At 70.2% G+C, this 56,203-nt stretch carries 51 protein-coding genes and 2 pseudogenes (2 of these 53 cut by a window edge); 27 read left to right on the plus strand and 26 right to left on the minus strand.

The window, feature by feature from the left end; all coding sequences use genetic code 11:
• The 3 genes from ACIQ6R_RS28000 to ACIQ6R_RS28010 form a co-directional block, all read left to right on the plus strand.
• Positions 1-463, plus strand: partial view of a helix-turn-helix transcriptional regulator gene (locus tag ACIQ6R_RS28000; protein ID WP_404224231.1) — the 3' portion only. It extends 512 nt beyond the left edge of the window; 463 of the gene's 975 nt are visible here — the last part of the coding sequence; the start codon falls outside the window, past its left edge; it ends in the stop codon at positions 461-463.
• A 168-nt stretch (positions 464-631) separates the two neighbouring features.
• The gene (locus ACIQ6R_RS28005; protein ID WP_404184800.1) at positions 632-1,012 is read left to right on the plus strand and encodes a VOC family protein; all 381 of its coding nucleotides are present in this window, start codon (positions 632-634) and stop codon (positions 1,010-1,012) included.
• 547 nt (positions 1,013-1,559) lie between these two features.
• A complete protein-coding gene (locus ACIQ6R_RS28010; protein ID WP_404224232.1) occupies positions 1,560-2,915 on the plus strand; it encodes an MFS transporter in 1,356 nt (451 codons plus the stop codon).
• 29 nt (positions 2,916-2,944) lie between these two features.
• On the opposite strand, the gene ACIQ6R_RS28015 is transcribed toward ACIQ6R_RS28010, so the two are convergent.
• Entirely contained in the window at positions 2,945-3,298 is a 354-nt protein-coding gene (locus ACIQ6R_RS28015) for a hypothetical protein (protein ID WP_404224234.1), read from the minus strand.
• A 169-nt stretch (positions 3,299-3,467) separates the two neighbouring features.
• On the minus strand, positions 3,468-4,499 hold the full coding sequence (locus ACIQ6R_RS28020) for a saccharopine dehydrogenase family protein (RefSeq protein ID WP_404224236.1): 1,032 nt from the start codon (positions 4,497-4,499) through the stop codon (positions 3,468-3,470).
• 116 nt (positions 4,500-4,615) lie between these two features.
• Here ACIQ6R_RS28020 and ACIQ6R_RS28025 point away from each other — a divergent pair, with 116 nt between their 5' ends.
• The 7 genes from ACIQ6R_RS28025 (at position 4,616) to ACIQ6R_RS28055 (ending at position 9,795) form a co-directional block, all read left to right on the plus strand.
• Positions 4,616-5,605, plus strand: coding sequence for a helix-turn-helix domain-containing protein (locus ACIQ6R_RS28025; RefSeq protein ID WP_404224238.1), 990 nt, complete (start codon positions 4,616-4,618; stop codon positions 5,603-5,605).
• Positions 5,606-5,706: 101 nt separating this feature from the next.
• Positions 5,707-7,104: a M1 family metallopeptidase gene (locus tag ACIQ6R_RS28030; RefSeq protein WP_404224240.1), complete on the plus strand. Its 1,398-nt coding sequence runs from the start codon at positions 5,707-5,709 to the stop codon at positions 7,102-7,104.
• A 114-nt stretch (positions 7,105-7,218) separates the two neighbouring features.
• Positions 7,219-7,800, plus strand: a complete 582-nt coding sequence (locus ACIQ6R_RS28035) for a snapalysin family zinc-dependent metalloprotease (RefSeq protein WP_404224242.1) — start codon at positions 7,219-7,221, stop codon at positions 7,798-7,800.
• A gap of 163 nt (positions 7,801-7,963) precedes the next feature.
• The gene (locus ACIQ6R_RS28040; protein ID WP_404224244.1) at positions 7,964-8,200 is read left to right on the plus strand and encodes a hypothetical protein; all 237 of its coding nucleotides are present in this window, start codon (positions 7,964-7,966) and stop codon (positions 8,198-8,200) included.
• Positions 8,201-8,305: 105 nt separating this feature from the next.
• Positions 8,306-8,458, plus strand: a complete 153-nt coding sequence (locus ACIQ6R_RS28045) for a hypothetical protein (protein ID WP_404224246.1) — start codon at positions 8,306-8,308, stop codon at positions 8,456-8,458.
• An 11-nt stretch (positions 8,459-8,469) separates the two neighbouring features.
• Positions 8,470-8,988, plus strand: coding sequence for an ATP-binding protein (locus tag ACIQ6R_RS28050; protein WP_404224247.1), 519 nt, complete (start codon positions 8,470-8,472; stop codon positions 8,986-8,988).
• Between the two features lie 153 nt (positions 8,989-9,141).
• Positions 9,142-9,795 (plus strand): YceI family protein, encoded by a 654-nt coding sequence (locus ACIQ6R_RS28055; protein WP_404224249.1) that lies wholly within the window; start codon positions 9,142-9,144, stop codon positions 9,793-9,795.
• A gap of 18 nt (positions 9,796-9,813) precedes the next feature.
• On the opposite strand, the gene ACIQ6R_RS28060 is transcribed toward ACIQ6R_RS28055, so the two are convergent.
• From ACIQ6R_RS28060 to ACIQ6R_RS28075, 4 genes are all read right to left on the minus strand, one after another.
• Positions 9,814-11,286: a ricin-type beta-trefoil lectin domain protein gene (locus ACIQ6R_RS28060; RefSeq protein WP_404185123.1), complete on the minus strand. Its 1,473-nt coding sequence runs from the start codon at positions 11,284-11,286 to the stop codon at positions 9,814-9,816.
• Between the two features lie 136 nt (positions 11,287-11,422).
• Positions 11,423-12,826 carry a cellulase family glycosylhydrolase gene (locus ACIQ6R_RS28065; RefSeq protein WP_404224251.1) on the minus strand — a complete coding sequence of 468 codons (1,404 nt, stop codon included), beginning with the start codon at positions 12,824-12,826 and terminating at the stop codon, positions 11,423-11,425.
• Positions 12,827-13,066: 240 nt separating this feature from the next.
• The gene (locus tag ACIQ6R_RS28070; RefSeq protein WP_404224252.1) at positions 13,067-14,626 is read right to left on the minus strand and encodes an APC family permease; all 1,560 of its coding nucleotides are present in this window, start codon (positions 14,624-14,626) and stop codon (positions 13,067-13,069) included.
• A gap of 454 nt (positions 14,627-15,080) precedes the next feature.
• Positions 15,081-15,605 carry a hypothetical protein gene (locus ACIQ6R_RS28075; RefSeq protein ID WP_404224254.1) on the minus strand — a complete coding sequence of 175 codons (525 nt, stop codon included), beginning with the start codon at positions 15,603-15,605 and terminating at the stop codon, positions 15,081-15,083.
• Between the two features lie 706 nt (positions 15,606-16,311).
• Between ACIQ6R_RS28075 and ACIQ6R_RS28080 the strand changes: the two genes are divergently transcribed.
• Entirely contained in the window at positions 16,312-16,758 is a 447-nt protein-coding gene (locus tag ACIQ6R_RS28080) for a hypothetical protein (protein ID WP_404224255.1), read from the plus strand.
• 65 nt (positions 16,759-16,823) lie between these two features.
• On the opposite strand, the gene ACIQ6R_RS28085 is transcribed toward ACIQ6R_RS28080, so the two are convergent.
• Positions 16,824-18,293, minus strand: coding sequence for a hypothetical protein (locus tag ACIQ6R_RS28085; protein ID WP_404224257.1), 1,470 nt, complete (start codon positions 18,291-18,293; stop codon positions 16,824-16,826).
• A 207-nt stretch (positions 18,294-18,500) separates the two neighbouring features.
• A pseudogene (locus ACIQ6R_RS28090) lies at positions 18,501-18,683 on the minus strand (MaoC family dehydratase); the annotation flags it as partial.
• 83 nt (positions 18,684-18,766) lie between these two features.
• Between ACIQ6R_RS28090 and ACIQ6R_RS28095 the strand changes: the two are divergent.
• Positions 18,767-19,165 carry a LuxR C-terminal-related transcriptional regulator gene (locus tag ACIQ6R_RS28095; protein ID WP_404224259.1) on the plus strand — a complete coding sequence of 133 codons (399 nt, stop codon included), beginning with the start codon at positions 18,767-18,769 and terminating at the stop codon, positions 19,163-19,165.
• On the opposite strand, the gene ACIQ6R_RS28100 is transcribed toward ACIQ6R_RS28095, so the two are convergent.
• Positions 19,162-19,788 (minus strand): NADPH-dependent F420 reductase, encoded by a 627-nt coding sequence (locus ACIQ6R_RS28100; RefSeq protein ID WP_404184747.1) that lies wholly within the window; start codon positions 19,786-19,788, stop codon positions 19,162-19,164. The two genes, ACIQ6R_RS28095 and ACIQ6R_RS28100, sit on opposite strands and share 4 nt — an antisense overlap.
• 196 nt (positions 19,789-19,984) lie before the next feature.
• On the opposite strand from ACIQ6R_RS28100, the gene ACIQ6R_RS28105 reads away from it, so the two are divergent.
• Positions 19,985-20,482, plus strand: coding sequence for an SRPBCC domain-containing protein (locus tag ACIQ6R_RS28105; protein WP_404224261.1), 498 nt, complete (start codon positions 19,985-19,987; stop codon positions 20,480-20,482).
• Positions 20,479-20,814, plus strand: coding sequence for an ArsR/SmtB family transcription factor (locus ACIQ6R_RS28110; protein WP_404224263.1), 336 nt, complete (start codon positions 20,479-20,481; stop codon positions 20,812-20,814). The genes ACIQ6R_RS28105 and ACIQ6R_RS28110 overlap by 4 nt, the downstream gene beginning before the upstream one ends.
• Before the next feature lie 325 nt (positions 20,815-21,139).
• Here the strand turns inward: ACIQ6R_RS28110 and ACIQ6R_RS28115 are convergent, their stop codons facing one another.
• The 3 genes from ACIQ6R_RS28115 to ACIQ6R_RS28125 form a co-directional block, all read right to left on the minus strand.
• Positions 21,140-21,472 carry a putative quinol monooxygenase gene (locus tag ACIQ6R_RS28115; protein WP_404184738.1) on the minus strand — a complete coding sequence of 111 codons (333 nt, stop codon included), beginning with the start codon at positions 21,470-21,472 and terminating at the stop codon, positions 21,140-21,142.
• 142 nt (positions 21,473-21,614) lie between these two features.
• Positions 21,615-22,406, minus strand: coding sequence for a VOC family protein (locus ACIQ6R_RS28120; protein ID WP_404224265.1), 792 nt, complete (start codon positions 22,404-22,406; stop codon positions 21,615-21,617).
• A 366-nt stretch (positions 22,407-22,772) separates the two neighbouring features.
• Positions 22,773-23,741 (minus strand): DUF3500 domain-containing protein, encoded by a 969-nt coding sequence (locus ACIQ6R_RS28125; RefSeq protein WP_404224267.1) that lies wholly within the window; start codon positions 23,739-23,741, stop codon positions 22,773-22,775.
• 323 nt (positions 23,742-24,064) lie between these two features.
• Between ACIQ6R_RS28125 and ACIQ6R_RS28130 the strand changes: the two genes are divergently transcribed.
• Complete coding sequence (locus ACIQ6R_RS28130; RefSeq protein WP_404224268.1) at positions 24,065-26,725, plus strand: hypothetical protein; 2,661 nt, start codon at positions 24,065-24,067, stop codon at positions 26,723-26,725.
• Between the two features lie 4 nt (positions 26,726-26,729).
• Here ACIQ6R_RS28130 and ACIQ6R_RS28135 read toward each other — a convergent pair whose 3' ends face one another.
• Both ACIQ6R_RS28135 and ACIQ6R_RS28140 read right to left on the minus strand, forming a co-directional pair.
• Entirely contained in the window at positions 26,730-28,097 is a 1,368-nt protein-coding gene (locus ACIQ6R_RS28135; RefSeq protein ID WP_404224270.1) for an APC family permease, read from the minus strand.
• A 201-nt stretch (positions 28,098-28,298) separates the two neighbouring features.
• A complete protein-coding gene (locus ACIQ6R_RS28140) occupies positions 28,299-29,138 on the minus strand; it encodes an endonuclease/exonuclease/phosphatase family protein (protein ID WP_404224271.1) in 840 nt (279 codons plus the stop codon).
• A gap of 240 nt (positions 29,139-29,378) precedes the next feature.
• Here ACIQ6R_RS28140 and ACIQ6R_RS28145 point away from each other — a divergent pair.
• Positions 29,379-29,471, plus strand: a pseudogene (locus tag ACIQ6R_RS28145) (aldo/keto reductase); the annotation flags it as partial.
• Positions 29,472-29,558: 87 nt separating this feature from the next.
• Here the strand turns inward: ACIQ6R_RS28145 and ACIQ6R_RS28150 are convergent.
• A complete protein-coding gene (locus ACIQ6R_RS28150) occupies positions 29,559-30,170 on the minus strand; it encodes a DUF998 domain-containing protein (RefSeq protein WP_404224273.1) in 612 nt (203 codons plus the stop codon).
• A gap of 90 nt (positions 30,171-30,260) precedes the next feature.
• On the minus strand, positions 30,261-30,782 hold the full coding sequence (locus ACIQ6R_RS28155) for a hypothetical protein (protein ID WP_404224274.1): 522 nt from the start codon (positions 30,780-30,782) through the stop codon (positions 30,261-30,263).
• A gap of 277 nt (positions 30,783-31,059) precedes the next feature.
• On the opposite strand from ACIQ6R_RS28155, the gene ACIQ6R_RS28160 reads away from it, so the two are divergent.
• Positions 31,060-31,497 (plus strand): hypothetical protein, encoded by a 438-nt coding sequence (locus ACIQ6R_RS28160; RefSeq protein ID WP_404224276.1) that lies wholly within the window; start codon positions 31,060-31,062, stop codon positions 31,495-31,497.
• A 338-nt stretch (positions 31,498-31,835) separates the two neighbouring features.
• Here the strand turns inward: ACIQ6R_RS28160 and aztD are convergent, their stop codons facing one another.
• The 4 genes from aztD to aztB form a co-directional block, all read right to left on the minus strand.
• Complete coding sequence (gene aztD, locus ACIQ6R_RS28165; RefSeq protein ID WP_404224278.1) at positions 31,836-33,041, minus strand: zinc metallochaperone AztD; 1,206 nt, start codon at positions 33,039-33,041, stop codon at positions 31,836-31,838.
• 84 nt (positions 33,042-33,125) lie between these two features.
• Positions 33,126-34,085 (minus strand): zinc ABC transporter substrate-binding protein AztC, encoded by a 960-nt coding sequence (gene aztC, locus ACIQ6R_RS28170; RefSeq protein WP_404224280.1) that lies wholly within the window; start codon positions 34,083-34,085, stop codon positions 33,126-33,128.
• Positions 34,082-35,332, minus strand: a complete 1,251-nt coding sequence (locus tag ACIQ6R_RS28175; protein ID WP_404224281.1) for a hypothetical protein — start codon at positions 35,330-35,332, stop codon at positions 34,082-34,084. The genes aztC and ACIQ6R_RS28175 overlap by 4 nt, the downstream gene beginning before the upstream one ends.
• Positions 35,333-35,336: 4 nt before the next feature.
• A complete protein-coding gene (gene aztB / locus ACIQ6R_RS28180; protein WP_404224283.1) occupies positions 35,337-36,206 on the minus strand; it encodes a zinc ABC transporter permease AztB in 870 nt (289 codons plus the stop codon).
• Between the two features lie 14 nt (positions 36,207-36,220).
• Here aztB and aztA point away from each other — a divergent pair, with 14 nt between their 5' ends.
• From aztA to ACIQ6R_RS28195, 3 genes are all read left to right on the plus strand, one after another.
• On the plus strand, positions 36,221-36,964 hold the full coding sequence (gene aztA / locus ACIQ6R_RS28185) for a zinc ABC transporter ATP-binding protein AztA (RefSeq protein ID WP_404224284.1): 744 nt from the start codon (positions 36,221-36,223) through the stop codon (positions 36,962-36,964).
• 145 nt (positions 36,965-37,109) lie between these two features.
• On the plus strand, positions 37,110-37,280 hold the full coding sequence (gene rpmF, locus ACIQ6R_RS28190) for a 50S ribosomal protein L32 (RefSeq protein WP_404184696.1): 171 nt from the start codon (positions 37,110-37,112) through the stop codon (positions 37,278-37,280).
• Positions 37,281-37,285: 5 nt separating this feature from the next.
• The gene (locus ACIQ6R_RS28195) at positions 37,286-38,470 is read left to right on the plus strand and encodes a GTP-binding protein (RefSeq protein WP_404224286.1); all 1,185 of its coding nucleotides are present in this window, start codon (positions 37,286-37,288) and stop codon (positions 38,468-38,470) included.
• A gap of 140 nt (positions 38,471-38,610) precedes the next feature.
• Here the strand turns inward: ACIQ6R_RS28195 and ACIQ6R_RS28200 are convergent, their stop codons facing one another.
• From ACIQ6R_RS28200 to rhaI, 6 genes are all read right to left on the minus strand, one after another.
• Positions 38,611-39,276 carry a lactate utilization protein C gene (locus ACIQ6R_RS28200; protein ID WP_404224287.1) on the minus strand — a complete coding sequence of 222 codons (666 nt, stop codon included), beginning with the start codon at positions 39,274-39,276 and terminating at the stop codon, positions 38,611-38,613.
• Positions 39,273-40,697, minus strand: a complete 1,425-nt coding sequence (locus tag ACIQ6R_RS28205) for a LutB/LldF family L-lactate oxidation iron-sulfur protein (protein ID WP_404224288.1) — start codon at positions 40,695-40,697, stop codon at positions 39,273-39,275. The genes ACIQ6R_RS28200 and ACIQ6R_RS28205 overlap by 4 nt, the downstream gene beginning before the upstream one ends.
• On the minus strand, positions 40,694-41,449 hold the full coding sequence (locus ACIQ6R_RS28210; RefSeq protein WP_404224290.1) for a (Fe-S)-binding protein: 756 nt from the start codon (positions 41,447-41,449) through the stop codon (positions 40,694-40,696). The genes ACIQ6R_RS28205 and ACIQ6R_RS28210 overlap by 4 nt, the downstream gene beginning before the upstream one ends.
• On the minus strand, positions 41,449-42,948 hold the full coding sequence (locus ACIQ6R_RS28215) for a rhamnulokinase family protein (protein WP_404224292.1): 1,500 nt from the start codon (positions 42,946-42,948) through the stop codon (positions 41,449-41,451). Before ACIQ6R_RS28215 ends, ACIQ6R_RS28210 begins: the two co-directional genes overlap by 1 nt.
• Before the next feature lie 241 nt (positions 42,949-43,189).
• Positions 43,190-45,235: a bifunctional aldolase/short-chain dehydrogenase gene (locus ACIQ6R_RS28220; RefSeq protein ID WP_404224293.1), complete on the minus strand. Its 2,046-nt coding sequence runs from the start codon at positions 45,233-45,235 to the stop codon at positions 43,190-43,192.
• 88 nt (positions 45,236-45,323) lie between these two features.
• Positions 45,324-46,490 (minus strand): L-rhamnose isomerase, encoded by a 1,167-nt coding sequence (gene rhaI / locus ACIQ6R_RS28225; RefSeq protein ID WP_404224295.1) that lies wholly within the window; start codon positions 46,488-46,490, stop codon positions 45,324-45,326.
• A gap of 283 nt (positions 46,491-46,773) precedes the next feature.
• Between rhaI and ACIQ6R_RS28230 the strand changes: the two genes are divergently transcribed.
• The 7 genes from ACIQ6R_RS28230 to ACIQ6R_RS28260 all read left to right on the plus strand — a co-directional run.
• Positions 46,774-48,303, plus strand: a complete 1,530-nt coding sequence (locus ACIQ6R_RS28230; RefSeq protein ID WP_404224296.1) for a sugar ABC transporter ATP-binding protein — start codon at positions 46,774-46,776, stop codon at positions 48,301-48,303.
• Positions 48,300-49,355, plus strand: coding sequence for an ABC transporter permease (locus ACIQ6R_RS28235; RefSeq protein WP_404224298.1), 1,056 nt, complete (start codon positions 48,300-48,302; stop codon positions 49,353-49,355). Before ACIQ6R_RS28230 ends, ACIQ6R_RS28235 begins: the two co-directional genes overlap by 4 nt.
• Positions 49,348-50,379, plus strand: coding sequence for an ABC transporter permease (locus tag ACIQ6R_RS28240; RefSeq protein ID WP_404224300.1), 1,032 nt, complete (start codon positions 49,348-49,350; stop codon positions 50,377-50,379). The genes ACIQ6R_RS28235 and ACIQ6R_RS28240 overlap by 8 nt, the downstream gene beginning before the upstream one ends.
• Positions 50,380-50,460: 81 nt before the next feature.
• A complete protein-coding gene (gene rhaS / locus ACIQ6R_RS28245; RefSeq protein WP_404224302.1) occupies positions 50,461-51,546 on the plus strand; it encodes a rhamnose ABC transporter substrate-binding protein in 1,086 nt (361 codons plus the stop codon).
• A gap of 65 nt (positions 51,547-51,611) precedes the next feature.
• A complete protein-coding gene (locus tag ACIQ6R_RS28250; protein ID WP_404224304.1) occupies positions 51,612-51,932 on the plus strand; it encodes an L-rhamnose mutarotase in 321 nt (106 codons plus the stop codon).
• 81 nt (positions 51,933-52,013) lie between these two features.
• Complete coding sequence (locus ACIQ6R_RS28255; RefSeq protein ID WP_404224306.1) at positions 52,014-53,042, plus strand: LacI family DNA-binding transcriptional regulator; 1,029 nt, start codon at positions 52,014-52,016, stop codon at positions 53,040-53,042.
• A 320-nt stretch (positions 53,043-53,362) separates the two neighbouring features.
• Positions 53,363-56,203, plus strand: partial view of a family 16 glycoside hydrolase gene (locus tag ACIQ6R_RS28260; RefSeq protein WP_404224307.1) — the 5' portion only. Its footprint extends 153 nt past the window's final position; the window shows 2,841 of its 2,994 coding nt (coding positions 1-2,841); its start codon is at positions 53,363-53,365; its stop codon lies off the right edge, out of view.

The raw sequence follows: 56,203 nt of genomic DNA on the forward strand, positions 1-56,203 counted from the left end.
ACAGTGGCGCACGGTGGACCCGATCGGCCTGGTCACCGTGCGCGGCCGGGGCTACTTGCTGGCCACGAGATCCGGCGCGGACCGCACCTACCGCCTGTCTCGGGTGTTGGCCGCCGAAGTACTCCCAGAACCGGCTCAGCGACCGAACCGGGTCGATCTGGACCGCATCTGGCGGGAACGCTGCGCGCAGTTCCTGTCCGACGGCGACCAGGTCACCGTGCTGGTACGGGTGAACCCGGAGCGGCGGGAAGAGCTGGTGAGCACCGCGCTGGCCGTCCGCGCCGAGGAACCCGACGCAGACGGCCGGCTGCGGCTGGAGGTGACCTACCAGGACGCACGACACGCGCAATGGGCGCTCTGGCAGCTCACCACGGACGCGGAAGCCCTGGCCCCGCAGTGGTTGCGGACCTCTCTGCGCGACCGAGCGGCCGCGATGGCCTCCTGTTACGGAATGCCCTCCTGAGAGTCGCCGCCTTCGCCGCCGCGCAGCGGGACGAGGGAAGCTCTGAAATCACTTCGACCGTGCCCTCTTCGTCCGGTACGGTCGCGGCATTGTTGTCACCGCTGCCGGGTGCCATGAGGCTCGTGTGTGGCTTCCCTGCGTTCGCCGAACTGAGAGTGGGTTTCGTCAATGGCGTGTCGTATCAGTGAGCTTGTGCTCGGCTGCCGCGAACCTGAGGTGCTGGCACGGTTCTGGTGCGAGGTCCTCGACTTCGTCGTGCTCGATCGCGAGGACGACGGCACCCTGGAGATCGGGCCGCGCGAAGGGTTCGGCGGTGCGCAGCCGACCATCATCCTCAGTCGCAGGGACGAGCCGGAGAAGGGGAAGTCCCGGCTGCACATCGACGTCAACGCCACCGACCGCGATCAGGACGCCGAGCTCGAACGCCTTCTGGGGCTGGGTGCACGCCCGGCCGACATCGGCCAGACAGGGCAGGAGCAGTGGCATGTCCTGACCGACCCCGAGGGCAATGAGTTCTGCCTGCTCAAGGCCCGCCTCAACCCGCTCTGACACCCTCGACCAGGGCCGGCCGGGGCAGGGAGAGACCGAACTCGTCCCGGACGGCGGCCGGCACGCACCGCTCGTGGTCCGCCTCGCCGGCTCCGTGCAGGACCCGTTCCGATCCGCGTCGCAGCCGAACGCCCACCCGGGGTCCCGTCCGGCCCGCCGACATCAGGGCCCCGTCCTCCCCCGGCGCCAGGCCGTCCCGTTGCCCCCGTGTCGTAGGGAAACGATACGGTCCCGCGGCCGGGCGGAGCGGTCAGGCCCACACCCCCGCCCTCCCCGAGCAGCTCGGGCAGCGCCTCCGGCCCCGCGCCCTTGATCGCCTTTCGCGTCTGGCCGCCGAGCGCCAGTGTCCGGGTGCAGTCGGTTGATCCACGAGGAGTTGCAGACATGGTCGGTCTTCCGAGCGCGCGTTGACGTTGTAGGCCGATCGGCCTGTCATCGCGTGCTGCCCTTGATGTCGTGGCACAGCGAGCCTTCTCTGCCCGAACCGTCGGCGCACCTGTCGGGTGCCCGGTGGTGGGCCTCGTTTTCGGCGACCCGAGGGATCCCTGTGCCGCCCGCTTCTTCCTCCGCATCCGATTCCGGTCGGCCCGTTCCGTCAAGCGTGTGGCGGGACAGCGACTTCCGCCGACTCTGGGTGGGGCAGACCGCCTCCCAACTCGGGGAACACACAGGTCTGGTGGTGCTGCCGCTCTTCGCCGTCCTGACGCTCCACGCCGACGCCACCCAGCTGGGCGTCCTGCGTGCCGTGGGCCAGGCACCGATACTGCTGCTCGCGCTCTTCGCGGGTGCGTGGGTGGACAGGTGGCGCACTCGCACGGTGATGGTGCTGACTGATGCCGGTCGGGCCCTCGCCCTGGGTGCCGCCGCCCTGGCCGGCCTGTTCGGCCGGCTCGGCCTGCCCTCCCTCTTCGTGGTCGCCTTCGCCGTCGGGGCCCTCTCCGTGTTCTTCGATGTGGCCTACCAGGCGTCCCTGGTACGCCTGGTGCGACGCGATCAGCTGGTGCGGGGCAACAGCGCGCTCGAGGGCAGCCGGTCCGCGGCTCAGATCGGCGGTCCGGCCCTCGGCGGTGCGTTGGTGTCCCTGCTGTCGGCACCGGTCGCCGCCGCCTCCAGCGCACTGTTCTTCGGGCTGTCGTTCCTGTCGATACGACGCGTCCGTCGAGTCGAATCGCGCCCACAGCGCCTGGAACGCCCGTCTCGAATCCGGCGGCGGATCCATGAGGGGCTCCGCTTCGTCGTCAGCGACACCGCGCTGCGTACCGTGTGTCTGGCCTCCGCGGTCTTCCAGTTCTCCTTCGCGGCCGTGATGACCGGCTATCTGCTCTTCCTGCCCCGGGAACTGCATCTTTCCGGCACCGCCGTCGGGGTGGCGCTCGCGGCGACGGGACCGGGCGCGCTCGTGGGCTCCATGCTGGCCGCCCGTCTGCCGGGCCGCTTCGGGTACGGCCCGGTCCTCGTGGCCGCGGCCGCTCTCGGCGACGGCGTGTTCTTGTGCGTACCGACGCTGCACGGCTCCCCCGCGGTGACCCTTCCCGTGCTCGTCGTGGCCAACTTCGTGTTCGGGGCCGGAGGCCAGTTGGTGAACGTGGCGCTCATGGCCGTCCGGCAGACGCTCACTCCGGACGGGATGCAGGGCCGCGCGGCCGCGACGATCACGTTCGTCGGCATGGGACTGTCTCCACTCGGCTCCCTGCTCGGCGGATTCCTCGCTGAGCAATGGGGGTCGCGCACCGGTCTTCTGGCAACGGCCGCCGGCATGATGCTGTCCCCGGTGGTGATGGCTCTGTCCCCGCTCGCACGCCTCGGACGGACGCTTCCCGACGCGCCGGCCGCGTCCCTGACGGCCGGCCGCCCCGAGGTCGACGGGTCCGGCAGCGGCCGCCCTTCAGGTGACGTCGAGTGACATGGAGCGACCTCGAGACCAGGCGTCGATCAGTCCGCGTACACGACGACCAGACACAGCACCGCGAACGGCACGACGGACGCGGCCAGCAGCGTGAGCGCCGCCGGGACCGCCGCCGTCAGCCGCTCCGTGCCCTTGCGCCGGCCCGAGAGGAACACCAGGCGCGCCACGAGCAGCGGCAACGGCACGGCAAGGAGGAAGACCGCCGTCATCAAGAGGCCGCTGAACGCGGTGGTGCCGGTGTCGGTGACCAGATTCCAGGCGGTGGCCCCGAAGACGGCCCCTGATCCCGACAGCAGCCCGAACGAGAGCACCGTCGCCACGGCGACCGTCAGACCTTCGGTCAGCCGCTCCGCACGCGTACGCTCCTTGTGTACGGCCATTCTCTCGCTCTCCCCCATGCCCACCCCTGGGCGTCGCGGGTCTGCGTCGCCGCTCCCCTCGTCGAGACGCTCAGGCCGCCCCCAGCGCCGGGTGCGCTACGACGACTCCGCCCTCGGTCGCGCCGAGCCTAGCCGAGCCGAGCACGAGGTCATGGGCCGGGCGTTCGGTTCACCACTGGTGCAGTTCCAGGCTGATGTGCGGGGCCAGCGCACCGAGGAAGTCCGCCGCGTCGAAGGCGGCGCCCGCGGAGACGACCCCGACCGCATCGGCCCGTCCGCCGAGGACACGGCCCAGCGCCTCCACCACCAGCGGCGCGGTGACGGCGTAGATGTCCTGTCCCCGGGCCACCGCGCGCCGTTCGGCGTCACCCGAGCGCACTAGGACGTCGACGAGGAAGGTCTGAGCGGACCGCCCGCGCTCGTCCACCGCGGCCGGCGTCGGCGTGTCCGGGGCGGCGATGTCTCGGGCCGCCTCGACCGTCATGTAGGTGCGTACTTCGGGAATGGTCAGGTGGCTCGGTATGGTCACGACGTCGGCCATCGTGAACTCCGCGATCACGGGGCGTGGCCCCAGGGGTTGGGGGAAGGGCCAGTCCTGGGTCTGTGTGGCGTCGTTCGTGTACTCCAACCGCCCCCCGGTGTAGCGCACCCGTCGGCCGTCGCGCCGCTGCCGTGAGACGGCGCCTGCCGTGCGGGTGCCGGCGGTGGGGTGCCAGTCGCTCAGTCCGTAGGCGATGTGCGCCTCGTCGGCGACCGTCCAGTCACCCATCGCGGCAGAGGCCAGCAGGTCGCCGAGGCCGCCGAAGAAGGCCATCGCCGGGACGATCGCCACTCCCGCGTGCCGGGCCCGGTCGGCGAAGTGGGCGAAGGTGTCGACGTTGGCCTCTATCTCGGCCGCCACGTCGAGGTACGGAAGCCCCGCCCGCAGGGCCGCCTCGATCAGCGGTGCGGCCGTCACGGCGAAGGGGCCGGCGCAGTTGATCACGGCCGCCGCTCCGGCCAGCGCACGGTCCAGCGAGGCCGGGTCGTCGACCGACGCCGGACGGGCGTCCAGCCCCGTCTCGTATGCCAGCTCCTTCACCTTCCCGGCGTCGCGACCGGAGAGGACCGGGCGGAAGCCACGCACTCTCAGCTCGGCCATCACGAACCGTCCGGTGTGCCCGTACGCGCCGTACACCACTACTGTCTGGCCCGACTCCATGAGTTCTCCCCTGTACTCGAACGACCCTCTGCGCTCTGCGCTCTGCACGAACATCCTCACGACAACCGGCACCCGCCACTACTGTCCGGAACGCCATCACCCATACAATTCCGGACATGACCACTGTCGCGCTGGCCGCCACCGACGGCATGCTGCACTTCGAGCTGTCCTTGGCGTGCGAGGTCTTCGGGAACGGTCCGGCGGGCACGGTCGATCCCTGGTACCGCCTGTCGGTCTGCGGCCCGAGCTCCGTGCGGGTCGGCCGCTTCCGGCTGGAACCCGACCACGGGCTCGACCGCCTCCCGCACGCCGACACCGTGATCGTGCCCGGATGGGCCGACATCGACCAGGATCCGCCGGCCGAACTGATCGAGGCGGTGCGCGAGGCCCACGAGGCCGGCGCGCGTGTGGTCTCCCTGTGCACGGGCGCCTTCCTGCTGGCCGCCGCCGGCCTGCTGGACGGCAAGCGCGCGACCACGCACTGGGCCCACACCGAGGAACTGGCCCGACGCCACCCACGGGTGACGGTGGACCCGGACGTCCTCTACGTCGACAACGGCAGCGTGCTCACCTCGGCCGGCAAGGCGGCGGCCATGGACCTGTGCCTCCACCTCGTCCGCCTCGACCACGGCTCGTCGGTCGCCAACCGGCTCGCCCGCCGCCTGGTCGTGCCACCCCACCGGGACGGTGGGCAGGCCCAGTTCGTGAGCACTCCGGTCCCCGCACCGGACAACCACCCGCTCGCCGAGCTCTTCCCCTGGGTCCTGCAGCGGCTCGACCACCCGCTCACCGTCGAGGACCTGGCCCGCCGGGCACGCATGAGCTCGCGCCACCTGGGCCGCCTCTTCAGGTCGGCGACCGGCACCACCCCGCTCCAGTGGCTGCTCACCCAACGCATCCGCCACGCGCAGGAACTGCTGGAGACCACGGACGACACCATCGACGCGATCGCGACGGCAACGGGCATGGGCACCGCCACGACGCTGCGCCGGCACTTCCACCGGACGGTCGGTGTGCCGCCGGACACCTACCGCCGCACCTTCCGCTCGCAGACCCGACGCGCCGGGACGACTCCGGTACCCGGCGTCGCCGTTCGCCGCCCATAACCGGAGCCGGTGCCTCCTCGTCCCGTCCGGCGCACCCCAGTCCGATCCGGTGGCCGCCGACTCCGCACAGGACTGGGCGTGCTGTGGCAGGATCCGCTGGCATGACGCCCTCAGCAGTGTGGCCGTTCCTGTCCGGTCGTCGCCTGTTCGTCGTGCTGCTGGTCCTGGTCGTGTGGGTCGCCGTCGGCACGAATGACGCCGGCGCGGTGACCGGAGGGCCCAAGGTGTCGAGGGCCGCCGCGACGCCCGATCGCGCCCGCTACGACGTGACGCTGCGCGCCGACGCCGACGGCAGCCACTGGACCGGACGGCAGCGGGTGTCGTTCCGGAACGCTTCCGACCGTCCGTTGCGCGAGGTGTACCTCCGTCTGTGGGGCAACGGCGAGGACCAGTGCGGCACACCCGATGCGCGCTCCCCTGTCACGGTCTCGCACGTGGAAGGTGGCACACCGGGTGGTCTCATCGTGAACTGCACGGCCCTGCGCATCGCTCTGCCGAAGCCGCTCGCGCGCGGTCAGCGAACGTCCGTCGCCTTCGACGTCTCCCTCACCGTCCCCGACCACGCGGCCCGCTTCGGCCGCGAGGGTGCCTACCGCTTCATGGGCAACGCGCTGCCGGTGCTCGCCGTGCACGACACGAAGGGGTGGCACCTCGACCCGTACGTGGCGCTGGGTGAGAGCTTCTACGCCCTGACGGGCGACTTCCGGGTCCGTCTCGACCATCCGTCGACGCTGAAGGTGCCGGCGACCGGTGTCACCCGCGCCCTCCCCGGCGGGCCGGGCCGCACGGTCACGCTCAGCGTCGCGAACCGGGTGCGGGACTTCGCCTGGGCCGCGGGTCCGTTCCGCACGGCGACGGAGACGACTCCCGGGGGCGTGCGGGTGAAGTCGTACTGGGCGCCCGACACCCCGGCCGCGGGCGTGCGCGTCAACCGCACGGACGCCGTCGCCTCGATCGACCGGTTCGGCCGGGAGTTCGGCCGCTACCCGTACGGCGAGATCGACCTGGTGATGACCAGCCGTTTCGGCGGCGGCATGGAGTACCCCGGCCTCGTCCTCCTGGGCACCACCGAGGAGGGCGGCGCCGTCGTCCACGAGGTGGCACATCAGTGGTGGTACGGCGTCGTCGGCAACGACGAGTACGCCTCGCCCTGGCTGGACGAGAGTTTCGCCCAGTACGCCAACGCCCGCTTCTACGGCTGGGTCACCCGCGACTGCTGGTCGGACGTCCACTGGCCCGACGACAGCACGGCGCTGACCAACTCGATGGCCTACTGGTCGCAGCACCCCGGCGAGTACCACGTCGTCTACACGGCCGGGCCCTGCGCCCTGGCCGACCTCGAACGCACCCTCGGCGCCGGCACCATGGCACGGCTCCTCAAGCGGTACGCCCGGGACCACTGGTACGGCGTCTCCACCACCGCCGACTTCAAGAAGGCCGCCCAGGCCCTGACGGACGAGGACCTCGACCCCTTCTGGGAGACCCACCGCATCCACTGACGGCGACCCGTCCAATCCCGAAGCCGGAATGGCGGATTGGCAGCGGGGTGCGGTGGGCAGAGAGCCAGATGGTGTCATGCACACGACTGCCCTTCCCCCACAAGGAGGTCGATCATGCACGTCCGTACTCTGACCGGCGGCCTGGCCGCGACTCTGCTGATGTCCCTCCCCCTGCTGAGCGGCCAGGCCGTGGCCGCCGAACCGTCCGGCGGCACCACCCTCCCTCTGCCCGCCGCCCGGGTGCTCACCTACGACGCGAGCGGCTCCGCGGAGTTCGCGTCCGCGGTCGCCCGGGGCGCGGCGATCTGGAACGAGAGCGTCGATGGCGTGGAACTGCGTCCCGCCGCGACGGGGCAGCGCGCCAACATCCGGATCCTCGCCGACAACGGCTGGCCGCGCGCCCTGCCCACCTCCCTGGGCAACGGCACCGTCTACATCGGACGCCAGGCCGTGAACCAGGGCTACAACACGGTGCGCATCTCGTCCCACGAACTCGGCCACATCCTGGGCCTGCCGGACCGCAAGCCCGGCCCCTGCTCCAGCTTGATGTCGGGCTCCAGCGCGGGCGTCTCGTGCACCAATCCCTACCCGAACGCGGCCGAGAAGGCCGAGGTCGAGGACAACTTCCAGGCAGCCTTCTCGGCAACCTCCGGGGCACCGGTGCGGGCGCCGCGGGCCGCCACGGTCGTGAACTGACCGGACGCGCGGTCCCCCTCCGCACAGGCGTCACCGCACCAGCCGCGACACTCCCCCGCGAGCCCCGCCCCCGGCCTCCATGGGGCGGGGACAGCCGGGTCCACCTGTGGTGCCCGCGGGTCGGCGCTGCGGCACCACCGGTTCCCGCCCTAGGATCGGAGGCGTGGACATTCCCCATGACCTGATCCTCCTTGAGCGGGCGGCGGAAGAGCAGCGTGCCCGGCTCGCCGGACTCGACGGCAAGGAGTTCGACCTGCAGCACCGGGCCTGGCAGGAGGCCGCCCAGGCCGCGCGTGCGGCGATCGCCGACCACGCCACGGTCAGCGGCCGGTCGGCGGAAGCCGTCGAGAGTGCGGTCAAGCGCGCCGTCCGGGAGGCGGAAGAGGACCCCGCCGAGTAGTCCGGTCCCGCGGCGCCCGCGACGGGGGCCCGTCCCCTCACCACGACAGCCAACGGACTCGGCCGAACGCCCACGGCGTGCCGGCCCGCCGCGCCGGAGCGTCCAGTGCCGCGGGCCGGCCTGGGTGCCGCGATCCGCGCGGCCGTGGGTCTCGGCGTGCACGCCGACTTCGGAGAGGCCGTCACCAAGTCGGTCCGCCCCGGCGAAGCCTTCCTCCCGAACCGGGACGACCAAGACCTCAGCCATGCCCGGGACTAGCATGACGTCCCGTGATCGTATGGCTCAATGGCACCCACGGCGCGGGCAAGACGACGACCAGTGCACTCGTGCAGCAGTTGATCCCGGATTCGCGGGTGTTCGACGCCGAGAAGGTCGGCGAGACGCTCATGGACATCACGCCTGGCCTGCCCGAGACGGACAACTTCCAGCACTGGCCGCCGTGGCGACCGCTCGTCGTGGAGACCGCCCGCCGCGTACTCGACTACACCGGCGGCACTCTCGTGGTGCCCATGACGGTGTTGGTCGAGCCGTATTGGCGCGAGATCAGCACGGGCCTCGCTCAGCACGCCATCCCGGTAAGGCACTTCGTCCTCCACGCGGACCAGAGAACCCTCCGCGGGCGCATCGAGGGGGACTCTCCCGTGCCCTCCCCGTTCCGCCTCGGATACCTCGAGCCCTATGCCGAAGCGGCCCGCACGTGGCTGCACGGCGAGGCCGAGGTCGTCGACACCACGCACCTCACGCCCGCCGAGGCCGCCCTGCGGATCGCGGAGGCCGTCAAGAGCTGAGGCCCCCGCCGTGCAGGCGGAGGCACTTTATGTTGATCTTGTGCAGCTTCGCGGTCGACCCCATGGAAGCCGGACGAGGTGGCCCATCTCGCTGGGCGGTGCCCGGCGACGCCGTGATAGCACGGAGTACCAGATGGGAAAGGGCTCACGATCATGGGTATCTTCAGCCGTCGCCAGACCGCCGTCATCGAACGCACCCCGGCTGTCGACTCCGGCGTCACAGGCGCGGAGACCGCGGCCCGGGGTGTCGCGCTCGACCCCGCGCTTCGCGCGCTGACCGGGCGATGGACCATCGACCGACCGCACAGTCGTATCGGGTTCTCCGTGCGGCACGCGATGGTCACGACGGTGCGAGGGGCCTTCGCCGACTACGACAGCACGCTGTACTTCGACGGAGCCCGGCCCTCCGAGTCGCGGGCCGACCTCGTCATCCGGGTCGCCAGTGTCGACACGGGCGTGGAACAGCGGGACGCGCATCTCGTCGGCCCCGACTTCTTCGACGCGCGCCGCTACCCGGAGATGGCGTTCCGCAGCACCTCCACCGTCCATGAGGGTGGAGAGAGCTTCCGTATGACCGGGGACCTGACCATCCGCGACATCACCCGGACCGTCGACCTGCAACTCGACTACCTCGGCTCGGTCATGGACCCGTTCGGCTCCGAGCGGGCCGGCTTCGACGGCACCACCACCATCGACCGTACGGAGTGGGGCCTGGTCTACAACCAGCGCCTCAAGGCGGGCGGCACCATGGTGAGCGAGAAGGTCCGGCTGCAGTTCGACATCTCGGCGGTCCGGTCGACGTCATAGGGCCGTGAGTGGTTCCCTCTACCTGAAGTGCTGGCTCTCCGAACCGTCGCAGTTCCGGATCCGCAGCGGCTCGCTCGGTCCGGCCAGGGTGAGGCAGAGCCCTCGCGCGGAGGTCGGCCGGATCGTGGCACCGTCACGGACGAACTTCTGATGCGCCCCGCCGTGGCAGTTCCACAGGACCAGGCCCGTGCCGGCCGGGTACCTGGTGTCGGGGACGTCCAGGCAGCGGTCCTGGGTCAGCTCGGTATGGATGGTGCCCCGCGCCGGGTCGTACCACCAGCCCTGGTTGCGGCCACCGTGGCACGCCCAGCCGATGACGCGGGTGCCGTTGGCGCTCGCGGCGGCGTCGACGTCCACGCAGGTGCCGGTCGCCCGGTTCGCCAGCGGTCGGTAGGCCGTGTCCCAGGCGTACGGAAAGAGGACCGGCTTGCCGGAGGAGTCGACGTCCGCGCAACTCGCCTCGCGGGCGCCCGAGTCGTAGAGCCGCGTGAGGCAGGAGGCGAAGGCGGCGTGACCGCGCTTGTTGGGGTGGAAGGACTGGCGCAGGGAGTTCTCGTCCGGCAGGCCGGGCTTGGAGAGGTCGATGTACGCACCCCGGGCCCAGGTGTCCTCCATGCAGACCTCATGGCCGTGGAAGAGCCGTGAGTTGTCGAGGTAGATCGCGCCGGTGTCGGCCGCGGCCTCGCGCATTCCGCGTTCGAAGGCGGGGACCGCGCTGTCGCGGCCCCAGGCGGTGTCGGAGTCGTATCCCAGGCCGCCGCAGGCGAGCTTGCCGGCGAAGGCCGGGTTGTCGCGGAAGTCGGGGCCGATGGGGCTGGGGTATCCCATGACGACGAGCTTGTAGTCGCCGTCGGCGTAACCGGCCTCCCTCATCACGCTCTTCAGGTCGCGCACGGTCTGTTCGACCTTGGGCACGAGAGCGTCGACGCGGTCCTGCCAGCCGGGGGCGTACTTGGTGGCGCAGGGGCCCTGGACGAGCAGGTAGCGCGTGACGCAGTCGGTCATGACGGGGCCGAACTGGAGGTCGTCGTTGGCTCCGGCTACCAGCAGCACCATCTTGACGCGGGTGTTGCGCGCCTTGATCGCGAGGCTGTCGCTCTGCACGAGTTCGTCGGCGTACTGCTTGGAGCCGCCGATGCGGATGTTTCCGGTGGACGCGCCGGAGCACGACACGTTGAACGTGAGGTCGGCAGGGATCCCGGTGCGGTGGATGGCGGCGTCCGGTGAGCGGTGGCACCAGTTGTCGGGGCCGTTGGTGCCGGGATCATAGGTGCCGATCCCCTCGCCCGAGATCTCGCTGTCGCCGAGTGAGATCAGGCTGGTCCTGCGGTCACCGAGAGGTCGTTCCGCCGGGTTCCCGTAGAGCTTGGTGGCCTCGGCCGCGCGGATGGCCTCCAGTTCGGAGGAGAGCGGTACGGAGGAGACGGACTCGGCGGCGCCGGGCCGGGCGGCCTGCGCGGGGGCGGCGGCGGTGATGGTCCCGCATGCCATCGCCACCACGGCGGCAGCCGCCGTCAGCCAGTGGAGTCTGTGCCGTTTGCCCTTCACTGCACCTCCTGGTGGTGGGGTTACCAGGGGTTGTACTGGCCGGTAGGCACCGTGGGAACGCCTGAAACAAGACAATTGCTCAACTTTTACGCGGAGTGACGACGACGGTGACGTGCGCGCCCGGCCGCGCCAGTACGCGCGCGATCACCGCGCGGCCCCCGGGCAGCACGGGCGTGGCGGTCCGGGCGGCCCCGGTCAGCTCCATGCGCCAGCCGCCCGCCCGGGGCGGCACGGAGATCTCGGTGACACCGTGCCCGGCCCGGTACGACAGCCGGAAGGCTCCGCTGTCCGGCTCGTACGCCTCGGTGACGACCCGGCCGGCGACCGCCGGGGCGTACGGCGCCGCGGTCTGCTCCTTGTTGGTCCGGAAACGTCCCTCCGCGTCGACGGCGCAGTACCCTCCGCCGTAGCACCAGACGTAGCCCGCCCAACCGGAGCTGTAGCGGTTCAGGGACGACAGGGCGTCACGGTAGAAGCGCCTCATGTTCGGCAGGGCGTTGTCGAGCGGGCCCCACTCCCCCACCACGAGAGGGACGCCGTGGCGGCGCGGATAGACGGTCACCGCGGACTCGTACGCCTCGATCCAGCCGGCCGACGGGTCGTAGTCGGCGCCCGCCTCCATCGCCGTGTTGTAGAAGTGGGGCGCGTAGACGGCCTTCGGGTCGTCGATCCGGCCCAGACCGGTGGGGACGCCCTCACCCACGACGGGGGTCGGTTCGAAGAAGATCCAGGAGTCGTCGTCGACGGAGCGGACGGCGTCGGCCAGGCGGTTGTACAGGGGAGTGAGCTGATCGCGCTCGATGCGCCGGGCGGCCGTCGGCAGGTCCTCGCCCTGCGCGATCTCGCCCATGGGCTCGTTGATCAGGTCGTAGCCGAGGACGGCCGGATGGTTCCCGAGGCGTCCGGCCAGCACCCGCCACATGCCCGCCTGCGCGCGCCTCAGGTCCGGGTCCTCGTAGAGGTGGGTGAACGCACGCTGCACGGCCGGTTCGAAGTACTCGGAGAACCAGTCGTCGGGGTGGGGGGTGAAGGGCAGTCCGTCGGTCCGCGTCGCCCACTCGGGGATGCCGCGGTGTCCGAACGCGGGCCCGAAGACGTCCTGGTGCGCGTCGATCAGGACGTGGACGCGGTGCTTGTGCGCCCAGTCCAGGACACGCTCGATCCTGCGGAGGTACCGCTCGCTGTATCGGCCCCGCTCGGGTTCGAGATCGTCCCAGAAGACCAGGAGCCGCGCGAAGTTGAAGCCCCGGGCCCGCAGGTCCCGGAAGTGACGCTCGCCGATGGCGGAAAGGGCGGCCTCGCCGCGGTGGGTCTTGTCCTCGACGTTCCAGCCGCGCAGGGTCAGGACGCGGCCCCGGTCGCCCGTGAGCCGGGGGATGCCGGGGAGCGGGTCCCGGTGGTCCTCGACGGCGGCCTTCGCGTGGGCGGTTCCGGTGGACAGCAGGACGACGCAGACGAGCGCGGCGCACAGACGGCGGTACATGGGACCTCCGGCACGGTCGGTCGACAGTGCCGCAGATCACATCAGAAAAGCTGACAATTGTTCAAGAGTGCCGGCGTTGGAGTCCGCCTCGGCCGCCTCGGCGTCTCAGTTCCCGGCGTCTCAGTTCTCGGCGTCTCAGCCCTACGCATCTCAGCCCTCCGCGTCTCAGCCCTCCGCGTCTCAGCCCTCCGCGTCTCAGCCCTCCGCGTCTCAGCCCTCCGCGTCTCAGCCCTCCGCGTCTCAGCCCTCCGCGATCAGGGCGGGGGTCGACCGGGTGAGCACCTCGCCGCGGAAGAAGGCGGGGCTGCGGCGACTCATCACGCACATGATCACCACACCGAGTGCGAGCAGTCCCACGCCGATCACGAAGACGGATCCGACCCCGAGGACGGACGAGCCACTGCCGTAGGCGGGGTTCCACATGTCGGCCAGCGTCTTGACGAAGACGGCCGCCAGCAGGCCGCCGCCGACCAGCGGGAAGAGCCCCTTGAACATCAGGTCGCGCCCGGACTTGAGCAGGTCGGCGCGGAAGTACCAGGCGCAGGCGAAGGCCGTCAACGCGTAGTAGAAGCAGATCATCAGGCCGAGCGCGTAGATCGTGTCGACCAGCACGTGCTCACTGACCAGCGTCATCACCGTGTAGAAGACGCCCGTGGCGACGCCCGCGGTGACCGTGGCACGGCCCGGGGTGCGAAAGCGCGGGTGGACCCGGGCGTAGGAGGCGGGCAGTGCCTCGTACGTCGACATGGCCAGGACCGTGCGGGCGACGGGGATGAACGTCGTCTGCAGGCTCGCCGCCGCCGACGCGAGGACCGCGACGAACAGCAGGACGCCGAGGCTCGGGCCCATCACGGGACCGGCGAGGGCGGCGAAGACGTTGTCCGACGTGTCGGGGTTGGCGAGCCCGAGCCCCTGGTCACCGGAGCCCACGACCATCTGCGCGGCGACGCCCGTGGCCAGATAGGAGCCGACGAGCACGATCATGGCGACGAGCGCCGCCCGGCCCGGCGTGCGGCTGCTGCCGCTGGTCTCCTCGTTGGCCGTCAGACAGGCGTCCCAGCCCCAGTACATGAAGATCGACAGCGAGAGGCCCGCCGTGAAGGCGGCGAAGGACTGGACGGCGAACGGGTTGAGCCACGACCAGGAGAAGTCCGCGGAGGTGGGGAGATCAGCGCTTCCGGCCTTCGAGAAGGCCATGGTCACGAAGACGGCCAGCACCAGGAGCTGCAGCGCCACCAAGGCGTACTGGAGGCCCTTGGTCGCCGTCATCCCGCGATAGCTGATCACCGTGGCGATCGCGATCAGCACGAGGCAGGTCACGATGTGCACGAACTTGTTGCCGTCCAGTTCGGCCACCGAGGCGCTTCCGGTGATCTCTCCCGCGAGCAACCAGAAGTACGAGGTCGCCACGCCGGCCAGATTCGACAGCACGATGATCGTGGCGATCACCAGGCCCCAGCCGCACATCCATCCCACGCGCGGACCGAACGCCCGCACCGTCCAGGTGAAGGAGGTGCCGCAGTCGGGCATCGCCTTGTTCAGCTCGCGGTATGCGAAGGCGACGAGCAGCATCGGCAGGAAGCCCGCGAGGAACACCGCGGGCATCTGCGGTCCCACCTCGCCGGCGGTCGAGCCGAGCGTGGAGGTGAGGCAGTAGACCGGGGCCACGGTGGAGACGCCGATGACGGCACTGCCCATCAGGCCTACGGAGTTCCCGTTGAGGCCCTTTGCGCGCATACCTTCGGCGGAGGCACCGTCGCCCAGCTCGGGGGCCTCCAGCCGCACGTCCAGCTGAGTCATGAACAAGACGTTAAGTCCTGCGGTTTCCGTGGTGTCTGTTCCGTGACTCGACCGACCATCACACACCTCACCATGAGATCGAAGGCAGTGTGGGCGGATCACCTGCACTGCGGAGGGGAGAGGCGGGAATCACTCTTAGCTCCCAAAGGGTGAGCAACGACTGTCCGATATTCGGTTATCGCAGAAGTGGCCGATTCACGCGGTTCGGATCTGCCGTATGACCTGCGTCACACTAATCGAGCGAGCGTCACAGGGGAGCCGGCGCACCCGCGCGCTTGCAGGTGCGCGTCAGGTCGGTGCAGGCACTCCACGGGGTCGCGGAGAACCCCGTGAACGCGGCACCCGCCACCGGGCGGCACCCGGGGGGCAACCCCCGCACCACCCTCACGGCCGCGCAGCCCCGGGACGCCCCGCCGCACCCGCGACCACCGCGCGGCGGGGCACCAGGAACCCGTCAAGCCTTCCCGTTGTACTCGTACCAGTCAGTGATCGGGTCGGTCAGGGCCTTGTCGTCGAAGAGCCGGAAGTACACGACCGTGCCCTCGTCGATGTCGTCGTTGTCGTCCATCTCAATCTTGTTCATGTCGAGTTCCGCGGACGTCCCCGGCGCCCAGTAGGTCCCCTCCTCCTTGATGAAGCCCGAGCCCTCCCACCACATCGCCCGGACGTAGATCGTGTCGCCGTCGTTCTTGCCGTCGTAGACGTACAGGATCTCGTCGGACGGATGGAACTCGACCTGCGCCACAGGGCTGTTGTTCTTCTTGACGACCAGCTTCAGGCCCTTGCCGCCGCTGTCGTACTTGAACTCGGTGAAGTCGAGGCCACTGTTGTCCGAGCAGGGGCATTCGACGGTGTAGCGGGACCAGTCGGAGACCGACAGGTCCGAGTTGGTGTAGGCGTTCGCCGTGCTCGCGGAGAACCCGGTGAACGTGGCGGCCATTCCGAGGGACAAGGCCGTGGCCATTGCTTTGGTGCGCATTGTTGCCCTTCTTGTTGGTTGGGAAATGTGCAGCTCCGGCGGCATCCGCCGCCAGGTCAGCGCCTCTGCGTACGTGAGAGGCGAAGCACCTTGACCCGCCGCGCGGGGTGGGCGGGATCCTCGGCCGCTCCCGCCACGGGCGTCCGCAAGACACCTCTCCGTTGAACGATGTGCTTGTCATGCCACCGACGGAATGATGCCTGTCGAGTGTCGCGGCAAAGCTGACTGCTCGACACCTCGAACTTTCCAGGGTGTGATGCAGGACTGCTCGACATCACCGGTGCACACCCCTCGGATGCGCTGGCTCTCCTGCACGACGCCTTTCCCGCACAGGTCCGCCGTCGCCCTCTTGGCTGGAAGGCACTCCGTTCCTGGGAGGACCGGCAGGGCGTGGTGTTGCCTGAGCCATACCGCACGTTCGTTGCCGAGATCGCGAACGGGACAGACGACGGACCCCCTGACGACGGCGGTCTGTTGCCCCTGGGAGCGAAGCCGGCCAGCTGGGCCAGGTGGCGATTCCGGACGTCGCGGTGATCACTTTCCTTGGGGAGCCACGAAGCGGTCGCGCGCCGACACCGGCGTCGCGTGCGGGTGAGAGGCGCCCGGCACGCTCCCCGACGGTGCGTCACGGACTGGGCGGGCCTGGGCTGTCGGGCATAGCCTGCGGCACAGTGTCACGTACGACAGCTGCCTCGGGAGGTACCGCATGCCTCAGCTAGTGACGTCGCGCGAGTTGGACGTCATCGTGGACCATCGACTGTTCGGCCTGGTCGACGAGGAGGGCCAGGAAGGCGAGCGGCCGGCGTCGCCGCGGTCGGTCGGCAGTTTCGTCAGTTCCAACGCCACCATGCTCTACATCGGGTCGGACGAGGACATTCTCAACGCGCGGTTGCGGCTGGAGGCATGGGACGGACCGGCGGCCGCCCTCGCGGACGAGTGGCCGTCGACGGAGATCCTGTCGCTGGACCTTCCCTCGGGCCGGTTCCTGGTGGACGAGATCGCGGCCGGGGGCAAGTCGGACGTGTTCCGGCTCCCGCACGCCGGCCGGTGGCGGGCGCGGGTGGGCTGGCGGGAGAACGCCCCTGGCCCGGCCGGCGGCTTCGCGGAGCCGGGCGGCTGGGCCCTGGTGCAGTTCTGGCCGGACGCGGGCTGAGACGGACCGAGACGTGTGCGGGGCCCGGCCTCGTCGGCCGGACCCCGCACGACTACTGGTCGCGATCAGCGGATGGGGATGTGGAACGCGTCCTGGTCGAGCAGCCGGTCGATGTCGTACCAGCGGCCGAGGCGTCGCCCGGCTTCCTGGTTGACCTCGCTGTTGACCCATCGCGCCGAGTAGTGACGCTCGTACTGGGCACCGCCGTACGGTTCACCGGGGAACAGGTGTCGTCCCGCGCCCTCGTAGGTCGAGGCCATGGGGTACTCGTCGCAGTCGTACGGCCCCTGGTTCACCGGGAGGGTCGCCTTGAGGTCCTGCATCGCCTTGGTGGCACAGAAGTTGCGGACGATGCGGCGGTTCTCGTCGTACCGGAAGCTCTGCTTCTCTCCCTTGGCCTGCGCCAGACGGTGGATCGGGTCGCCGGGTGTGCCGCCGGCCAGGTGCTTGTCCGTCTGCGTGGGCATCGTGGCCGCGGGGTTGGCCCGGGCCTCCTCCAGGTGGAGGGCGACGCCGGCCACCTCCGCGTCGGACTTCGTGTACGACATGCCCGGCACCGCCCGGTCGAACACGGACCCGAGCTTGTGCGACTGCAGGTACCACGCCGAGTCGAACCGCATGCCGCCTTCGGGGCTCTCGGTGTCGATGATCTGGAAGTACCAGGGCAGATCGAACTCGTACTCGATGTGGAAGACGCCGGTGGCGATCTGCTCCCCCCACAGGGGATCCGGACTGATCGCCTGGGAGGCGATGTCGAAGTAGGCCTCGTCGTTCACGCGCCACTCGTTGATGGTCTTCTCGGTCTCCTCGTTCTCGTGCGCGTAACAGGCGTGGTCGTCGTTGAGGTTGGAGTCCTCGTCGGTGTAGGTGCCCTCGCACTCGATGGCGGCGCTCAGGTCCGCTCCGGAGCGGGCGAACGGACCGGTGGTGACGATGTTCTCGACCTTGAGCCGGAAGTCCGCCCAGCGGAAGTTGGGATGGTCCTCGTGTCCGCCCGCCTTGCCGTAGCCGATCAGTGTGTTCGTCGAGGAGTAGACGCCGGTGATCTTGCATTGCGGCGGGAAGAGCCCGCACTCGAAGGCCGGCATGAACAGCAGGTGCTTCTGGCAGTACGAGTAGCGGTTCTTGATCCACCCGGCGTCCTGCGATGCCGCGTCGGAGTTGGCGTCGCACTCCTCCCAGTTGGTGTAGTCGTAGATGTCGGCCGGAATACGGCCGGCCGGGAACCGTGAGGAGTCCACCACGTAGCTCGCCGGGTCCGCGGCGAGGGCCGCCTTCTTCGCCATCTCCGAAGGACCGGCGGATGTCGACGGCTTGATGCCCAGCCGGTCCAGATCGCCGCGCTTCGTCACTTCCTCGACGAGCTTCTCCGGGTCGGCGATGAGCGCCGGGTCCGATATGACGTACGGGGTGATCTTGTAGGTGGTCTTTCGGTCTTCCTGCGGGCTCTGCGCTTGGGCCGGCAGGGCGCCGACCAGCAGCAGAGCCGCGGCGGCCAGACCTGTGACGGCCGCCTTGAGGCGTAAGGATGTCACTGCGCCGTTCCCCCTGTGAGTGCAGTAGGCGTGCGATACGCCAGTACAGACCCAAGTAATGATCGTGTACAGGTCAAGAACGGCCATTGGTCCGGCCCGCCGGACTCGCCCGAGAGCCAGCTCAACGCCTTCCGCGCTGCGTGCCCGCGTGTCCGAAAAGCGGGGGTCTGATCAGGGCCTCACCCTCACCCACATCCCCCGCCTCCAGATGCCGCTGGAGAGACGGCCCTTGTCCAGGCCACAGTCGACGCTCATGGGCACGCCGGTGATGTCCAGCAGCTCACCGAAGAGCGGGATGGCGAGGGAGAGGGTGAGGTAGCCATGGGCGATGGGGGCACCGCAGGGGCCGCTCTCGGCCTTCTGCGGGTCGCTGTAAATCCACTGGTGGTTGGCTCAGGGATGTCCCCAGGCGCCTTCTGGCCGCGTCTCCGGGCTTCCCAGGAGGTACTGCGCCCCTGGGGGTCCAGGACGGCGTGGCCCAGTGCCTGTTCGCCGCCGACGGCCGGTACGTCGGCGTGCTGAACGTCAGCACCCGGCGTCCACGGCGCACGTCCGAACCGGCGCGCGCCGTGGTCCGGGTCACCCTGCTCACCGAGGCCCCTCGCCGCGGCCGTCGACTCCCCGCGTGCCCACCGCCCGGGCGGGCCGCCACGGAGGCGCGGCGGCCCGGCGGCCTCTCGCCGCGAGGGCTCCAGGTGCCGGCCGAACCGGCCGCCGACCGCACCGACCGTGAGATCGCCGAGCGGCTCCACATCACGCCGCGCACCGTGGGGACCCACATCGGGCACACCCTCGCCGAGCTCGACCTCCCCGACCGCGCGGCCGCCGCCGCGAGAGCCGCCGCCTGGGGCATCGAACCCCTGGAACCCTAGCCAGTGGGACGGGTGACCACGTTGATGTTGAACGTGTGTGTCCCCAGGCCACCCGCGATGCCCATGAAGAGCAGGGCGAAGTGCTCCTGTCCGCGGGCGGTACGGATGCCGCCGATGTCCAGCTGGGACGACGCGGGCCAGCCGAGGTCGGCGAGCAGTCGGCCGGTGGTCCGCTTGGCTTCGGCGTCATCGCCGGAGAGGAAGACGGTGCTCGGGCCGGCGAGACCGTCCGGGGCGGTCATCACGGTGGAGTCCATGGTGCACAACGTCTTGACGACGGGGGTCGAGGGGAAGGCCTCCTGAATCCGCTCCCCCAGACTGCTGTTGGGGTGGGAGAGCTCGCTGAAGTCGTCGGAGAGGCCGACCCCGACGTCGATCAGCAGGGTGCCGGCCAGGGCCGATGCCCCTATGGAGTGCAGCAGGTCCACGGAGACGGTCCCCGGAGTGGCGTTGACGAGCACCTCCGCGTGGGCGGCTGTCTCGTTCAGGCTCGCCACGGGGAGACCGAGGTCTGTCCGGTCCCCGGGGCGGCGCGAACCGAGGAGCACATCGTGTCCTGCGGCGCTCCAGCCGTGGGCCAGCGCTCGGGCGACGTTGCCGGTACCAAGTAGTCCTATACGCATGGGGAGACGCTAGCCATGGTCACGGGGGCGGCGGATCCGACCGCGGCCCCTGGTGGACCGGCACCAAAGACCTAGTTCCGCGGTCGCTCCTCCCTACCGGGCCCGCCACCGAGGCGCCGGATGCAACCTTCCGGTTGCACGGGATGGCAGGAAGTGCAACCATTGAGTTGCAGCGAGAGAAGCGAGGGAGAAAATCATGGACAACACCACCCACACCGGCGCGGAGCTCGACGAGCTCGACCGGATCGACCGGCAGATCGACATCGACGCCCCGGCCGACCGGGTATGGGAGCTGGTCGTACGGCCCGGCTGGTACATCAACGACGGCGAGGTCGAGGCCGAGCCGGACCTGCGCCGAGACGGCGACGTGGCCGTGGTGCGCCATCCTTCGCTGGGCGAGTTCCGGTTCCGGACCGTGGAGCTGGACAAGCCGCGCTACGCGGCCTTCCGTTGGGTCGGGAGCCCGTCCCGGGACGAGTCGACGCCCTCGACCCTGGTCGAGTTCTGGATCGACGAGCGGGACGGCGGCGGAGTGACCCTGCGTGTGGTGGAGAGCGGATTCTCCGGCCTCGCCGACGATCCGGCGGCGTGGCTGAAGGAGCGCGAGGGCAACGACAAGGGCTGGCTCACCGAGCTGGCAGCCGCGAAGGCGTTCGTCGAGAAGAACGCGCCGGCCCCGACGGAGCACTCGTGACCGCCCCCGCCCTTCCCGTCGTGTGTGCCGCCCTCGGCGACGCGACGCGCTGGGAGATCCTCACCCGGCTCGGTCAGGGCCCGATGTCGGCGTCCGCGCTGGCCAGGGTCCTGCCGGTGAGTCGGCAGGCGATCGGCAAGCACCTGGAGGTGCTGCGCGAGGTCGGGCTGGTCGAGTCCGAGCAGCGTGGGCGCGAGGTCGTCCACGTCGCGGTCGGGGCCCGACTCGGCGCACTGGCCCACGAACTCGACCGCATAGGCCGCTCGTGGGAGACCCGTCTGTCGCGGATCAAGGAGCTGGCGGAGCGTCCGCGACCGGACGTCACGGGCTGACCGACCGCGACCTGCGACGAGGGCGGCACGACCGTGCCCGAGCACGGCAGCAGGATATCGGTCCGCGCCGGCGCTGGCCTCCGGTGGCCGACCGGACGACCTTCCAGGCCGAACTGAACCGGCCGCGGGTCCGGGAGAAGGCGCCCCCGGGAAGGCGACGCGATCGCCGCCGCCCGGCGGCACCTGCCCGCGGTCGGGTGCCCGCCGGCCTCGAACTGACCGGACCGGACGGGCCGGTCACCCTGCGCGGCGTGAAGCCGATGGACTACGGCTTCGCGCTCATGGAGTCCTACGCTCTCGGCCCCCGCCCTTGACGCTCGCGGTCTCAGTCGTCTCCCGGGACCGCCATCTCCCCGAGCAGGGACCAGTCCTGCTGCGGGACCGTGACGTTGACGATCCGGGGCGTTTCCACCAGGTGGGGTGGCAGCGTCTTCCGGGCTTCGGCGAAGTGGCCGGAACCGACGTGCGCGGCACCGGCCTCGTCGTCGCGGAACGCTTCGAGCAGCACGTACTCGGTCGGGTCGTCGACGCTGCGGGACCAGTCGAACCACAGGCACCCGGGTTCGCCACGGGTCGCTTCGGTGAAGGCGCGGGTGATGTCGGGCCAGTCGTCGGCGTGCTCGGGCCGGACGCGGAACCTGGCGGCGATGAAGATCATGGGTGGACCTCTCGGGCGTTCGGGGAATGGCCGTTCCGGCGGTCGGGGAATCGAGACCGCGCGGCTGCGCCTGCGTGAGCCACCGCCGGGCCGGCGCCGCGGCCCGGTACGTGGTTCGGCCTATGGTTCGGCACTGCTTCGGTCACCCCTGGGCCGGGGTCAGCACCACGAAGTCGGCGTTCGACGGATCGACGCACAGGGCAAGCCGGCCGACGCCCTCCGCGTCCTCGGGGCCCATTTGCACACTGCCGCCGTTCCCGGTGACCGCGGCGACCGCGGCGTCGCAGTCGGCGACGGCGAAGACCGGGTGCCAGTACGGTCGGCCGTTCGCCAGGGCGAGGTCCTGTTCGCGAACCTCCATGAGGCCGCCGTGCATGCGCTCCTCGGGAAGGCCGGCCGGAGTGATGAGAGAGTACGTGCCTCCGCCGCCCGGCAGCTCCATGTCACCGAACTGCCAGCCGAAGACACCGCCGTAGAACTCCTTGGCCGCTGCCGCGTCGCTCGTGTACAGCTCGGTCCAGGACAGTGAGCCGGGCTGGTCCACCAGTTCGACGCCCTTGTTCGTCCCCGGCTGCCACACGGCGAACTGGCCACCCGAAGGGTCGTTGTACTGGGCCATCCGGCCCCAGTCGTCGAGGTCCATCGGCGCCACCCGCACCGTGCCGCCCGCGCTCCGCACGGACTCGGTCGTGGCGTCCGCGTCAGTGACGCAGTAGTAGATCATCCAGGCCGAGCGCGCGCCCTCCTCGGTAAGCTTGCCGAGACCGGCGACGATCTTGCCGTCCTTGCGGAACATGCCCCCTTCCATGTCCTCCCCCATGGACTCGTAGTCCCAGCCGAACACGGCGCTGTAGAAGGCCACGGCACCGCGGACGTCGGGGGTGCCGAGGTCGAGCCAGCAGGGGGAGCCGGGGACGAAGTCGTTGGTGATCACGGCGATACCCTTTCGCAGGTCCTGTCTGGACTCAGCGTGACACCCCGCACTGACACACGCCCGTCGTGCTGGTCCGGTCCGGCCGCGGAGGGCCCCGCCCGCGCCCGCGGCAGGGGCCCTCCGCTCGTCAGTGAGTCACGTGAGTCACGTCAGTCACGTCAGTCACGTCAGTCACGTGAGTGTCCTCGGCGGACTTGGCGGCGGCGTCCGAGGCGGGATCCTCGGTGACGGAGTCGCTCGTACCGGCGTTCGTGTCGCCAGGTGCGAGGCCTGCCATGGCGTGGGCGAGCGGCGTATCCGCGACGGCGCCGCAACGGCCGCCGAAGCGACTCCTCGGGATCGGGCTCCGGTTCGCACGCGCTCCCTTCACCCGTGCTGGTCCGCGTAGTGCGCGCGCAGCAGATCGGTGCCCCAGTCATGGCGGACATGCCGCCAGACCGAGTGGGCGTGGTTGCCGTCGTCCTGGGTGTTGTCGTACTCGATGAGCAGGTCCGGGGCTCGGACGCAGTAATAGTGCCGGTCCCCGGGTGCGCGGCCACCGGCCCACGCGAACGAGAGGGCGTCCAGCCCACGCGCCACCAGTTCGGACCAGCACTCCTGCGCGTACTCCGCGGGCGCGCGGTCGAGGTAGCGGCGCACCAGGCGCTCAAGGACGCGCTGCTGGCCGGGGGTCATGTCGCCGTACGGCAGGCCGCCGGGCAGCTGGTCCGGATCGACGAACGGGTCGGCGCGGGTCAAGATGTCGTCCGGCGGCGCGGCGGCGAAGACCGCCCTCGCCCGTCGGTCGACGTCCAGGTCCGTGACCAGGTCCCGGGCCAGATCCTCCTCCGGCCCCAGCAGCCGGCGTCCGGCCTGCGGACCGTCCGTGATCCGCGCCGGCTCCGCACCGATGAAGTGCGGCGTCACCCGGATCCCGGCCGCCGTGATGAGTACGTGTACGGCGAGGTGGTGGCCGTTCATCCGCCAGCCCCAAGGAGCGTCACCCTCCGGGTCGCCCAGCAGCCGCACCCAGTAGCGGTCGGCGCCCGTGGCGCCGACCGTGGCGCGGCGGTGCCGCTCCACCTCGATCGCCCCGCGCGCCAGCTCCGCTCCCGGGGCACTGTGCGCCGCGGCCAGCAGCGCGTCGACAGCCTCGCGCTGCCGGCTGCCGAGGCCCTCGGTGGGCAGACCGGGGCGCGGGCCCGGCAGATAGGTCCACTCCCGCAGTTCGGGGGCGTCCAGCCTGGCGGGCCCCGCACGCAGCTCGCTCAGCTGCTCCGGCTCCAGTACGGACAGCAGCGCACGCGCCGCCTCCCGCAGCCGCGCGGCCGCCGGCTCCGATCGATGCCCGTCCACCCGTTTCTCCTCCCCTCGGCGCCCGACGCGGCGCGTCCGCGGGGCGATGTCATTCCTCGTGACACATGGTGCGCCACGCGTGCCCCGCTCACGCGAGCGGAGGGCCGCCGTCACACGTGCACCTTGCACGTTCCAGCGCAAATCACTCATCAGAGGTGACGGACGCGGGTAGCCTGCCAGCTATGCCAGAGACGGGGTCCCCTTTCACCGGCGCGACCGAACTGTTGTCCACCATCAGGGAGTTGGCTCGACGGCCCCGGTTCCTAGCCAGGACCTCGGACGACGAAGTCCGAGGCGAACGGCCACTGCCTCTGGTCTGTCTCGTGCGCGCCCAGGGCCCGGACGATTTCCTCTCCGCGCTCAATGAGCGGCTGGAGACGTCCGACCACCGGTCCTCGGTACCCCACGCCTATATCGACGCCCGCTCGGTGGACGACACGGTGAGGGACCGCTGGCAAGACGTCCAGGACCGGTCGCTTCCGCTGATTCCGCTGCTCGACGAGCTGAGGACCAAACTCGCCGGCGACCGCTTCGGTCCCGGGCGCCCCTTCCGCTTCGACTACTACCGGCTGGCCGACTGGCTGACCGGACAGCGGCTGTCGCCCGCACCGGGACGCCACGAGCAACAACTCGCCGACCTGCTGCGCCATTGGAGTGGCCGGGCGCACCGATCGGACCCCGGCGCTCTCACCACCTCCACGGCCGCCACTCCCTCGGCCTTCAGCCTCATCGGGTCCACCCTGTATGTACTCGTGGAGGTCGGCCGCCGGCTGGGGCTGCGCTGGCTGGGGCGGCGCAGCCCCGGCCTGGGTCGGGAGGCACGCTGGTTCATGCGGCGACAGCCGTTCATGGTGCCCCGTCACTCGACGAGCTTCCGTGGGTTCGCCGAGCGGCTCACGGAGCGCGGTCGGGAAGCGGAGAACCTCGATCAGATCAAGAAGCTGCTGGTACACGCGTTCCTGGAAGATCTGCGCCGGGCATACCGTCGTAGACGCTGGGTCGTCTTCCCCAAGCGCTCCGGCTGGCGCCGTACGACCTACACGACCGTCCTGCTCGACAACCTCACCGACGGCAATGGCGGCTGGGACCTGCTGCGGCTCATCAGCGAGGTCCGCAACGAGACCGGCGAACTCGACCCCCTCCTCGTCATCGCGACGACCGACGAACGCCCGGCCGCGCTCGAGGCGGGGGACGCCGGCGTTCTCCGCAGTGCCCAGGACGCCCCTGACGCGCTCAGGGCGTGGCTGGACAACTTGCCCAGCAAACGGCAACGCCTGGTGGAGAACGCCCGCTACCTGTGGATCGCGCTGCCGCCCGCGCAAGCGGACCAGCCCGGCCGGCGGGAAGTAAGGGTGAGACCAGGGGACTTCCGTCCGCCCTCGCCTCCCGTCCTGTCCCGACGGGGCGTCGGTGAAACCCTGCTGGCACTCGTCATGGTCCTGGTACTGCTCCCAGTGACCCGGAACGTCATCGACTCGTGGGCCGCCGAGTGCCTCTACTTCCGCTCCGGCTTCCACGACGGCGTATCGGTCAAGACCGTCGAGATGGGCCCGGACGACCGCCAGTGCATCGGCTACAGCGACGACGCCGTACAGATCTTCGGCACCAACAAGCGCCTGCGCTGGGCCCAGCAGGCGATCTTCGCGCAGAACGAGACGGCGAAGAAGCTGCACCGCCAGCAGCCCGGCCGTCCCTATCTCAGCATCGTGCACTTCGTAGGGCTGACCCACCGCGAGGCCGCGCCCGACACCGATCACGCCGCCGCGGAGGAACTCGAGGGGCTCCTGCTGCGCCAGCGGGCTCAGAACGTCAAGTCCAAGACGCAGCCGCTCCTGCGCGTCATCGTGGCGAACGGCGGAGACGGTATGCGCAAGGCGCCCGAGGTGGCGCGTGACATGCTCCGACCGCTGTTCGACGAGGATCCTTCGGTGGTTGCCGTGGTCGGGCTGGACCGCACGGTCGAGGAGACCGAACAGGCGATCACCGAGATCGGCCTCGCCGGTGTTCCGGCCGTCGGTACCACTCTGACCGGTTCGGGGCTGGGTGACCGGTCGTCGCTGTACTTCCAGATGGTCCCGGACAACACGGTGCAGGCCCAGCTGATCGCCGGCTACGCGCAGCTGCTCAAGGCACGGAAGGTCACTCTGTACCATCCTGACCGAACGGACCGTTACATCGGCACTCTGGCCAAGGCCGCCGACACCGAGCTGGGCGAACGGAACGTGCCTGTGGCAGAGGCGACATGGGACGATTCGGCCGGTGAGGTGGCTTCCCTGTGTGCGGACGGTGTCGACCGGAGCGATGAGATCGTCTACTACATAGGACGTGAGGACGACTTCGGGGACTTCATCCGGTCCGTGACCAACGGCTGCACCAGCCAGCGGAATCTGCCCCTCATCGTCGCCGCGGACGCGGTCTCACGGTTCGTCGCGCAGGGGGAGAACCGTAAGCAGAGTGCGCTGGCGAACCGGTCGATGTCGTACGTCGGGATGGGCAGCCTCGTCACGCTGGCGGGTGCGTCGTGCTCGCGGGAGGGACGTCCCGCGCCCCTGATGGGAGCCGGGACGCCCTTGGACGCGTTCTGCGCGGGCTACGGAAAACTGCGCACGGAACTCGGAAAGGCGCTGCCCGAGAAGGAGTCGCCGCAGACGCCGTGGCCGGCGGAGCGGACCGGCACGGCGTACGACGTGGCGGGACTGCTCGTCGAGGCCACTTCCGCATTGCACCAGCGGTTGGACACGGAGACGAGGGCAGTGGCACCGCACCGGGCGGCGATCGCCCAGGAACTTCGGGAGAACACTTACCAGGGTGCGACCGGGGAGATCGACTTTCGCGCCTCACGCATCGGTAACGAGCGCAATCTCGCGATCCTGCGGATCGCCAACATCCACGACATGGGCTCCGCCCCCACCTGCTTGTACATGAGGGGCGACCTGTTCGACGCGCGGCAGCGGCGCGCCCCGGACACCGGTTGTCCCGAGTAGCGGCTCACGCCTCCCCGCGTGACTTCATCACCGTCCTGTTCAGCACCCACAGCCCGATGCCGATGAGCAGCAGCACGCCCGCCCGGATGTAGACGTGCGCGGGCCGGTCGGACAGCGGGCTGGCCAGAATCAGGGAGGTGATCGCGCCCAGCACCGGCAGAGCGGTCGGCGTACGGAAGTGCTCGTGCTCGACGCGGTCGCGGCGCAGGACCAGTACGGCGATGTTGACGACGGCGAAGACGCACAGGAGCAGGAAGGCCGTGGTGTCGCCGAGGCCCGCGATCTCCCCGGTGGAGACGAGTCCGATGGCGAGTACGGAGACGAAGACGATCCCGACGACAGGAGTGCGGCGCCGGGGAAGAACGCGGCCCAGGGCGCGCGGCAGGATGCGTTCGTTCGCCATGCCGTAGCAGAGCCGGGAGGCCATCATGACGTTGATCAGTGCCGAGTTCGTGACGGCGAACAGGGCGATCAGCGCGAACAGCTTCGGCGGGAAGTCCAGCCCGCCCGCCTTGACGACCTCCAGCAGCGGGCCGCTGGAACCCTCCAGCACGCGGTAGTCGACGAGCAGCGAGGAGACCAGGGCGACCAGGACGTAGATGGTCCCGGTGACGGCGACGCCGATGAAGATGGCGCGCGGAAACGTACGCACCGGATCCTGGGTCTCCTCCGCCATGTTGACGGAGTCCTCGAAGCCCACGAAGGCGAAGAAGCCGAGGGCCGTCGCACCCAGCACGCTGGTGATCAGAGCGTGGCCGGTGCCGCCGGCCTGGAACTCGCCGAGACGGGAGGGGTCACCGTCTCCGGTGAGGACCGCCCAGGCGCCGACGGCGAGGATGACGAACAGGCCGGTCAGTTCGACGAGGGTGAGAACCACGTTGGTCTTCACCGACTCGGACACGCCGCGCAGATTGAGTGCCGCGAGGGCGAGGATGAACAGGATCGCGATGAGTGTGGGTGGGAAGAAGTCCGTGAACTCGGCGAGGTAGTCGCCGCTGAAGGCGCGCGCTGCCGCGCTCGCCGAGGACAGGCCCGAGCACATGACCATGAAGGCGACGATGAAGGTGAGGAACGGTACCTGGAACGCCTTCTGGGTGTACAGCGCGGCACCGGCCGCCTTCGGATACTTGCCTACGAGCTCGACGTAGGAGGCCGCTGTCAGGATCGCCACGACGAACCCGATGACGAACGGCAGCCACAGCGCCCCGCCGACCTTGCCCGCGACCTGACCGGTGGTCGCGTAGAAGCCGGTACCGAGGATGTCGCCGATCACGAACAGGATCAGCAGCTTGGGACCGATGGCCCGCCGCAGGGGAGTGTCGTCGCCCGCTCCCTCCGGCGAAGCAGTGGCGTCTCTTCCGCCCGTGGTCACGGAGGCCCCCTGAGGTGTCGGGTACTGGACAACGTCTCCTCTGCCCGGCGGGCCGGTGGACCATGCCCGGGCATACCGCAACCGGGAGCACGCGGGCGGCACTGTGGCCCGAGGACCTGCTGGATGCCGAGGAGCGGCACGGTTGTCTGCCGACGGTTCTCGCGATCAGCGTTGAGCAGCGGTTGCGTACGTGGAAGCTCTTCAAGCCGGGTCGACGTCGGTGTGCAGCAGGTGGTGGTCCGAGTACGGGGTGGGTTCCACGCGGTGTCCGAGTGGGGTGAGACCTCGCAGGAAGACGTAGTCGAACTTGCTGTGCCAGTCGGTGGTCGGCTCGCAGGTGCCGGCGGGCGAGGGATGACACTGCGGGTCGGTGTCCGCGGCCAGGGCCCACATCCGGGCGAGTTCGGGAGCGTCCGGCACCGCGTTGAAGTCGCCGAGAACGATCGCGCGGTCGTGCCGGGCGACCTCGGCGGCGAGTACGCCGGCCTGATCCGCTCGGACCGCTTCCTGACGGCGCTGGGCGAGGTGTGTGTTGAAGACCCGGACGGGCTCGCCGCCCACCAGGGTGGTGACTGCCATGTACCCCCGGTCTTCGGAACCACCGTCGGGGTATTCCAGGTGGACGCGGTCGGTCATCGGGGCCGCCGAGAGAATCGCCTGACCGAAGCCTCCCGGATTCCACGGCACTCCCCCGCAGCGGCCCCGGTGTTGCAGAACCATCCCGTACTCGACGTGGTAGACCAGTCCGTAAAGGCTTTCCAGATAGCGCCGGATCCTGTCGACGTCACGCACGCAGGCTTCCTGCAGACCGACGACCTGGGGCGCGTACGTCGCGATCTCCGCTGCCCGGTCGACGTTGCTTTCCTCGCAGGGGTTGCAGATGTTCCACGTCATGACCCGGTTCGGTACGACCTCCTGGGCGGCGTCGACGGGCAGTGACCTCACGAAGAGGGCGCCGCTCGGTGCACTGGGGCCGACGAGCAGCATGCAGACCACGGTCAGGGCGCCCGCGAGCAACCACGTGCCCCTTCCGAGCACCATCGCCTCCTCAATGTCGATCACATGGCATCCGACGTCTCCACGCACAAGGTTATGGGACGGAGTTGTACGCGACCCAGGCTTCTCACCTTTCACCAGGGCCCTCGCCCGCCACCCTGCCCCTGAGCGGCGATGGCCCGCCCGTGCCGTGGCCAACCGCGATGCTGGCTTCGCCTCCTTCGCCAGGGGGGGGGCAGCACGGGGCATCGGCTGTGTTTCGTATCGGTGGGGACCTGGAAGCCCGGGCTGGCCGAGGTCACCGTGGGCGAACCTGACCAGGCACGGCAGATCGTCGACGTCGCGAGCGTACAGAACCGCTACAACGTGCTCGATCGCCCGAGATCTGACCAGCGCGATCGCCTCGACCGGCTGTCCGCCCCGGCATGAGGGCTCGGTCTCCGTCGGTCGTCGGGAGCGGCCGACTCATCCAGGGCCGGCGGTCCGCTCGGCCGGTGCCTCGGAGTGGTGAGGGCAGGAGGCGGCGACCACGAAGGGCCACACCGACTGGACGAACGTGACGACGCGTTCCGCGACGCCGGCGTTGCCGTGTCGGTGCATCTCGACCAGGAACCATGCTCCACCGGCGGCCATCAGGACGGTCACCACGATCGAGGGCGCAAGCCTCAGAGCCCAGGGAGCGGTTGCGCCGCCCCTGACGGCCAGTACCGGCCACACCGCCAGGAGCGTGAAGCCGACGGCCACCACCGTGCCGTGGCGCAGTGAGCCCCCGCTGGTCGGTGCGGGAAGCAGGGCCACCGCCAGCGCCGCGAGACCGCCGCCGCCCAACGCCAGGCGTCCGGGGGTGGCAGCTGTCCGCAGCCCCCAGGCGGTCAGCAGGTGACAGGCGCCCAATGCCAGGAACGCCGCCGTCATCACCCAGAATCCGGAAGCTCCGTAGGCCCCCAGGGCGCTGATCGTTTCCGTGACGGGGTCATAGGCAGGCCCTTCGAACAGTGCCGCACCCGTCCAGCCTCCGATCAGCAGGACGGGCGCACACCCTGACGAGAGCAGGACCCATCTGGGGACAAATCGCATCAGGTAACCATAAAGCGACACCGTGACGAACCATGGTTCCCGCAGAGCGAGGTGGATGTTGGAGTCGGGCACCTCACGGCAGACGCGCGCTCAAGCGTGGCAGAGCACCGCGGGGGCAGGCGGGGCGGAGTCGCGCGCCACGGTCGCGTGGGCGGGACGGGCGGTGGGGACGGTGGCCCCGGCCCGCGAGCACTCCCGTGCGAAGACGACCAGACGCAGCACCGCGAACCGCGCGACACCGGCGAGTGCGCAGGCGGACAGGTAGACGACCTGCTCGAGCACCGCACCGGGTGCCGTCACCAGCTGATGCAGGACAAGCATCGCCGCGCAGGTCACCGCGTACGCGGCCGCCGCGGACCCGGCCGACTGCGCGTGCTGGCGCCAGGTCGCGTGCCCGACCGCGCCGAAGGTGAAGCGGGCATGCAGCTCGGTCGCGAGCAGGGTGGAGCCCGCGGTGATCAGCGCGTTGGCCAGCATCCAGGGAATCCAGGAGGCGAGGACCGCCACGGCGAGGCTGGAGGCGAGCCCCACTCCGCCGCCGCAGAGCACGAAGCGGGCGAAGGACGTGAAGGCACCGGGCGCCGCCGGCTGCCGACTCTGCGCTGTCTCCATGATCCGCCCCCTGCCGGCTCACTCGACGAAACGCGCACTTCCCGATCCGTGCGACCGTCACCTCGTCGTTTCCGACATCAGAAACGCTACGTTGCGTTCATGTCATAGGCAACTGAGTTTTTGCGTGACAGCGATATATGCGCAGGCAGTAGCCGTTAAATCGTTGCAATGTCCCGGACTTAACGCAACGAACTTGGCTGCCGCTCGTTGCAATGGTGGAACCACCGGGCTTCCGCCCCCGTCGGCCCGGACGACGTCACCGCATAGTCTTTCCGTCATGACGCGCGCGTGGGTGTTGCCGATGTCGCTCGTGGTCTGCGGCGCACTCGTCGCCACCACGCAGTTCGTCGGCGGGTCTCCTGGTGTCGCCGTCGCGCTTCTGCTGATGTTCGGCCTGCTCGCGGGCCTGCACTCGCCGTTGGTGTTCCCCCCGTCGATCGGAGCGGAGGAGGCACAACGCCGGAGCGCGGTCGACGGCCGGCCGATCGTCTACTGGCGCGCGGGATGCAAGTACTGCCTGCGCCTGCGGTTCCGGTCGGGCCGCAGCGCCCGTCGGCTGCATTGGGTCGACATCTGGCGTGACCCCGCTGGGGCGTCGGCGGTACGAGCAGCCAACGACGGCGACGAGACCGTGCCGACCGTCATGGTGGCGGGCCGGCCGCACGTCAACCCGGACCCCGAATGGGTGCGCCGCCGGCTCCCTCCGGCCGCATGACGAGAAGCAGTCCATGACCGGATCCGTCGGCGGACATCTGGCGCGTGCCCGGACGCGAGGAGCTGCGGTCCCTCGCCCAGGACGATGACGGACGCCGGCAGATCGAGGTGAGGCACTGGGTGACGCGTCGCACGGTGATGATGCCGGCCGGTGCCGGAACGTCGGGGTCCGGGCCGGCCACGTCGGGACGGCGCCCGCCCTGTGCGTCGGAGACTTCGGCACCGGGCTGGGACCCGACTCCTCAGCGCTGCTGCCGGCGGCCGCGTGAAGGCACTGGGCCCGCCGTCGGCCCGCCCACCCAGGCACGTGTACCGTGCCCTGCCCGGGTGGGCCGGATCTCAGTGGCCGGCGGCAACGCCGGAGAGTTCGTTCGTACTCTTCGGCAGCGTCACCGACGTGACCTTCTCGCCGGACTCGATGTCGACGGCGTGCAGCTTCCGCTTGCCCGGTTCGGAGACGTACGCCGTGTGGTCGCGGACGAAGAGGGTGGGCCGGGCCTGCTGCCAGTCCAGCGGCTCCTGCCACTTGCCCACTACGGGGATCTTCTTCTCCACCTTGCCCGTCTCCGGGTCGATGACGTGAAGCGTGCCGTTGGTGCCGAGGACGAGTGCCTCGCCGTGGGGCCCCCGGCCGAGCGAGCGGAACGAGTAGCTGGTGCCCAGGTCGACCAGGCGCAGCTTCGCGGATTCGGTGTCGATGAGAGAGATGCGGGTCGGTCGCTCCAGTTCGGCGTCCGGGTCGGTCTTGTAGTCGCCCAGGATGATCGGCGACGCGTCACTGCCGGCCTGGTTGCCGATGCGGCCGTACTCGTCGGGAGCGTCGACCTTGGTGAACTCGCCGTCCTTGTAGATCAGGACGCCGTCCTCGCAGCCGACGGCGACGGCTTCGCCCTGGGCGGCGGCTTCGCCGTGGACGCCTGGGCAGTTCTCGTTGCGCTTGATCTCCTTGTTGTTCCGGTCCAGGACGAGTGCGCCGGTGCGCTTCTCCTCGGTGCCGAGGGTGCTGAGGAGTTGGCCGTTGCTCAGTTCGATCGCGACGCCGTGGTGCGGTTCGGCGGAGGTGTAGGCACGGCCTGCGGGCTTCGTGCCCTTGCTCAGGTCGGCGGGGTCGATGACGTTGACCTCACCGGTGCCGTCGGTGAACAGGACCGTCCTGCCCGCGTGGCGTACGACGTGCCCGGGCTTGGCGCCCTCGTAGGTGATGTCGGTGAGGGTCTGCCCGGCGGCGTCGAGGACCCGGAAGCCGGCGTCGGTGGAGACGATGACGTGGGAGTCGTCGCCTGCCGGGTTGACGCGGTTGAAGCCGGGCAGCTCGATCGTCCTGGCCGGCTTCAGGCTCTCGCCGTCCAGGATGTACAGGCCACCGTCGAAGGTGGCGACCAGCGGGTTCTTGACCGCCGTGGCGGACTTGGCACGCGGCGAGTCCTTCGCCGTCTTCGCGTCGGAGGAGGCGTCGTCCCCTCCCCCGCACGCGGTCAGAACCGTGGAGACGGCGAGGGCGAGGGCGGTTCCGGTGAGGGCTCTGTTGCGTATCGTCTTGCTCACTGTGTGTGTTCCTTTCCGGCCGCGCGGAGGCGGCGTCGGTGTGTCTGTCGGTGGCGGCCGGTCGGGCCGGCGCGGTGGTGCGGTTCAGTTGCCGGCGAGGCCGTCGGTCATCGCGGTGGTGTTGGCGCGCATCATCTGCAGGTAGGTGCCGGCGCCCTTGCCCTTCTCGGTCAGCGACTCGGAGTAGAGCTCCACGACGCGCACCCCGCCGCCCAGTTCCGCGCGCAGGACCTCGGCCAGTCGCTTGGGCTGGGAGGAGTCGGCGAACACCGTCCGGACCCCGGCCTCCCGCATGGCTTCGGTGAGCGAGCGCAGGTCGGAGGAGCTGGGCGAGGCCAAGGTGGTGCCGCTGGGGATCACCGCGCCGATCACCCGGAACCCGAAGCGTTCCGCGAGGTAGCCGAAGACGTGGTGGTTGGTGACCAACGCCCGCTTCTTCTCGGGTATGCGGTCGAAGGACTCCTCCATCCAGGTGGTGAGGTCGGCCAGCTGCTCGTCGTAGCGGGCGGCGTTGTCCCGGACCGCCTTCTCGTCCACGCCGTCCACGTGCTCGACGACCTGTTCGGCGATCAGGGCCGCTGCCTTGCGTACGCGGTCCGGGTCGGTCCAGAAGTGCGGGTCGGCCTGCCCCGCCTCCTCCTCGGGGCCCCCGTCGGCGTGGCGGCGGAAGGTGAGCGGGTCCACCGCCTTGCCGACCTCGAAGGCGGCCACACCGGACTCGCGGGCGGCGTCCACGTGCCGCAGCACGTTCTCCTCCAGGCCCAGGCCGTTGTGGACGACGAGGTCGGCGCGCTCCAGTTCGGCGGCCTGCACGGCCGACAGCCCGAAGGAGTGCGGGTCGGCGTTCGGTTTCATCAGCACGACGATCTCGGCTTCGCCGCCGACGATCTCCTGGGTGATGTCACCGAGGATGTTGGTCGTCACCACGACCCTGGGCCGGTCGTCGGTGGTGGTACAGGCGGTGGCCGTGGCGGCGAAGACGAGAGTGACCAGGGTCAGCAGCAGGCGGCGCAGCCGCAGAACGGTTCGCTTCGGTGTCGTCATCGTCCGGTCTCCGCCATCAGGACCGGCGTCATGTCGACGTCGAGGGTGCGAGCGACCCGCAGGTTGTCGTTGTAGTCGATCTCATGGACGCGGCTGCCCGCGGGATCGTTGAGGTAGGCCCGGCTGCGGTCGACCTCGATGGCAGGGCCCGCGGTGTCGTCGGCGCGGGCATCGGGGACGTCGGTCAGCAGACGCTTGGTCCGGGACACCTCCTTGCCGGTGGCGGTGTCGTAGCCGTGCAGGGCTCCGTCGTCCTGGAGGACGAGCAGCGGTGAGCCCTCCCCCGCGGTGTTGACGGAGACGACGGGGCCGGTCTTCACCCGTGTCCAGGTGCGCTCGGTGACGTCCAGCACCCACACCGCACGGGCCCCGGCCGGCGCCGTGAGGGTGTCGCTCCCCGCGCGGTGGCTGAAGTGCGACGCCCGTTGCGCTGCGGGGACATCGGCACCGTACGGAATCCTTTCCGCCGCGAAGCCGCCGTCCTCCTCACGGACCAGCAGTGCTCCGTCCGCACATCCGAACACCACCCCACGCCGGGTGACGGCGTCGCCCCGGGGGTCCTCGCACGCCGCGTCCGGCGAGGCGACGCGCTTGCCCTCGCGGTCGAGCACCGCGACCTTCGTGGAACCGTCCTCGTCGTCCGTGAGGGTGAGGAGGTGCTCCGCATACGGCACGACAGCGCTCGCGGGTTCCCCGGGCAGCCGGCGAGGGCTGCCCACCTCGCCCTTCTCCAGTTCGGCCCGGCGGTAGACCGCGGCCCGGCCGTCCTCGCCGGTCACGGCGGTCACGGCGGCGTCGCTGCGGATGCGCGCACCGGTGCCCGCGGGCAGACGGCCCGCGTCGCGTATCGCGGCGCGGTAGTAGTGCACGTGGTCGCCGTGGTCGACCGTCCAGGCACCTGCGTCAAGGACACGCGTGCCGCTTGCGGTATGGAGGTAACCGAACCGGCCGTCCGTGGTGAGCCCCGAGGTACCGCTGGTCGGGGGCGCCTCGTGGACCTTGCCGGTGATCAGGTCGAGTACGCGGGTGTCGCCGGTCTCCGGGTCGTTGAGCACCAACCGGGACTGCTGCTCGGCCGCCTCCTGCGCTCCCTCCACGTAGCCGTGCGCGGTGGCCGAGGCCGGTGAACTCTTCTTGTCGGCGGACGCGTGGTCGTCCTGCCCGGCACAGCTCGTGGCCAGCATCGCGAGGGACGCGAACGAGGCAACCCCCCAGGAAGTGACGTTCTTTCGGACGAACAAGGACATCGCCTCAGGTCTTTCTCAGTCGGTATGTCGCCGGCCGGACTCGGGCCGGGCGTGCGCGGCGGCGGTCGCGGATGCCGGATGCCAGGTGGGAGAGGAAGAACAGGCCCACGGCGAGGGCCGAAACCGTCGCACCGGCGGCGGTGCTCAGGTGCCAGGACAGCAGCAGGCCACCGAACGTGGCGGACATGCCGAGCAGCGCCGCGAGCACCATCACACCCCGCACACCGCGCGCCCACGGCAGCGCGGCCGCCGGCGGAGCGATGAGAAGACCCAGGACCAGCAGCGTCCCCACGATGTGGAACGAGGCGACGATGGCCAGCGCCAGCAGTCCCAGCAGCACGGCGTGTGCCAGGCGTGGACGCAGACCGAGCGTCTGGGCCTTGCGCGGGTCGAACGCCAGGGCGAGGAAGGCCCGGTGGCCGAGGGCCGAGACCCCCAGCGCCAGCAGCAGAGCCCCTCCCAGCAGCGCCAGATCCTGCTCTCGGACGGCGAGAACGTCGCCGAAGAGGAACCCGGTCAGGTCCACCGCGAACGACTGCGACCGGGACACGATGATGACGCCGAGCGACAGCATTCCCACGAACAGCAGCCCGATCCCGGTGTCCTCGGACAACTTGGGCCTGCGACCCAGGGCGGTGACACCGGCCGTCATGACGGCCGCGCTCACCAACGCCCCCACCAGCAGATTCCCTCCCAGAAGCGCGGAGAGCGCGACGCCGGGCAGCAGGCCGTGCGACATGGCGTCGCCGAGGAAGGCCATGCCCCTCAGCACCACCCAGGTCCCCGCCATGGCACAGATCGCCGACACCAGAACTCCGCCCCACAGGGCCCGCTGTACGAAGGTCACCTCGAAAGGGCCTGTCAACCACTCCATGCGAGCACACTACAATGACAATCATGTTCAACACGCCAGCCCCCTCACTCCCCGCCACCGAGGAAGAGACGTTTCGCATCCGGTTCACGGAGCTGTCCGCGGGCTACGCCGGTCACCCAGTGCTCCATCAACTCAGTGGATCGATAGGGAGATTGACCAGCACCGCGCTCGTCGGCCCGAACGGCAGCGGCAAGTCCACTCTGCTCGGCGTACTGGCCGGCGTGATCCAGCCCACATCCGGCGAGCTCCACCACACCGGCGGCCGGCCACCGGCGTTCGTACCTCAGCGCGGCGCCGTCGGCGACGCGCTTCCGCTGACGGTCCGGCAGACCGTGGAGATGGGACGCTGGGGCGAACGCGGCCCGTGGCGCCGGCTCACCCGGCAGGACCGAGCCGCGGTGGACTCCGCCCTGGACCGCCTGAGCATCGCCGACCTGGCCGCACGCCAACTCGGGGAGCTCTCCGGAGGACAGAGGCAGCGCGCGCTGATCGCCCAGGGGCTCGCCCAGGAGTCGGACCTGCTGCTCCTGGACGAGCCGACCACGGCACTCGACCCCGAGGCCAGGGAGCGCATAGCGACGCTGCTGACCGAGCTGGCGGACGACGGCGTGACCGTCGTCCACGCCACGCACGACCTCGACGCCGCCCGCTCGGCCGACGCCTGCCTCCTGCTGCGCGAAGGCCGGCTGGTGGGCCAGGGGCAGCCCGAGCGGCTCCTCACCCCCTCGACGCTCGCCCGGATCTGGCAACCGGCCTGAGGCGCCGCCGACCGCGACCGGCGTACGCCCGACCCGTTCGACGTGGGTACAGTAAATGAAAACCATTGTCGTATGCTGGCGTCCCACCCCCTCCCGTCGGCGGCGCCCCTCGCGCCGCACGACGTCCCGACCGAGAGGAACACCCATGGCCGTGCCCAAGCGCAAGATGTCCCGCAGCAACACCCGCCACCGCCGCGCCCAGTGGAAGGCGACCACCCCGAACCTGGTGCCGGTCACGGTGGACGGTGTGACCTACCGCGTGCCGCAGCACCTCGTGCCCGCCTACCGGCGCGGCCTCATGCGTCCGGAGGGCTGACCCCGATGACCTCGCAGCGCCTGCCCGTCACCGTACTGTCGGGTTTCCTCGGCGCCGGCAAGACGACACTCCTCAACCACGTCCTCACCAACCGCGAAGGCCTGCGCGTGGCGGTGATCGTCAATGACATGAGCGAGATCAACATCGACGCCACCCTCGTACGCGGGGGCGAGGCAGCGCTCTCCCGGACCGAGGAGCGTCTGGTGGAGATGACCAACGGCTGCATCTGCTGCACGCTGCGCGACGACCTGCTGGAGGAAGTCGACCGCCTCGCCCGGGACGGCCGCTTCGACTACCTGCTCATCGAGTCGAGCGGGATCTCGGAGCCGATGCCCGTGGCGGCCACCTTCGCCTTCGCCCGCGACGACGGAGCCACACTGGGCGAGGTGGCCCGGCTGGACACCATGGTCACGGTGGTGGACGCCGCCGGCTTCCTCGCCGAACTGGACACCGGCGACGACCTCGCCGAACGGGGGCTGGCTCCCTACGAGGACGACGAGCGCACCGTGAGCGATCTGCTGATCGACCAGGTGGAGTTCGCCGACGTACTCGTACTGAACAAGCTGGACCTGGTCCACGAAGCCGACGCCGACCGGATGCGCGGGGTTCTGGCACGGTTGAACCCGACGGCCCGTCTGGTTCCCGCGGTACACGGACGGGTCGGCGTCCGCGACGTCCTGGAGACCGGCCGGTTCGACCTGGCACGCGCGCAGCAGGCGCCGGGATGGGTCCGGGAACTCAACGGCGACCACGTCCCGGAGACCGAGGAGTACGGCATCTCCTCCGTGGTCTTCCGGTCCGCCGCTCCCTTCCATCCCGGACGCCTGTGGGCCTTCGTCACCGAGGACCTGGACAGCGGTACGCACGGCCAAGTGCTGCGTTCCAAGGGCTTCTTCACGCTCGCGGGCCGCGCGGGCGTGACCGGCCTGTGGTCGCAGGCCGGGGCCGTGGCCCGCTTCGAGCCTTCCGGGATCAGGGACTCCGACGCTCCCCACGCACAGGAACTGGTGTTCATCGGTGTGGGCCTGCGGGAGTCGGGTCTGCGCGCCGCCCTCGCGGCATGCCTGCTGGCTGACGGCGAACGGGTGCCCGTGGACGACCCCTTCCCCGCCTGGGACACCGGGCAGGTGTGCGACCTGGAGCACGGTCACCGGAGCCCCGCGGCGGCCGTTCAGCCGTTGTCGACGTGATCTGCCCGATGGCCCTGACCGCCGGCGTGCGATGCCGACGCCGAGCCTGATGATCACCGAGACCCGGCCCGCTTGACATGCCTCGTGCACTTCCCGTCCATCGGGCGCCCTGCCGTCGTTCGGTGAGTCGTTCGGGCTGGTCATCGGCCCCGTCGACCGCGAGGTCGGTCCACCACCAGGACGACCTCCAGGGTCCGAGGTCCGTGGACGCCTTCCACCCGGTCGAGTTCGATGTCACTCGTCGCGGACGGGCCGGAGATCCACGTGGTAGGCCGGGTGGGGTCGAGGCGCGGCAAGGCCTGCGGAAGGGAGGCGACCAGTTGCCCGGGTACGTCGACGACGCAGATGTGCAGGTCGGGGATGAGGGTGAGGGCACGCCGGCCCTGCCCGGGGCCGGCGTCGAGTACGACGGTGCCGGTCTCCGCGACGGCGAGGGCGCAGCCGGTGACCACGGCGTCGGCGGAGTCGAGCTCGGCGGGGGTCAGAGGGACGTCGTCGAGTCGTTGCCGGGCGTCCGAGTCGGCGAGCCAGGCGCCGGGGAGGCCGGGCGGCACGACGACGGTGGCTGCGTCGTGGTCGGCGAGGAGCCTTGCGATGAGTGCCGGAAGAGACTGCCGGGTGCTGCGGTGCACGCCCGCCCGGTAGTCGACGAGGTTCTCGTGCAGGAGGTCGAGCACCGTGGCGGGGTCGTCGGGTGTGTGGCTCACGAGGTAGTCGCGCGTGACCTCGCGGGCCTCGGGCGCTTCGGCGAGGGCCCTGCGCACCCTGCCCAGGACACGGTCACGGGAGGAGGACGGAGACGTCATGCGTGGTTCTTCTTCCACCAGTCACGGAAGGGTTCGGCGGGCATGTCCGGCAGGTCGCGGCTGTTGGTCCACTCGCGCGCCCCGGGTCCCGGAAGCCGTTTGGGATGCAGCTTCCGTGTCCTGGAGGCAAGTCGTTCGCCGGCGTTGAGGGCGGCCGGGTGGTCGAGCAGCCAGGTCGCCGTCCGCATCGCGGCCCTCTCCAGACGGTGCCCCGTGCCCCCCTGGTCGGCGACCTTCTCCCGCAGGTGGACCAGGACTTCGGGGATGTCGATGGCGACCGGGCACACCTCGTAGCAGGCGCCGCAGAGGGACGACGCGTACGGCAGTGAGGCTTCGAGTTCGGTGGTCGTGCCTCGTAGTTGGGGCGTGAGGATGGCGCCGATGGGGCCGGGGTAGGCGGAGCCGTAGGCGTGGCCGCCGGCCCGCTCGTAGACGGGGCAGACGTTCAGGCAGGCCGAGCAGCGGATGCAGCGCAGTGCCTGGCGGCCGACCTCGTCGGCGAGGGTGTCGGTGCGGCCGTTGTCCAGCAGGACCAGGTGGAAGGTGCGGGGGCCGTCGCCGTCGGTCGTGCCCGTCCACATCGTGGTGTAGGGGTTCATCCGCTCGGCGGTGGACGAGCGGGGCAGGAGCTGGAGAAAGACCTCGAGATCGTGCCAGGTGGGGATCACCTTCTCGATGCCGACCACGGAGATCAGGGTCTCGGGCAGGGTCAGGCACATGCGGCCGTTGCCCTCGGACTCCACGACCACGAGTGTGCCGGTCTCGGCGACCATGAAGTTGGCGCCGGAGATGCCGACCTTGGCGCGCAGGAACTTCTCCCGCAGGTGGAGGCGGGCGGCCTCGGCGAGTTCGGCGGGCGTGTCGGTCAGGCCCTCGGGGGCCGGGCGGCCCCACTCGCCCATCTCGGAACGGAAGATGTCCCGGATCTCGCCGCGGTTGCGGTGGATCGCCGGCACCAGGATGTGCGAGGGCCGGTCCTTGCCCAACTGCACGATCAGCTCGGCGAGATCGGTCTCGTAGGCGCGGATGCCCTCCGCCTCCAGCGCCTCGTTGAGACCGATCTCCTGCGTCGCCATCGACTTGACCTTGACGACCTCCGCCTCCCCGGTCGCCTTCACCAGATCCGCGACGATCCGGTTGGCCTCATCGGCGTCGGCGGCCCAGTGCACCGTCCCGCCGGCCGCCGTGACCGCCTCCTCCACCTGCACCAGGTACCGGTCGAGATGGCGCAGCGTGTGGTCCTTGATCCGCATGCCGACCTCGCGCAGCTGCGCCCAGTCGTCGAGTTCGGCGACCGCCGCCGCACGCTTGGCGCGGATGGTGTGCGTCGCGTGCCGCAGGTTGCCCCGCAGTGTCGTGTCCCGTACGGCGTCCCGTGCCGCCTTGGGGAAGGACGGCATCCCCACGAACGTCCCGCTCATACGGTCACCGCCTCCTCCGTGCTCGCGAGAATCTCCGCGAGGTGCAGTGCCCGCTGCGGTGCGTCCTGGCGGCGCAGCATGCCGCCGATGTGCATGAGGCACGAGTTGTCGGCGCCGCACAGCACGTCCGCGCCCGTGGACAGGGCGTTGCGGATCTTGTCGTCGCCCATCGCCTCGGACACGTCGGCGTTCTTCACGGCGAAGGTGCCGCCGAAGCCGCAGCACTCGTCCGCGCCCGGCAGATCGACGAGTTCCAGTCCCCTGACCGCTTCCAGCAACCGGCGGGGCCGGTCTCCGAGACCGAGCATGCGCAGCCCGTGGCACGAGGGATGGTAGGTGACCGTGTGGGGGAAGTAGGCGCCCACATCCGTCACTTCGAGTACGTCGACGAGGAACTCGGTCAGGTCGTAGACGTGCGGAACGAGGGACGCGGCGGCGCCGGCCAGTTCCGGGCCCCGGCCCTCGGCCATCGCCTTGGCACCGATCCGGGGGTAGTTGTCGCGGACCATGGCGACGCAGGAACCGGAGGGGGTGACGACGTGGTCGTAGCCCTCGAAGGCGCGGGCCATGCGGCGCACCAGTGGTTCGGTCGCCCGCCGGTAACCGGTGTTGTACTGGGGCTGGCCGCAGCAGGTCTGGGCGGCGGGAAAGTCCACCTCGACCCCGAGGCGTTCGAGCACCTTGACGGTGGCGATCGCCGTGGACGGGTAGAGGGCGTCGTTGACGCAGGTGGCGAAGAGGGCTACGCGCATCAGGGCTCCGTTCGGGCAGGGGTGAGCCTGGCGGCTGCCGCGTCCCAGGCCGTGCGGTCGCCGCGTGGGGTGTAGCGCCTGAGGTGCTGGGTCGTGGCGACGAGTCGGCGCATCGCCGCCAGGTCGGCCACCAGCCCCGCGGCTCGGGCCTGCACGAGGATGTTGCCGAGGGCGGTGGCTTCGGTGGGACCGGCGACGACGGGCAGTCCGGTGGCGTCGGCGGTGAGTTGGCAGAGCAGGTCGTTGCGGGAGCCGCCGCCGACGAGGTGGATGTGGGTGATGTCGCGGCCGGCGAGTTCGGCCGCCTGCCGCAGGGTGCGGCGGTGGGCGAGCGCGAGGCTCTCCAGGATGCAGCGCACGACGGCACCCCTGCTGCCGGGGACCGGCTGGTCCGTACGGCGGCAGTACTCGCGGATCCGTTCCGGCATGTCGCCCGGGGCGAGGAACCCGGGGTCGTCCGGGTCGACGATCGCGCCGAAGGCCTTGGTCCGGGTGGCCTCGGCGAGGAGGACGGGGATGTGTGCGGGCAGGCCCCGCGCCTCCCAGGTCCGGCGGCACTCCTCGAGCAGCCACATGCCCATGATGTTGCGGAGGTAGCGGACGGTGCCGTCCACGCCCAGTTCGTTGGTGAAGTTCGCGGCCCGGGAGGCCTCGGTCAGCACCGGGGCGTCCAGTTCGAGGCCGGCCAGGGACCAGGTGCCGCACGAGATGTAGGCGAAGTGCGGTTCGGTGGCCGGGACGGCGGCGACCGCGGAGGCGGTGTCGTGCGAGGCGACGGTGACGACCGGGGTGCTCGCGTCGAGGCCGGTGTGCGCGGCGACGTGCGGCAGGAGGGTTCCGGCCGGGTCGCCGGGGCGGCGCAGGGGCGGCAGCAGAGCCGGGTCGATGGAGAGCCGGTCGAGGAGTTCTGCGGACCAGGTGCCCGTGCGGGCGTCGAAGAGACCCGTGGTGGAGGCGTTGGTCACCTCCGCGCCGATGGTTCCGGTCAGCCAGTGGACCAGCAGGTCCGGGATGAGCAGCAGAGTGCGGGCGGCTGCCAACTGGCTGCTGCCCGCCGCGGAGGCGAGCTGGAAGACGGTGTTGAACGGCAGGTGCTGAAGCCCGGTGATCCGGTACAGCTCCTCGGGTCCGACGCGGGCCCGGACGCGCTGTGCGGCGTCGTCGGTGCGGCTGTCCCGGTAGTGGTACGGAGCGCCGAGGAGTACGCCGTCGGCGTCGAGGAGCCCGTAGTCCACCGCCCATGTGTCCACGCCGATGGAGGCGACCGAACCGGCCCGGGCGGCCTCCCGCAGTCCGTCGACGGTTCCCTGGAAGAGCGCGAGCAGGTTCCAGTGCAGTCCGTCGGGCAGGCGAACGGGAGTGTTGGGGAACCGGTGGGCCTCGGTCAGGTCGAGGTTGTCCGGCCCTACCCGGCCGAGGATCACCCGTCCGCTGGTGGCCCCGAGGTCGACCGCGGCGAACGCCGAGGGGAAGGCCGAGGAGGCCGGGGTGGTGGTCACGTGGTGTTACCTCCGCTGTGCGCGGCGAGGAGTGGTGAGGGGGTGAGGTGATGAGTGGTGAGCGGGTGAGGCGTTGGAGGGCGGGGCGGGATCGGCGAGGCGGGGAGTGGGCGAGGCGTCGCGGAGCGGGCGTTGGGGAGGCAACCGAGTGGGCGGGCGCCCCGCGCCTTCGGGCCGCACGCCCGTGATCCGCCCTGATGCCGCCGCGCAGGTCGCACCGGCATCAGGGCGGGCTTGTGGGTCAGCGCAGGAAGGCCGCGGCGACACCCGCGTCCACCGGGACGTGCAGGCCGGTGGTGTGGGTCAGGTCGCCGCCGGTGAGGGCGAAGACCGCGTTCGCCACGTGCTCGGGCAGCACCTCGCGCTTGAGCAGCGTGCGCTGGGCGTAGAACTCGCCCAGCTTCTCCTCCTCCACGCCGTACACGGCGGCCCGCTCGGCGCCCCAGCCGCCGGCGAAGATGCCCGAGCCGCGGACGACGCCGTCGGGGTTGACGCCGTTGACGCGGATGCCGTGCTCGCCGAGCTCGGCCGCCAGCAGCCGCACCTGGTGGGCCTGGTCGGCCTTGGTGGCGGAGTAGGCGATGTTCTTGGGTCCCGCGAACACGGCGTTCTTGGAGGCGATGTAGACGATGTCGCCGCCGAGCTTCTGCGCGGTCATCACCCGGGCGGCCTCGCGGGAGACGAGGAAGGAGCCGCGGGCCATGATGTCGTGCTGAAGGTCCCAGTCCTTCGCCGTCGTCTCCAGCAGCGGCTTGGAGATGGAGATGCCCGCGTTGTTGACGACGAGGTCGACGCCTCCGAAGGCGAGTACGGCCTCGGCGAACGCGGCGGCGATCTGCTCCTCGCTGGTGACGTCCACGGTCACGGCCACGGCCTTGTCCGGCCCGCCGAGTTCCTCGGCCACGGCGGTCGCCCCCGTGGTGTCGAGGTCGGCGACGACGACGCAGGCGCCCTCGGCGACGAGCCGGTGGGCGATGGCCTTGCCGATGCCGGAGCCGGCGCCCGTGACGAGCGCGACCCTGGTGGCCAGCGGCTTGGGCGCGGGCATCCGCCGCAGCTTGGCCTCCTCCAGGTCCCAGTACTCGATGCGGAACTTCTCGGACTCCTCGATGGGGCTGTACGTGGAGACGGCCTCGGCTCCGCGCATCACGTTGATCGCGTTGACGTAGAACTCGCCGGCGACGCGGGCGGTCTGCTTGTCCTTGCCGAAGGAGAACATGCCGACCCCGGGCACCAGCACGATCGCGGGGTCGGCGCCGCGCATGGCCGGCGAGCCGGGGACGGCGTGCCGCTCGTAGTACGCCCGGTACTCGGCGCGGTACTCGGTGTGCAGCTCCGTCAGCCGGTCGACCGCCTGCTCCAGCGGCGCCCCGGCCGGCAGGTCCAGGACCAGCGGACGGACCTTGGTGCGCAGGAAGTGGTCGGGGCACGACGTGCCCAGGGCCGCGAGACGCGGGTGCTCGGTGCGGGAGAGGAAGTCCAGCACCGCCTCGGAGTCCGTGAAGTGGCCGACCTGCGGCAGGTCGGCGGAGGCGATCGCGCGGATGTACGGGGCGAGCGTGGCGGCACGGGCGCGTCGCTCCTCGTCGGGCAGCGGCTCGTAGCCGTCCCTCACCGGGCCGAACGGTTCTGGGCGGCCCCTGTCGGCGAGGAACGCCTCGGCGGTGCGGATGATGTGCAGCGAGTTGGCCTCGCACTCCTCGGAGGTGGCGCCCCACGCGGTGACACCGTGGCCGCCGAGGACGCAGCCGATGGCCTGCGGGTTGGCCTCCTTGATCGCGGCGATGTCCAGGCCGAGCTGGAATCCGGGCCGCCGCCACGGCACCCACACGACCTTGTCGCCGAAGCATTCGGCGGTCAGCTTCTCGCCGTCGGCCGCGCAGGCCAGCGCGATACCCGAGTCGGGGTGCAGGTGGTCCACATGGGCCGCGTCGACCAGAGCGTGCATGGCGGTGTCGATGGACGGCGCGGCGCCGCCCTTGCCGTGCAGGCAGTAGTCGAACGCGGCGACCATCTCGTCCTCGCGTTCCACACCCGGGTAGACACCCTTCAGGGCGTGCAGCCGGTCCAGGCGCATCGCGGCCAGTCCTTCGGCCTTCAGCGTGCCCAGGTCGCCGCCGGAGCCCTTGACCCACAGCAGCTCCAGCTCGCCACCGGTGACGGGGTCGGTGGCGGTGCCCTTGGCGGAGGTGTTGCCGCCCGCGTAGTTGGTGTTGCGCGGGTCCGAGCCCAGCCGGTGCGAGCGCGCCAGGAGCCCGGCGACTTCGGGATGAATGGCGGAGGCCATGGTGATCTTTCCTTCGGGATGAGTTGACGACGCGGGATGAGTTGGCGACGGAGGATGCCCGAGGTCGCGCGACGCCAGGGAGCAATGGCTACGCGCCCCAGCCGGCCTGCTCGCCGCCCACGCGTTCGGCGGCGATCCGCTCCTGCCAGCCGCTGGCGCGGTAGGCGGCGATCGGGTCGGGGTTCAGGCCCTTCTCCTCGCGGATCTCCGCCAGCAGCGGCCGGACGTCGGTGTTGTAGGCGTTCATCAGGACGGCGTTGGACGCCAGCACGTCGCCCTCCGCCTGGGCCGCGGCCAGTGCCTCGTCGTCGACCAGCAGTGCCTTGGCGGTGGCCTCCTGGACGTTCATCACCGAGCGGATGATCGCCGGGATCTTCGCCTCGACGTTGTGGCACTGGTCGAGCATGAAGGCCACGCCGGCGGCGGGGTCGAGGCCGCCGTTCTTGATGACCTCGCGGAGGATCCGGAAGAGCTGGAAGGGGTCGGCGGCGCCGACCATCAGGTCGTCGTCGGCGTAGAAGCGGGAGTTGAAGTCGAAGCCGCCGAGCTTCCCCTCGCGGAGCAGGACGGCGACGATGAACTCGATGTTGGTGCCGGGCGCGTGGTGCCCGGTGTCCACGACGACCTGTGCCTTCTCACCGAGCTTCAGGCAGTGGGCGTAGGCCGTGCCCCAGTCGGGGACGTCGGTCGTGTAGAACGCGGGCTCGAAGAACTTGTACTCCAGGAGCATCCGCTGGTCCTCGCCCAGGCGCTCGTAGACGGCACCGAGTGCTTCGGCGAGCCGGTCCTGGCGGGCCGTGATGTCGTCCTGGCCGGGGTAGTTGGTGCCGTCGGCGAACCACAGCTTCAGGTCGCGGGAGCCGGTGGCGTCCATGATGTCGACGCACTCCATGAGGTGCGCGAGCGCCTTGCGCCGCACCGCGGCGTCCGGATGGCAGACACTGCCGAGCTTGTAGTCGTCGTCCTGGAAGACGTTGGCGTTGATGGCGCCCAGTTCCAGGCCCCGGTCCTTCGCGTGCGCGGCCAGCGCCGCGTAGTCGTCCACCTTGTCCCAGGGGATGTGCAACGCCACCCGGGGGGTGACGCCGGTGAACTCGTGCACCTTGGCCGCGTCGTCCAGCTTCTCGCGCGGGGTCCGCGGCACGCCGGGCTGCGCGAACACCTTGAAACGCGTACCGGAGTTGCCGTAACCCCAGGAAGGCGTCTCGACCCGCTGGTCGGCGAGTGCGGTTCTCACGGCAGTAATGTCAGGCATGTCCACCTCTGGATGCACGAATCGCCCCTTCACGGGGGACTTGAATGACCTGGTCGTGTGAATCGATTCAGACTGCCGCCGAAACTAGCCCGTGACACAACCTCCGTCAAGGGTCCCCGCAGGGCTTGGCCCGCCTGCTTCCTGCTGCCTCGCCGCACACCCCCGGCGACTGCGCGACCCCTGACCCTTGACGCCCCGGACACGCTGAAGCTAGCTTCCCGGCAACTCCATTGAAACATTTCACAGCGGCGCTTCCGCTCGGCACACGTACTGGAGAGAACTCATGACTCATCCCGAACCGGAGACCACTCCGGTGCTCGCCCTGGAGGGAGTGAGTAAATCCTTCGGCGCCGTCCGGGCCCTGCGTGACGTCTCGCTGCGGCTGTACGCGGGGGAGGCGCACGCGCTGGCGGGCGAGAACGGCGCCGGCAAGTCCACCCTGATCAAGACTCTCGCGGGCGTACACCGTCCGGACACCGGAACGGTCCTCCTCGACGGCGAGCCGGTGGACTTCCACAGTCCGGCGGACGCCCGCGACGCGGGAATCGCCGTGATCTACCAGGAGCCGACGCTCTTCCCCGACCTGTCCGTCGCGGAGAACATCTTCATCGGACGGCAGCCCCGGCGCTCCCTGGGCAGGGTGAACCACCGTACGGTCAAGTCGGCCGCGGCCGAACTCTTCGCCCGCCTCGGTGTCGCCCTCGACCCCGACCAGCCGGCCCGCGGCCTCTCCATCGCCGACCAGCAGCTGGTGGAGATCGCCAAGGCCCTGTCCTTCGACGCCCGCGTCCTGATCATGGACGAGCCGACGGCGGCGCTCACCGGCAGCGAGGTGGCCCGGCTGTTCGGCGTGGTCGAGACGCTGCGCGAGCAGGGATCGGCGGTGCTGTTCATCTCGCACCGCCTGGAGGAGATCTTCGAGTTGTGCCAGCGGGTCACCACCCTTCGGGACGGTGCCTGGATCGCCAGTGAACCCCTCACCGACCTCGACGAGGACGGCCTGGTGCGCCGCATGGTCGGCCGTGATCTGGAGGAGCTCTACCCCAAGCAGCAGACCCGGATCGGCGAGGTCGCCCTCAGCGTGCGCCGGCTGACGCGCGAAGGCGTGTTCACCGACGTCTCCTTCGACGTCCGACGCGGAGAGATCCTCGGTCTCGCCGGCCTGGTCGGGGCGGGCCGAAGTGAAGTCGCCCGCGCGGTCTTCGGCGTCGACCGGTTCGACGGCGGTGAGGTCGAGGTACTCGGCCGCAAGCTTCCGCCGGGTGCTCCGAGCCTGGCCATGGCCGCCGGTCTCGCGCTGGTGCCCGAGGACCGCCGCGCCCAGGGCCTGGTGATGGACATGTCCATCGAGCGGAACATCGGGCTGACCGGCTTCGCGGCCACCTCCCGGGCCGGGCTGATGAACCGGCGGGCCGAACGCAGCCGCGCCGTGGACTGGGCGACGAGGCTCCAGGTGAAGTACGCACGGCTGGCGGATGTCGTGGGGACGCTCTCGGGCGGCAACCAGCAGAAGGTCGTACTGGCCAAATGGCTCGCCACTGCTCCTCAGGTACTGATCGTGGACGAGCCGACCCGCGGTATCGACGTGGGGACGAAGGCGGAGGTGCACCGTCTGCTGTCCTCGCTCGCCGCCGACGGGGTGGCGGTGCTGATGATCTCGTCCGACCTGCCGGAGGTCCTCGGCATGGCCGACCGGGTCCTGGTGATGCACGAGGGCCGGCTGACCGCGGAGATCCCCCGGGCGCAAGCGACCGAGGAGACCGTGATGGCAGCCGCGACCGGCCGCACCGACCGAGGGAGGAAGGCCGCATGACCACGACCGCGGAGCCGGTGCGGCAGGAGGTCGCCGCCGAGTCCGCCGCCGCGCGGCGGCTCATGGACAGGATATTCAAGGCCCGCGAACTGGCCGTGATCGCCGTGCTGGTGGTGATGCTCGGCGCGACCCAGCTGTCCAACTCCGAGTTCCTCTCGCAGCAGGGCATCAGGGACCTGATGCTGAACGCCACCATCCTCGTGCTGGTCGCCATCGGCCAGGCGATGGTGGTGATCACCCGCAACGTCGACCTGTCGGTCGGCTCCGTGCTCGGCATCTCCGCCTTCGCCGCGGGGCTCTACCTCAAGGACGGCGGCCACCCGCTCGTCGCGGTCCTGCTGGCCGTGGTGGTCGGCGCGCTGTTCGGCGTGGTCAACGGCGCACTGGTGAGTCTGGGCAAGGTGCCGGCGCTGGTGGTGACCCTGGGCACGCTCTACATCGTCCGCGGCATCGACTCGATCTGGGTCGGCTCCCGCCAGATCACGGCGAGCGCCCTGCCCGACGGCTTCGTGGACTTCGGCAGCGGCGGCATCTGGGTGGTCCCCTACCTCGCGCTGCTCACTCTGGCCGTCCTGGTCGTCGTGGCCTACTACCTCCGCGACTACCGCAGCGGACGGGACATGTACGCCCTGGGGTCCAACCCGGAGGCCGCCCGGCTCGCCGGCGTCCCGATCCGGGCCCGCATCATGACCGCCTACGTGGTCTGCGGGGCGCTCGCCGGACTCGCCGGTGCCCTGTACCTCGCCAGGTTCGGCAACGTCGACTCCAACACCGGCAACGGGTACGAACTCATCGTGGTGAGCGCCGTCGTCGTCGGCGGCGTCGCCTTCACCGGCGGCTCGGGCACCGTGTACGGCGCCGCGCTCGGTGCCGTGCTGCTGACCTCCATCAACGGTGTGCTCCCGGCCCTCGGCGTGAGTTCGGTCTGGGTCACCGCCATCAACGGCTTCCTGCTGCTGCTCGCCATCGCCGTCGACCGGATCCTGGCGCTCAGAGTCTCCGGAGCCCTGCGCAAGAAGGCCGCACAGTCGAGGAGTGCCCGTCATGCCTGACCCCACCGTGAAGTCACCCGTGCTCTCCCGTCTCGGCGGCGCGGTGCGCTGGGACACCTCGGTCGGCGTTCTGCTGGTCGTCCTGCTGATCTGTTCGTTCTCCTTCGTGGAGAACTTCGGCAACGCCCTGAACGTGTCGTTCCTCATCGGCAACACCCTGCCCATCGCCCTGATCGCCCTGCCGATGGCGATGCTCGTGGTCTCCGGCGAGGTGGACCTCTCGGTGGCCTCCACCGCCGGCCTCTCCAGTGCCGTGATGGGCGCGCTGTGGAACGCCGGCATGGCGATCGAGACGATCATCCCGATCTGCGTTCTGCTCGGCGTGGTGTGCGGGCTGGTCAACGGCCTCCTCGTCACCCGGCTCGGGCTGCCCTCGCTGGCCGTCACCATCGGTACGCTCGGCGCCTACCGGGGCATCGCGCAGATCGTGCTCGGTTCCGACTCCGTGACCGACTTCCCTGCCCCGTACCTGGACTTCGGGGCCGGCCGGTTCGGGGACACGTTCCTCCCGTACGCCGTCGTCCCCTTCGTCATCCTGCTGACGATCGCCGTCGTCGTGCTGCACGCCACGCGCTTCGGCCGGTCGCTGTTCGCCATCGGCTCCTCCGAGGAGGCCGCTCGCTTCGCCGGTGTCCGGGTCAAGCGGCTCAAGCTGGCCATGTTCGTGTCCACGGGTGTGATCGCCGCTCTCACCGGTGTCTTCTGGACGCTGCACTACGCCAGCGCCCGCTACGACAACGCCACCGGACTGGAACTGTCCGTGATCGCCGCGGTGCTGCTGGGCGGCATCGACTTCGACGGCGGCAAGGGCACGCTCGGCGGGGCCATCGCCGGTGTGTTCCTGCTCGGCACGCTGCAGAACGTCATGAGTCTGCTGAACGTCTCCGCCCAGTCCCAGACCGTGGCGACCGGAGTCCTCCTGGTGGTCTCCGTCCTCGCCCCGCGGATCGGCCGCCAGATCTCCCAGGCACGGGCCAGGGGGAGAACGGCCGCTCCCCCACCGCTGACGGCCCCTTCCCCGTAGTCCTTCTTCCCGGCTCCTCTCGGGCCCTCCCGTCGGGGAGAGCCCTTCCCCGTCCCTCCCGCACAGGCAAAGGAACCTCCCATGCTCGGCACCACCGCCAGATCACGCCGCCTGACCCTCGCACTCGCCACCGCCACCGTCCTCGCGCTCGGCGCCACCGCCTGCGGCGGCACCACCAAGGACGACGCCAACAAGGACAGCGGCAGCGCGGCCGTCGGCAAGGCCGATCCCGACGCGGAGACCAAGAAGGGCCTCACGGTCGCCTTCCTGCCCAAGCAGGTCAACAACCCCTACTTCACCACCGCCGACAAGGGCGGCGAGAAGGCTCTCGAGGAACTGGGCTCCACCTACAAGGAGGTCGGCACCAGCAGCGGCACCGACACCGCCGGCCAGGTCAGCTACGTCAACACCCTGACCCAGCAGCAGGTCGACGCCATGGCCGTCTCCGCGCAGGACCCCGGTGCCCTGTGCACCGCCCTCAAGCAGGCCATGCGCAACGGTGTCAGTGTCGTCACCTACGACTCCGACACCAACAAGGACTGCCGCCAGGTCTTCGTCTCCCCGGCCTCCGCCGAGGACCTCGGGCGCACCCAGGTCGAGCTGCTGGCGAAGCAGATCGGCGGCAAGGGCGAGATCGCGATCCTGTCCGCGGCGCAGACCGCGACGAACCAGAACGCCTGGATCGACGTCATGAAGGAGGAGCTGAAGAAGCCCGCCTACAAGGACATCAAGCTCGTCAAGACCGCCTACGGGGACGACGACGCCCAGAAGTCGTTCCAGCAGACCCAGGGCCTGCTGCAGGAGTACCCGAACCTGAAGGGCATCATCTCCCCCACCACCGTCGGCATCAAGGCGGCCGCCCAGTACCTGTCCGGCTCCAAGTACAAGGGCAAGGTCAAGCTCACGGGTCTCGGCACCCCGAACGACATGCGCGCCTACGTCAAGAACGGCACCGTCGAGGAGTTCGAACTGTGGGAGCCGGCCAAGCTCGGCGCGCTCGCCGCGCGCGCCGCGGTCGCCCTCGAGTCCGGCCAGATCACCGGCAAGGAGGGCGAGACCTTCGACGCCGGTGACCTCGGCACGATGACCATCGGTGCGGACGGTGTCGTCTCCCCTGGTGAGCCGACCGTCTTCGACAAGGCCAACATCGACGAGTACGACTTCTGATCCGCACCGACAGTCGTGGGGCCCCGGCGTCGCCGGGGCCCCACGCTCGACAGCAGGGTGATCCGATGCAACGCGTCTGTTTCCTTCTCAAGGTCCGCTCCGGGATGGTCGCCGAATACCGCGAACGCCACAAGGACGTGTGGGCCGACATGCTCGCCGCGCTCTCCGAAGCCGGCTGGCGCAACTACTCCCTCTTCCTGCGGGAGGACGGCCTGCTCGTCGGCTATCTCGAGACCGATGACTTCGAGGCGGCCCGGGCGGCCATGGCCGCGACCGAGGTGAACGCGCGGTGGCAGGCCGAGATGGCGGACTTCTTCGAAGAACTGGACGGGCAGGCGCCCGACGCCGCCATGCGTCCCCTCGCCGAGGTCTTCCACCTGGCGTGAACCGCAGCTCCGGCTTCGTAGGACGAGCGCTTCCCCGGACCGGCTCGACGTTGGGCGGGGACAGAACAGCAGGAGACACAGATGACGCACTCCACACCGACGGTCGGCATCAAGGACGTCGCACGGGAGGCCGGTGTCTCCGTCGGCACGGTTTCCAATGTGCTCAACCAGCCCGGCCGCGTCTCGCAGCGGACGCGACGTCATGTGGAGCAGGTGATCGCGCGGCTGGGTTACGTGCGCAGTGAGTCCGCCCGGCAACTGCGGGCGGGCCGCAGCCGTGTCATGGCACTGCTCGTCCTCGACATGGGCAATCCGTTCTTCGTCGACCTGGCCCAGGGAGCCGAACGCACGGCCCGGGACGCGGGACTCGCCGTCACCCTGTGCAACAGCGCGCAGAGTGCGCGGAAGGAGGCGGAGTACCTCGAACTCTTCGCCGAGCAGCGGGTCCGCGGGGTGCTGGTCACCCCTGCCGACCCGAGCGGGCGCAGCCTGCGCGACTTCCGCCGGCACGGTATTCCCTACGTGCTGGTGGACCGGGTCGCCGACCACGCGGAGGGCTGCTCCGTCTCGGTCGACGACGTCACCGGCGGTGCTCTGGCGATCCGTCACCTCACCGGCGCCGGGCACGGCTCCATCGCCTATGTCAGCGGACCGCCCCATCTGAGGCAGGTGCAGGACCGCCGGACCGGGGCGCTGGAAGCCGTCGCCCAGGCGGGCCTGCCCCCCACCGCGTTGCGCGAGATCCCCACCGAAAGCCTCGATGTGGCCGCCGGACGTGACGCGGGCGCCAGACTGCTGGGTCTGGCCGAGCGGCCCACCGCCGTCTTCTGCGCCAACGACCTGCTGGCCCTCGGGGTGCTCCAGTTCATGTACACGGCCGGGGTCAAGGTCCCCGACGACCTGGCCATCGTCGGGTACGACGACATCGAGTTCGCCGCCGCGGCGACCGTACCGCTGACCTCGGTCCGCCAGCCCGCACGCGCCATGGGTGCCATGGCCGCCGGCCTGCTCCTCCAGGAAGCCGGTGACCGGGCGGACGAGCACCGTCACGAACACGTCGTGCTCCAGCCCGAGCTGGTCGTCCGCGGTTCGAGCCTGCCCAGGCGCTGAGGGGAGGCCAGGACGTGGTGGCGGTACGGATCGCCACCCCGGTGTCGGGCTCGCGAAGGACTACGTTCGTCGAAGGGGAAACTCGACCGAATATCCGCGCTCTTCACCCGGTGTCGAACATAGTTTGTACTCACTGATGACAAACTTGTAGACGCAGCGGGCAAAGGGCTCCTATGGTGGCCGACGCCCAGTCGAATCCAGACATCTCACGTACCCCACGCGTCACTTCGGGTCGGCACGACGCCGACCGCACCACCTCGTCGTCCCGTACCACCGTCATGGGCGGCCCCGGCACGGGGGCGGCCCCCCGGGGAGGATGCATGAGTCCACGGTCCCGCTCCAGAATCCGCGGACGGCTGGCCGGTCTGGTCGCCGTCTCGTTCCTGTTCGGCTGCTTCACCTCGGCGCCCGCCGGCGCCGCCGACACCGCCGACGACCTGCCGCCGCAGGAACCCGGCGTCACACTGCGCGTCTTCGACATCGGACAGCCGATGGACGAGATCTGCGTGCTCAAGCCCGGACAGACCCCGAACGTCGACAAACTGATGCCCGTCATCGACTTCTCCTCGGCCGAGGACTTCGGCATCGGTGACCACTTCGTGTCGCAGGTGATCGCGAACATCGAGGTCCCCGAGGACGGGGCCTACACTTTCCGGCTGACCAGCGACGACGGCTCGCGCCTGACCATCGACGACCGGACGGTCATCGATCACGACGGCCTCCACGCGGCGGAGCCCAAGGACGGCACGGCGACCCTGACGGCCGGTCATCACGCCCTGCGCGTCGATCACTTCGACCGCACGAACGACCAGCGGGTGACGCTGGAGTGGAAGCCGCCCGGCGCGGCGGACTTCTCCCTCGTGCCCCACTCCGCCCTGAGCACCGACGCGGACGTCGTACGGGTGACGGCCCCCGGCCGCAAGCAGTGCGAGAGCGGCGCCGACACCCCCGGCGACGGACTGCCGCTGGACGGCGTGCACCCCGACTACACGCTGACGGACCTGCGGCCCGACGGCTTCGAACCCCAGGTCACCGGTATGGACTGGCTCCCGGACGGCCGCATGGCCATCACCACGTGGGGCGGCACCGACAAGACCGAGGGCGAGGTGTACCTCCTCGACAACGTCACCGGCGCGACCGGACCCGACAAGGTGACGGCGAAGAAGGTCGCGAGCGGCCTCAAGGAGCCCATGGGCATCAAGGCGCTCGACGGGGCCCTGTACGTGTCGCAGAAGCACGAACTCACCGAACTCCGCGACACCGACGGTGACGACGTCACCGACGAGCGGCGCACCGTGGCGACCTGGCCGTACGGCGGCAACTTCCACGAGTTCGCCTTCGGCCTGCTCTACCGCGACGGGCACTTCTACCTCAACCTCTCCGTCGCGATCAACTACGGGGGCGCGACGACGGACCCGCAGCCGGCGCCGAACCGGGGCACCACGATCAAGGTGAACCGGAAGACCGGCAAGGTGACCTACCTCGCCGGAGGCCTGCGGACCCCGAACGGCATCGGCTGGGGCCCCGGCGGCGACCTCTTCGTCGCCGACAACCAGGGCGGCTGGCTCCCGGCCTCGAAGCTGGTCCGCATCAAGCCCGACCGCTTCTTCAACCACTACACCAACCCGGCCGGCCCGTTCGACGACCAGCCGGTGACCGAACCGGTGCTGTGGCTGCCGCAGAACGAGATCGCCAACTCCCCCAGCACCCCGATCCTGTTGAAGAAGGGCCCGTACGCCGGCCAGATGCTGTTCGGCGACGTGACCTACGGCGGGCTGCAGCGCGCCTTCCTGGAGAAGGTGAAGGGCAAGGACCAGGGCGCGGTCTTCCGCCACACGCAGGGCCTGGAGGCGGGCGTCAACCGCATCAGCCAGGGGCCGGACGGCGCGATCTACGCGGGCGGCCTGGGCGCCGGGGGCAACTGGGGCCAGGAGGGCAAGCTGGCCCACGGTCTGCAGAAGCTCACTCCGAACGGCGGCAAGGCGTTCGACATCCGTGCCATGCGCGCGAAGCGGGGCGGTTTCGAGCTGGAGTACACCCAGCCGCTGTCCCAGGAGACGGCGGACAAGCTCGCCGAGAGCTACCGGGTCGAGCAGTGGCGCTACGTGCCGACACCCGCGTACGGCGGTCCCAAGGTCGACGAGGAGACCCTCGCCGTGACCTCCGCGCGACTGTCCGGGGACCGGAGGAAGGTCACGCTGCGGATCACGGGCCTCAAGCCCGACCGTGTGGTGCACGTCCGCTCACCGCGTCCGTTCAGCTCGGCCGAGGGTGAGACGCTGTGGAGCACCGAGGCGTGGTACACGCTCAACGCCATGCCCGGCAAGCAGCCCCCGACGACGGCGTACGAGGCGGAGGAGGCGAAGCGCTCCGGCGGCGCCGGCGTCAACACCGACCACACGGGCTACTCCGGCAGCGGCTTCGTGGACGGCTACGGCGCTCAGGGCGCGGCCACCTCGTTCACGGTCGACGTGGACAAGAAGGGCACCTACGACGTGGCCCTGCGGTACGCGAACGGGCCGAACCCCTTCACCGGCACCAAGACGGTGAGCGTGTACGTGGACGGCCGGAAGGTGAAGCAGTCGAGCCTGCTCAGTACGGGCGGCTGGGACGACTGGTCCACGCGGACAGAGTCGCTGAAGCTGCGCAAGGGCGCCAACACCATCACCTACCGGGTGGACGAGGGCGACACCGGACACGTCAACCTCGACATGATCAGTGTGCATCCCGAGGGCGAGCGCATCGTCCTGTTCGACGGCGCCGACCGCGCGGCCTGGCAGCACACGGACGGCCGCACCGCGCAGTGGCCGCTGACGGACGGCGGGATGGAGGTCTGCTGCGGCGACCTGCGCACGAAGCAGGCGTTCGGTGACTTCAAGCTCCACGCCGAGTTCTGGCTGCCCGAGCTGCCCCCGGACGTCACCGGCCAGAACCGGGCCAACAGCGGCATCTACCTCCAGGACCGCTACGAGATCCAGATCCTGGACTCGTTCGGTGACACCACGCCGGCGGACAACGAGGCCGCCGCGATCTACCAGCAGAAGGCCGCCGACGCCAACGCGGCCCGCCCGCCGGGCACCTGGCAGACGTACGACATCACCTTCCGCGCGGCGCGCTTCGACGACCAGGGCGCCAAGACGCAGGACGCGCGCGTCACGGTG

This window comes from Streptomyces sp. NPDC096048 (assembly GCF_044763415.1).
Lineage (GTDB): Bacteria > Actinomycetota > Actinomycetes > Streptomycetales > Streptomycetaceae > Streptomyces.

Bases quoted from the DNA above. Each gene is read 5' to 3' on its own strand.
- ACIQ6R_RS28005 (WP_404184800.1), top strand. From the start codon at position 632: ATGGCGTGTCGTATCAGTGAGCTTGTGCTCGGCTGCCGCGAACCTGAG.
- ACIQ6R_RS28015 (WP_404224234.1), bottom strand. From the start codon at position 3,298: ATGGCCGTACACAAGGAGCGTACGCGTGCGGAGCGGCTGACCGAAGGT.
- ACIQ6R_RS28020 (WP_404224236.1), bottom strand. From the start codon at position 4,499: ATGGAGTCGGGCCAGACAGTAGTGGTGTACGGCGCGTACGGGCACACC.
- ACIQ6R_RS28025 (WP_404224238.1), top strand. From the start codon at position 4,616: ATGACCACTGTCGCGCTGGCCGCCACCGACGGCATGCTGCACTTCGAG.
- ACIQ6R_RS28030 (WP_404224240.1), top strand. From the start codon at position 5,707: ATGACGCCCTCAGCAGTGTGGCCGTTCCTGTCCGGTCGTCGCCTGTTC.
- ACIQ6R_RS28035 (WP_404224242.1), top strand. From the start codon at position 7,219: ATGCACGTCCGTACTCTGACCGGCGGCCTGGCCGCGACTCTGCTGATG.
- ACIQ6R_RS28055 (WP_404224249.1), top strand. From the start codon at position 9,142: ATGGGTATCTTCAGCCGTCGCCAGACCGCCGTCATCGAACGCACCCCG.
- ACIQ6R_RS28060 (WP_404185123.1), bottom strand. From the start codon at position 11,286: ATGGCATGCGGGACCATCACCGCCGCCGCCCCCGCGCAGGCCGCCCGG.
- ACIQ6R_RS28065 (WP_404224251.1), bottom strand. From the start codon at position 12,826: ATGTACCGCCGTCTGTGCGCCGCGCTCGTCTGCGTCGTCCTGCTGTCC.
- ACIQ6R_RS28070 (WP_404224252.1), bottom strand. From the start codon at position 14,626: ATGACTCAGCTGGACGTGCGGCTGGAGGCCCCCGAGCTGGGCGACGGT.
- ACIQ6R_RS28075 (WP_404224254.1), bottom strand. From the start codon at position 15,605: ATGCGCACCAAAGCAATGGCCACGGCCTTGTCCCTCGGAATGGCCGCC.
- ACIQ6R_RS28080 (WP_404224255.1), top strand. From the start codon at position 16,312: ATGCCTCAGCTAGTGACGTCGCGCGAGTTGGACGTCATCGTGGACCAT.
- ACIQ6R_RS28100 (WP_404184747.1), bottom strand. From the start codon at position 19,788: ATGCGTATAGGACTACTTGGTACCGGCAACGTCGCCCGAGCGCTGGCC.
- ACIQ6R_RS28105 (WP_404224261.1), top strand. From the start codon at position 19,985: ATGGACAACACCACCCACACCGGCGCGGAGCTCGACGAGCTCGACCGG.
- ACIQ6R_RS28115 (WP_404184738.1), bottom strand. From the start codon at position 21,472: ATGATCTTCATCGCCGCCAGGTTCCGCGTCCGGCCCGAGCACGCCGAC.
- ACIQ6R_RS28140 (WP_404224271.1), bottom strand. From the start codon at position 29,138: ATGGTGCTCGGAAGGGGCACGTGGTTGCTCGCGGGCGCCCTGACCGTG.
- ACIQ6R_RS28150 (WP_404224273.1), bottom strand. From the start codon at position 30,170: ATGCGATTTGTCCCCAGATGGGTCCTGCTCTCGTCAGGGTGTGCGCCC.
- ACIQ6R_RS28155 (WP_404224274.1), bottom strand. From the start codon at position 30,782: ATGGAGACAGCGCAGAGTCGGCAGCCGGCGGCGCCCGGTGCCTTCACG.
- ACIQ6R_RS28160 (WP_404224276.1), top strand. From the start codon at position 31,060: ATGACGCGCGCGTGGGTGTTGCCGATGTCGCTCGTGGTCTGCGGCGCA.
- aztC (WP_404224280.1), bottom strand. From the start codon at position 34,085: ATGACGACACCGAAGCGAACCGTTCTGCGGCTGCGCCGCCTGCTGCTG.
- ACIQ6R_RS28175 (WP_404224281.1), bottom strand. From the start codon at position 35,332: ATGTCCTTGTTCGTCCGAAAGAACGTCACTTCCTGGGGGGTTGCCTCG.
- aztB (WP_404224283.1), bottom strand. From the start codon at position 36,206: ATGGAGTGGTTGACAGGCCCTTTCGAGGTGACCTTCGTACAGCGGGCC.
- aztA (WP_404224284.1), top strand. From the start codon at position 36,221: ATGACAATCATGTTCAACACGCCAGCCCCCTCACTCCCCGCCACCGAG.
- rpmF (WP_404184696.1), top strand. From the start codon at position 37,110: ATGGCCGTGCCCAAGCGCAAGATGTCCCGCAGCAACACCCGCCACCGC.
- ACIQ6R_RS28195 (WP_404224286.1), top strand. From the start codon at position 37,286: ATGACCTCGCAGCGCCTGCCCGTCACCGTACTGTCGGGTTTCCTCGGC.
- ACIQ6R_RS28200 (WP_404224287.1), bottom strand. From the start codon at position 39,276: ATGACGTCTCCGTCCTCCTCCCGTGACCGTGTCCTGGGCAGGGTGCGC.
- ACIQ6R_RS28205 (WP_404224288.1), bottom strand. From the start codon at position 40,697: ATGAGCGGGACGTTCGTGGGGATGCCGTCCTTCCCCAAGGCGGCACGG.
- ACIQ6R_RS28210 (WP_404224290.1), bottom strand. From the start codon at position 41,449: ATGCGCGTAGCCCTCTTCGCCACCTGCGTCAACGACGCCCTCTACCCG.
- ACIQ6R_RS28220 (WP_404224293.1), bottom strand. From the start codon at position 45,235: ATGGCCTCCGCCATTCATCCCGAAGTCGCCGGGCTCCTGGCGCGCTCG.
- rhaI (WP_404224295.1), bottom strand. From the start codon at position 46,490: ATGCCTGACATTACTGCCGTGAGAACCGCACTCGCCGACCAGCGGGTC.
- ACIQ6R_RS28230 (WP_404224296.1), top strand. From the start codon at position 46,774: ATGACTCATCCCGAACCGGAGACCACTCCGGTGCTCGCCCTGGAGGGA.
- ACIQ6R_RS28235 (WP_404224298.1), top strand. From the start codon at position 48,300: ATGACCACGACCGCGGAGCCGGTGCGGCAGGAGGTCGCCGCCGAGTCC.
- ACIQ6R_RS28240 (WP_404224300.1), top strand. From the start codon at position 49,348: ATGCCTGACCCCACCGTGAAGTCACCCGTGCTCTCCCGTCTCGGCGGC.
- rhaS (WP_404224302.1), top strand. From the start codon at position 50,461: ATGCTCGGCACCACCGCCAGATCACGCCGCCTGACCCTCGCACTCGCC.
- ACIQ6R_RS28250 (WP_404224304.1), top strand. From the start codon at position 51,612: ATGCAACGCGTCTGTTTCCTTCTCAAGGTCCGCTCCGGGATGGTCGCC.
- ACIQ6R_RS28255 (WP_404224306.1), top strand. From the start codon at position 52,014: ATGACGCACTCCACACCGACGGTCGGCATCAAGGACGTCGCACGGGAG.